The following is a 57,671-nucleotide window of genomic DNA, read 5'->3' on the forward strand; positions in this document are numbered from 1 at the left end:
TTATCAAGGGCAATGGTATCAATATCGTTAAGTTGCTCTAAGGCGTCAGCACGCTTTAACAAAATGCCCTGACGATTCAGCTTCGCCATAGCGCAGGTTAACGCTGAAGGTGTGGCTAAGCCTAGCGCACAAGGGCAGGTTGCCACTAATACAGAGATGGTGATCCAAAAAGCATCTTCACTGCCCACAAACGACCAATAACTGTACGTTAAAGCCGATATCAGCAATACCGAGAACACAAAGTAACGGGAAAAGTTATCGGCAATCTGCGCAGCTTTTGGCTTGCTTGCCATGGCGCTAGCTTGTAAACGCACGATTTGATTGACCAAGGCATGCTTTAAGCTTTGGGTCACTTTAACCGTTAGTGTGCCATCTTGGTTTACTGTACCGCCGTAAACTACATGGCTGGCCGATTTACTGACGGGGTTAAATTCTCCCGTTAACATAGACTCATCAACCGCAGCGGTACCGTCTAGCACAATACCATCGACAGGGATGGTCTCACCGGGCTTCACTAGTACTACATCATTGGGCGCTAATTGCTTTGCAAGGATCTGAACGATACTGCCATCACCTTCAATTTTAGCCGCTGAAACCGGAATATATTGCATCATATTGGCTGAAATTTGCGCCGCACGGTGCCTGCTTCTATGTTCAAGGAATCGGCTCAACAGCAGTAGAAAGATAAACATGCATATGGATTCAAAATACACTTCACCTTGCTCAAGCAAAGTGGAACGTAAACCCGCAAAGTAGGTGCCAAATACCGCGAGGGTGACAGGCACATCCATATTCACGGTTTTTGCGCTTATTGCCTTCAAAGCACCTAAATAGAACGCGCTTCCTGAATAAAGTACTACGGGGGTGGTAAGGGTGAGTGCAACCCAATAAAAGTATTGACGGGTTTCTTGTTCAATGGCACCAAACCAATCGAAGTAAAGCCCAGCCATTAGCATCATCACCTGCATGGTCATGATGCCTGCCAAGCCTAACTTTTTAATAAACGATTTTTGCTCGCGTTTATAACTCGCTTCATGTTCATCTGGGTGAAACGGTGAGCCAACATACCCTATGCGTTTTAGTGTGGTGAGTATCTGGCTAAGTTTAATAACATCGGGTTCCCAGGTTATTAGTGCGCGACGCTCTTGAACGTTTACGGCGACTTGCGCAATACCTGATACTTTTGAAAGCTGCTTTTCAATCAGCCAACCGCACGCTGCACACGTTATGCCTTCAAGGGTTAGCTGTATTTGCTTGTGCTGGCCTTCGTCAAAAACAAACTCTTCTTGAAGGGCTGGGTCGTCATAAACGTTAAGCGCAGAAAGGCTTTCTAATATACCATCGTCTGACTTTTGGGCAGGCTCAGTACGAAACTGATAATAATCTTCCAAGCCATTATCAACGATGGCTTGAGCAACAGCTTGGCAACCAGGGCAGCAGAGCTGCCTGGTTTCGCCTAATATTACTGCTTCATATTTGTGTGTTGCATCGTTAGGTAACGCGCAATGGTAACAAAGGTTTTCGCTCATTACGGATTAAACTTGATGGCGCCAGAGTAGGGAAGTTGCAACGTATTTTGTACTTTCCAGCTGTCGTCTACAGGAGAAAGCGAGACTTGCCATTTACCGGTTAAGTCCTTTTCCACAAAACCACGGTAAATACCATTAGCATCACGACTTAATAATACACTTGCATCGCGCTCTTCGATGGTCACATGATAAAAATTCAATTTAAGGGCGTTTCCTTCTTGAGGAATACCTGAATGGAATTTTACTGCAATACTGCCATCAGTAATGGTTAACTCTGTTGTTATGTTTTTGCGTTTCGCGATGGCTTCTTTATCTAGCCGGGCATTAATGGCTTTACCTTCTTTGTAATAATCGTCTACTACTAAGCTGTCTTCGGTTGAAATAGCCAATTTCAATAACACGCCACCCATTACTAATGTAATTAGGGGAACAGCAATAAGGAACCAGGGCCAAAATTGTTTATACCAGGGTGTATTCATTAATTACATCAACTCGTTTACTACAGGAAAACCGGCGCGATAGGAAAAATAAGGCATCCAGTTGAAGAGGTGTATTTTCTCATAAAAAAAGCCCCGTGATAACGAGGCTTTTTAGCATTATTGTTGGTTATACGAATTTAGTCGTTAGAAAGACTATAAACGTACGATGCAACAACGTGGATTTTGTCATCACCCAAGGTTTTCTTGAATGAAGGCATAACACCATTTCGGCCGTAGGTTAGTGTTTCAGTAACCGCACGATGGCTTCCGCCATATAACCAAATGTTGTCAGTCAGGTTAGGCGCACCAAGTGCTTGGTTACCTTTACCGTCCATACCATGACAGGCAGCACATGCAGCAAAGCGAACTTTACCTGCATCAGCAAGTTGCTGGTCTACATCACGGCCGCTTAGGCTTAATGCATATTCAACCACTTCTTCGATGCCTTGCTCGCCCATAACATCTATCCATGCTGGCATAGCGGCTTTACGGCCTAACGTTAGGGTTTCAACAATTTTTGCACCCGAACCACCATATAACCAATCGTTATCAGTAAGGTTAGGGAAACCACCGTTTTGCCCGCGAGCATCAGAACCGTGACACTGAGAACAGTTTTGCATAAACAAACGCTGTCCTACTTTATTCGCTTCAGGGTCGTTCGCTAGTTCCTCAACAGGAATTTGCGCATACGCTTCGAAAATTGGGTCGAACTTTTCAGCTGCATAATCCAACTCACGATCGTACTCTACAAACTTGCCTTGCTCTTTTGCATCGATACGCGCTTGCGCCGATTCTTCAAGCGTCAATATGCCTTGGTTTGAGCTCTTCCAGCCAAATAAGCCTTCGTATGAACCCAATCCAGGATAAAGGGCAAGATAGATAAAACCCCAAATGATTGTCATGTAGAACATGATTGTCCACCAACGAGGAAGTTGGTTATTCAACTCCTCGATGCCGTCAAATTCATGCCCCATTGATTCTCCTTCTGGCACGCCTGTTTGGTTAGACAAACACCAGCGCAGAAGGAAATAGCAACCAATGATTAACCCTAGGGTTATCACTGAAATCCATATTGTCCAAAACATACTCATAAGTTCGAGACTCCTGCTAATCTTCTTTTGATTTTTCTTTGTCTTCGTCTGCGAAAGGCAAATTCGCCGCTTCATCAAACTTTTGCTTGTTGCGGCTACTAAAAGCCCACCAAACTATGCCAATGAAACTAACAAAGACGATGACAGTAAAAATGCTACCTACTATTCCTTGATCCATATTATTTCAAATGTGTGCCAAGAGATTGTAGGTATGCAATAAGGGCTTCCATTTCAGATTTACCCTGTACTGCCGCTTGTGCTCCCGCGACATCTTCGTCGGTATACGGCACGCCAAAGCCTTGGAAAACTTCCATCTTCTTAGCGGTTAACTTACCGTCAAGTTTGTTTTCTGCAAGCCATGGGAAACCAGGCATATTCGACTCAGGTACCACGTTACGCGGATTAAGCAGGTGAACACGGTGCCATTCATCACTGTAACGCCCACCAACACGTGCTAGGTCAGGACCAGTACGCTTAGAACCCCAAAGGAAAGGGTGTTCCCATACTGACTCACCAGCAACACTGTAGTGACCGTAACGTTCTGTTTCGGCACGGAACGGACGAATCATCTGACTGTGACAACCAACACATCCTTCACGGATATAGATGTCACGGCCTTCCAATTCTAATGCTGTATAAGGACGTAAGCCTGTCACTGGTTCCATTGTTTGCTGCTGAAACATCAACGGCGTAATTTGAACCATGGCACCGAAGCTAATCGCAACAAGGATTAGCACGGTTAACAGGCCGACATTTTTTTCAATTAACTCATGTGGATTTTTCATTATGTCGTCTCCTTATTACGCTGGCTGAGTTGTAACATCAGCAGCGATACTACCTTTAGGGGCACGAACGGTTTTCCATGTGTTGTAGGCCATGATAAGCATGCCAGTAACCACGAAACAACCACCAATGAAACGAACCACATAGAAAGGTTTAGACGCTTCAAGCGATTCGACAAAGCTATACGTTAATGTACCGTCAGCATTTACTGCACGCCACATTAGCCCTTGAAGAACACCTGACATCCACATTGCTACGATATATAGCACTACACCAATTGTTGCTAACCAGAAGTGAACATTAACAAGACGTGTGCTGTACATCGCTGGCTGACCAAACAGAATAGGTATTAAGTGGTAAATAGAACCAATTGATACCATGGCTACCCAACCTAGTGCACCTGAGTGTACGTGGCCGATAGTCCAGTCTGTGTAGTGAGACAGTGCGTTAACTGTTTTAATTGCCATCATTGGGCCTTCGAAGGTAGACATACCATAGAAAGACAATGAAACAATTAAGAAACGTAATACAGGATCAGTACGCAATTTATGCCATGCACCAGATAGCGTCATTATACCGTTTATCATTCCGCCCCAAGAAGGAACGAATAGAATGATAGACATCACCATACCTAGCGACTGTGTCCAATCGGGTAGGGCAGTATAATGTAAGTGGTGAGGACCAGCCCAAATGTACAATGAAATCAATGCCCAAAAGTGAACAATAGATAATCTGTACGAGTAAACTGGGCGACCTGCTTGCTTAGGAACGAAGTAATACATCATGCCCAAGAAGCCAGCAGTTAGGAAGAAACCTACTGCGTTATGGCCGTACCACCACTGCATCATGGCGTCTACTGCGCCTGCATACAATGAATAAGACTTAGTGAAAGACACCGGAATGGCCATGCTATTACCAATGTGCAATACAGCAACGGTAAGCATGAACGCCCCTAAGAACCAGTTCGCAACATAAATATGCGACACTTTTCGGATAACTAGGGTTCCGAAGAAGTTAATGATATAAGCGAGCCAGACTAGCGTAATCAATATATCGATTGGCCATTCTAGTTCAGCGTATTCTTTCGAGCTGGTTAAACCTAAAGGTAGAGAAACTACTGCCAATACGATAACGGCTTGCCAGCCCCAAAACGTAAATGCAGCAAGTTTGTCACTGAACAGTCTAACCTGAGAGGTACGCTGAACGATGTAGTATGACGTTGCGAACAACGCACAGCCGCCGAAGGCAAAAATAACGGCATTGGTGTGCAAAGGACGCAGACGCGAAAACGTTAGCCATGGTGTGTCAAAGTTAAGCATAGGTGCAAATAATTGCGCGGCAATAAATACCCCTAGGCCCATACCAATGATACCCCAGACTATGGTCATAATGGTAAATTGCCTAACTACTTTATAATTGTAGTCAGGTTGTGCTTGGCTTATTTCACTCATTTTAATGAATCTTCCACTTCAAATGAACTATGGTCTCCAACAGCCGTTCAAGTACGGTCTAGACATGCGAAAGCAACGGAATAACGCTTCACACCGAGCTCGGAAAGAGTAATAATTATAGTCTCCAAGCCAGTTGGTACGCGGATGATAAGGTTTTTAATTACAAAAAGATACCATAAACTACCTGAGCTTGATCTCCATCAATGAAGAAATATACAAAATTTAAGAAATGCTAAATAACAGTAACAAAAAGAGATCATTTTATTCACAAAGGTGGCTTGCCCCGCTTTGCATTTTTCTCGTTGCAGTATGTGTATTTGCAGTGCATCAATACCAAATGTCCGCTACGCCTTCTTCAGGCTCCTTAAAGGAAATAGGAGAGAGCTGTACATTTGTCAACGAGCACTGTGAATTTTTAATACATGGCAGGCATGCTTACGCGGAATTTTCAGAGAAAGTAGAACCTGAAACCTCTATTACCTTGGTACTCTATTTACCTGTAGGCACAAACATAGAAAGTGCCTGGATAGAGGGCGTGAACATGTACATGGGTAAAGTGCCTGTGCTGCTTGAAAATAAGCACAATGGCGAATGGTCAGGTTGGTTTATGTTGGGAAGCTGTAACGAAGAAAAGATGAAATGGCAATTGCGGTTAAATATTGAAGGGCAGGCAGCACCAAGCTACCTGAACTTCGAAACGACAATCTGACAATCTAGTATGACTTACATTTGAGATTGTAAGTAGTTAGACAAGCCAAGGCGTTTCACTAGGCCAAGTTGTTGCTCTAACCAATGGGCGTGATCGCGCTCGGTATCGTCAAGCAGTACAACTAAGATGTCACGTGTTACGTAGTCTTTTTCAGACTCACATAGCGCGATGACTTCTTTAAGTTTTGCATCTACTTCATATTCGACACGAAGATCGCTTTCAAGCATTTCAGGTACATCTGAACCTACTTTGAAGCCAGTTCGCGTGACCATATCTGGTACGCCTTCTAAAAACAGCATACGCTCGATAAGTTTAGTGGCGTGGCCACGCTCATCGTCAAATTCGTGATCGATACGCTCATAAAGTTTAGTGAGCCCCCAATCTAAATACATTTGAGAATGAATGAAGTATTGATCCATAGCGGCCAATTCATAAGAAAGTAGCTCGTTTAGACCTTTAATGATGGTTTGATTACCTTTCATTAGTCATCTCCCATTACTTGCGCCTGAAGGTAGTTTTCAATACCCATAGCGCCGATTTGATATTCTTGAGTTTCAATCCAATCTAAATGATCTTCTTCGTACTCTAAAATTGATTCTAGGATGTCGCGCGTAACGTAATCCTGCTTTTCTTCGCACAGCGCGATGGCTTCGCGTAATAATGGTAACTGTTCTTTTTGGAATCTGGCATCGCAGCTCAGCATTTCCTCAGTATCTTCACCAATATAAAGTTTGCCTAACGCCTGAAGGTTAGGTAACCCTTCTAAAAATAGAATGCGCTCAATTAACTCATCTGCTTGCTTCATGTCTTTAATCGACTTTTTGTAGTTCTTTTCATTGAGCTCTTGTAAGCCCCAATTTTTGAACATACGTGCATGCAGAAAGTACTGATTTATAGACGTTAACTCACTGGTGAGTACATCATTCAGCTTCGCGACGACTTGTTTGTCACCTTGCATAATAAAAACCTTAATTATCAATATGACGCTAGTGTAGAGTGAAAATACGCAAATGTCAAAAAATTACTTTAAAAACAATGGCATACAAATGAAAATGGTTATCACTTCATCCTTTGTTTGCATTAAGAATTGTCGACTATTGTTGTTGCGTATTTGCATAGGCTAAACTTTCTTCGGCAAAACCTAAACCCGCTTCGGTGAAAAAGTTAAATACTTTATCAACGCCTTGTTCTAGCAAATGATTAACTTCATCTTCATACCGCGCGATCGCAGCTACTTTACCGGTATAACCCGCGTTTCTAAGCTGACGGGTAATATTGATTGCGTCTTGTATAGAAGGCAGCGCTAATAGAATTAAGTGAACGTTTTTAAGTTCTAGGTTGTCCCACAAGTCTACATCTTCACCATCACCACAAATAACATTTAAGCCTTCGCTGGCCATCTGCTTTACTTTCACTCTATCAGCGTCCATACCCCATACACTCACATCAGCAAGTTTAGACAGCGCATTAAACGCACCTTGCCCAACACGTCCCATTCCCAGCACTAAAAACTCTGCTTTGTGCAAAGTAGGGTAAATGTCTTCTTTGAGACGGCGGTTCTTTTCGAAACGTTTAATCGTGTCTTTATATCTGTGGTATTGAGAATGCGAGGTGCGATACAACACACTAGTAATAACGAAAGAGACAGACAATGAAAGTGCAATTACTACTAACCAGCTTTCAGCCAATAAACCCAGCGATACGGCAAGTGCACCTACAATAAGCCCAAATTCACTAAAGTTAGACAGCACAAGGCTACTTAAATAAGACGTTCGGCCTCGTAATCGAAGTGACGTAAATAGGCCAAAGAATAGGGCAGCCTTTATAGGGATAAACAAACAGAACACCAACGCGATAATAATCATATTGAAATCAGGAAGTGCGGTTAACCCGATGGTAAGGAAAAAGCCTATCAAGAATAAGTCTTTGAAACTAAGCAACGATTTAGCAAGTTCACTGGCCTTTTCATGTTGCGCCAACATGATGCCAAATATCAGAGCCCCTAGATCGCCTTTAATATTAACCAGCTCGAATAGGTGATAGCCGCCTAAAGCAAGAATGAACCCAGTAAGAGGGAGTAACTCTCCGTGACCTGACTTATTAATAACACGGTTAATAAGCGGCATCGCTGGAATAAGTGCCAACAACCCGAGTGCCCACACTGAAGGGAGTTTGCCTGTGGCAGCCACTAAAAATATAACAGCAAACACATCCTGCATAACCAAAATACCAATGGCAAGTCGGCCATGACGGGTTTTACTTTCACCGCTTTCTTCTAGCACCTTAATAACACAAACCGTACTGCTGAAGCTTAGGGCAAAGGCAATCAGTGTAGCGCTTTGCCATGTTAGCCCTTCTATATACTGGCTGGCTACTGCAGCAATGCCGTACACACCACACGTCACAATACCTACCCAAATGAGGGTATGGGTAATACTACCGGCCCACACTTCACGTTTACTTAAGTCGCGAACGTTTAACTTCAAACCAATAGTGAACAACATGATGGTAATACCCAAGTTGGCTATCTTGGTAAGATCATCAGTGAGCGTGTAGCCTGAAAAATTGAGCAAAAAACCCGCGACTAAGTAACCTACTAACGGGGGGATCCCAATAAGTTTAACCGTTAAACCGCAAACAAATGCGAACAGAAGAAATGCATACTCCATGAATTACCTTTCACCATTTCGATTAATGAGTACAAATAGAAATGCCTGTAGTCCGTTTGAGCCATGACATTTCTACCTTACATTCTTATATTAGTTAGCGCGGCGATAACTCAAAATTTTCAACACGCTGATGTATATAGAAGTGTTTAGATTAGCATGTAATGAAACATGAGCGAATGGGAAAAGATAGATACCATTATCTTGCGTTTATATCACTGTAGGTTTTAGCAATTAAAGATATAGTAATAAGTAAATGTACCGCTTAATAAAACCCAAAATTGTGTTGGAACAGTAATAACTGATAATCACACATGGAGTAGCTATGCGAAATCAAATCTTAGGAACCTTAACGGCATTATTTATATTTAACCTACTGGTAGGTTTTTACTGGCATCCAGCGTGGTGGTTTCTATTATTAACCGTGTTGCTACTCGGTTTAGCAATCGTCGATACAGTCCAGAATAAACATGCGATCTTAAAAAATTTCCCGCTAATTGGCAGAACTCGCTGGACCGTTGAATCATTGCGACCCTTTATACAGCAGTATGTCTTAGAATCAGATACTGGCGGCGCGCCCATATCCCGTATGTTTCGCTCTATTGTGTATCAACGAGCAAAAGACAGTAGAGAAACTATTCCTTTTGGCACCCAGTTAAATACTTACGACGATGGTTATGAATGGATAGGACATTCATTATCGGCTCGTGATATTGATGAAATGAACCACGATCCAAGGGTAACAATTGGTGGAAAAGACTGTAAGCAACCTTATCTTGCAAGTATTCTAAATATCAGTGCGATGAGCTTTGGTAGCTTGTCTAAAAATGCCATTCTGGCGCTTAACAAGGGCGCAAAGAAGGGGAACTTTTTCCATAACACTGGGGAAGGTGGGTTAACGCCTTATCACGAAGAAAACGGTGGTGACATTGTTTGGCAAATTGGTACTGGCTATTTTGGGTGCCGAACCAAAGACGGGAAGTTTGATGCCGACCTGTTTAAAGAAAAAGCATGTTTGCCGCAAGTTAAAATGATTGAAATAAAGTTAAGCCAAGGCGCTAAACCCGGCCATGGCGGTATATTACCGGCTTATAAAAATACACCCGAAATAGCGAAAATTAGAGGCGTAGAGCCAGGTACTCAAGTAGATTCACCGCCTCGTCATAGCGCTTTTTCTACGCCGTTAGAGATGATTGATTATATACAAAAGCTACGCGATCTAAGTGGCGGCAAGCCTATTGGGATTAAACTCGCGTTAGGTAGAAAAAGTGAATTTATTGCCATGTGTAAAGCCATGGTAGAAACCGGTATTACACCCGATTTTATTACCGTAGATGGCGGTGAGGGTGGTACAGGCGCCGCCCCGTTGGAATACACAAACTCAATTGGATTCCCGCTTAGAGAAGCACTGGCATTTGTAGACGATTGTTTGATTGGTTTCGACTTAAGAAAACAAGTTAAAATTATTGCCTCAGGTAAAATTATTTCAGCATTTCAACTTGTTAAAAACTTAAGTTTGGGCGCAGATATTTGTAATAGTGCACGAGGTATGATGCTAGCGCTTGGTTGTGTGCAGTCGCTTTCGTGTAACACTAATAAATGTCCAACCGGCGTTGCAACGCAAGATCCAAAGCTGGCGAAAGGGCTAGATGTAACAGATAAATCTGAGCGAGTGTATCGCTTTCACAAAAAGACGCTGCATGCGTTAATGGATATGCTGTCTTCAACTGGCCATGTAAGTACAACGGAATTAAACCGCACACATATATTTAGACGGGTAGACCAAGCTAGTATCGCACGTTACGACGAAATCTTCCCGCTAGTGAAAACCGGTACACTGTTAGGTGATGATATTCCAGAGCGATTTAAGCTACACGTCAAAGAAGCTAATTCTGATAGCTTTATGCCGTGCAGCTTATTGGCTGAAATAGAAGAAGAAACGAAGTCAGTTTCTTAATTTCCACCTTGAGCATCTTGTTCTGGCATGCGTAATTGATACAAACGATACTCAGAAGTTCGATAGGGGACGACTTTATATTTAGGTTGTAAATAAGCAACTAAATCAATGAGTTCCTGAACAGTAAGTACATTGTTCATATTACGCATGCGAGACTCTCCATCTACGGAAGTCATACTAACAGGCTGCCTACGCGTTAACTTATGTGAGGGATTTATCACGCTGGTGACCAGTTCTCCGTAGGTTGTGATCCTGCCGCTGCTTCCCCCTAGAGGGATTGGTTTAGGCACTAGATAAGCATGATCTTGTGGCATCGTTATGCCTTCTATTTGGTGACAGTCTGTACAGTGATACTTCTGGAATGCCACTTTACCAGCGTCTGCATTTCCCTCAGGTAAGCTAAACCCCCGAGGCGAGTCTGGTCCTAAATCGCATCCCGCCAATAACAACGCGATTAATGGTAATGCAGTAGTAAGTTTTGCCATGTTCACGACTCCAACTTTATTATTCTGAAATTTCATTATGGTGAAAATCTAGAACGGCGAATTGATTTCAATCAAAGAAATGTGAAGAGAAGTTAACTATATTGTGATTATCCACTCCCGTTAATGGAATGAACTAATGGACGATTACAATACTGTTTTAGTACCTATAGATGTGTTTTCAGACTATTCGCAAATTTTAGCGAAAGCCATGCGGGTAGCATCAGAGCCAAAAAACGTTCATTTACTTTATGTGGCATTTCCACAGACTAACGTTGAGCCATACGGACTGTTTTTGGAACGTGACTATTCACAAGACGTGCAAGAACAAGCAATGACAAAATTGAAAGACATTGCAGCAATCAACAATATTCCAGATAGTAACGTAAACGTAGAAATTGGTTCACCTGCGGATGAAATACATCACTTAGCTGAAAAGTTAAACGCCGATCTGATTGTGATAGGCACACACGGACAAAGTGGGCTTCGGCTTCTTCTAGGATCTACGGCGAATGCTGTACTGCACGGTGTGAAAAGAGATGTGTTAGCGGTAAAAATCTAAACACTGGCATCGTGAATGACATTGATACCAGTGCTGAACGACTGATAACATATCTGTCATTTAAATAAGTTAGTGTCTAGGAATTATGACTAAACACTGTAACGTTATGCCACCAAAGCGCTCAGGTTTTACTCGTTTATATTTTGCTACTATCTACTCTTATAGAGGAATAAAAGCGGCATTTTCCAGCGAAGCCGCGGTTAGGCAAGAAGTTGTAGCAATGGCAGTATTACTTCCCATTGTGTTCATGCTTGAAGTAACAAACAGCGAAAGAGTGTTGTTACTCTTCTCACTGTTTGTCGTACTAATCACCGAACTACTTAACACTGCCGTAGAAAAACTATCAGACCACGTGAGTACTGATATGCACGAACTGATAGGGAAGGCCAAAGATATTGGATCGGCGGCGGTATTTATCAGTTTGATACTCGTGTTGGTAACATGGGGGATTATCTTACTGTAGCAAACCGTGAAAGCAACGTTCACAGAGTTAGAAACAAATCCCCACCAAATGATTATTATACTACATAGATTTTCACATGGTTTCTGGGCTTTTCTTTTCGTCGTAACATTGCTCGATTAACTCCACCACAGTACTACTTAAATTCTTTAGATGTGATGCATCAACACGACTTTCACCGCCGTGATTTAAATCGGAAATAGTGAACACCACATCCTCGCCGCTAGAATTCACATGAACGAGTACATTATCTTCCTCATCGACAAATGGCACTTTGATATAAAGCGGCTCATTGTTGTCAGCAAAGTAGTCAATGGCTTCATCAATTGAAGTAAATGCTGGTTTCTTTTCCGGATGAAGTGACCACGTTTTAGATGGAATGACGAGCTCTGCAATTGTTTTACCGTGTGACGGGTTAATACCATTAGACATAACATTTCCTTTTTTAATACCTATGCTAGTTGATACGAACCCATTCCATAATTGGGTTCAAATTTGATAGCAAACACGGGAAAAGAAGTGAAAGATTTGGAAAAGAGAAGGGGAAAGACGGGAACGATCAGCATAAATAGTTACGCGTAACTTTGTGAATGGGTTAACACTAGTAATATCAATAAGATATGCGATTAGTGTTCTATCCCAAAGAATTACACAATTAGGACAAATAACGAGGTAAATCCAATATCGAGCACGGGCAGTTGAATAAAACCTAAAATTAACGTTTAAATTTTTCTGATAACTTAGCCATACCGCCTCGTTTCACATTAGCTTGTTGAGTATAGTGACCAGGCATTTCAGGGGACTGCCAGCCGCCGGCCAATTGGAGTTCGGGCAAGGTAGCACCATTTTCTGCAAGTGAAACTGCGCCACCAACTCTGCCACTATGAGGCGTAATGTTTTCTTTTATTCCTGCACGGGCAGCAACTCGTTTCCATATTCGATAAACACTCGAATAATCGAGAATTGAAGATTCATATAATGGTGAATGTTGATGTGTATTTGGCTGTTCGTTATAAGGCAGCAGCGCATGCCCGCGGTTTGAAACACGGCGAAAAAGAATACCTTTGTTTAAACGGCGAGGATCATCAATTAGTCTTTCGCTCTGCGTCTTAGCATCAAAGTTAGCCTCTGCAATATATTCATCAACCATGTTGATAGTACTAGTAGAGATAAATCGATGTGAACCCTTGCCGCTTTGATCAGACTTTGATGTAACAACTAGCAATGCATTATTGCGTCTACTAATATGCTCAGCACATACACGTACTAGCTCATCAGCGCGTAAGAGTGCATCGAACATTAAGTTCATAATCGTTAAATCTCGCATTTCTAACAATGTGTCTGGAATAATTTTATTGTTTATTTCGTCCAATAAATCGATAGTAAGCGGAACGGCTTGGTTATGACTAAGTTGGAACTTACAATTTTCAATAAGTGACAAACGAACGAAGTCCCGCAGATACACCGATTGGATGATAGGATTCGGAAGTTTCGCAATGCCTAAAAATTTACTCAGCGCTGATAGGCGGCGTTTGATAGTTCTGTAGGCGAGGGGAGACTTACACAGTTCTTCTACATAGCGTTTAATTGCGTATTCGTTATGAGAGAAATCATCACTAAAACTGTCGATACGTTCTGACTGGCAGAAAATGGCGAAGTCGTTAAAGTCACTGATATAAGCGCGTTGGGTATTGCGAGGTAGCTTTGTAAATATGTCACGAAAATACGCATCAACATATTCAGCTCGTTCTGTATTGGTACTGTCACCATCGACAATAGACAGTTGTGTATTTGAACCAGGTTTGAATATAGACGACATCTAACTAACTCATTGTTTTCACGACAATTTGGCTAAGTAATTTCATGCATGATAATTACAGTTATCATGCGTGAAATTACTGAAGTAGCCCTATATTACCCCGATTCTACACACTTACACTGTTGTTATATACAGCTGTAATGGTAATAACCACATTTTCTTTTATAATCGGCTATTTATTAAACGTGCGCTACGTGAAATTTAGCGGTATATACCTCTATTATGCGCTTAGATTTCATGTAGGAGCGCGTTAAGATTACTCAAGTTTCAACTTTACTGGGCCTAATATTACTCCCAACAATTAACATATTCAGTACTAGGTTAAGCGTATATTCAACTAGCATCACTTATCAATAAACACCTTACAGCCTGTATACGTTGTTTTTAGGCATAAAAGATCCTCTCTAAAAGACACAATAAAAATTGATGCAACAGACAAAGTATAAAATTTAAATTATAAAAAGGTTAGGTGTCTTATCCTCGGGAATAAAAGTAAATAAGAAGTACTAGATAATCACCGCGTTAAATTAGATGCAGCTCAAATATGAATATCGTGTTGTTAAACAAATCTAATTACTAATAATAACCCTGACATTATCATTGATGCATAAACACGATAAGGTCTCGTTGAGACACACAAGCACATAAATAAAATAACTGACTAATTTGTTTCCATATAAAAATACTCAACACGCTTAATAAAGCGTCGTTAGTAATAACCATACGTAACGTATTTATAAAGCCGCCATAAATTATTAATAATGTTCGCCACGCTGCAAATTCAATAGTAAGTACATAATCCACGGTAAGCTTCTAATCATTTTCCTTAAGATTGTCCTTTAGAAAGTAGTTTCCATTTCAGCCAAATAAATTTAAACATATCGGTAAAACACACCTAAACCTAGGACAGGGAACAGTCTTAGTACTGGCCACAGCGGGATAGAGAGTTGGGAATGCATCGACACATGAACGCGCCTACCTACATAGATATCAATATCTTATTTAACATAATATACATTATGCGCAATTAAGTGTGTGAGGGTTTAGGGTGGTTGATTCCAGCCTTCTCGGTAGCTTTGTCGTGCGTGATGACTTACACACTTTTTTTGCGTTTGCAGCTATTGCGTGGTTATGAGGTGTGTTTTTATAACGTGCGTGAGATTAAAATCTGAGATGTTTAGCGTGGTATCCATAGCAAGATTTCGCGTACAGGCGCATCGCAATTGACTGCTATCTAATGAAAGTTTCGATCAGAATTAAGGTCATAGTTTCGTAGAAAGAATCGAAAAGAAATTCTAGATAATGATTAGATTTACTATTTTGTGTGGTAACGAGTGTTAAGTGAGAATATTTAAATTAGCGTTTAAGTTATTGGTGATAAGCTGCCCGCTTTCTGGTCTTAGTTTTTCAAAGCCGCATTTTCAATTTCTAATATAATTATGCGTTCTAACATTCTTAACAACTGCTTGCGGTTTTCTCTTTGTATCTTAGTCAGGCTTTTATTTAATAAAGCCACATCTTCTTCTGATAAAGATACTTTAACACTTTCAGTAATATTCGCGTTGTGTACAAATTTCTTGTAATGATTAACGCTGTTTTCTATTGCGGTATCTATTAAAGATTGCGAGCAGCCAACTAGCTTGCTAGTAATATACGTAGCAATAACTTTTCTTACTTCTGTTAAACATGTAGGAAACGCTATAACATTTTCTACATGTTGTTTTATATCATTACTTTCTATTGTGCTCACTAGACGTTACCTCAACCTACTTATAATCCGCGTATTTAAATCTATTATTTGGTTTTAATAGAACATTGCTGTATTCATAAATTCAGTAAATTAAATAATCTAGGGCTTAGCTTTTTTTATTGTTTAAGCTATTCACTGCTGAACTTAACATTTCTTTATCGCCGTCATGAATTAACGCATTCATACTGCGTTTATAAGCTTCTTTGGCATGTTTAGTCGCAGCTTTACAAATATCATCATTGCTTGTTTTAGCAATGGCATCCAACGTCTTTTGTATTCTTATAGAGACTTCAATCATGGATGCACCATCTCGCGCTAAACCGGTGAATGCGTCATCAAACATATCAGCCGTACTCATGTCAGGTACGGTCACCTTATCGTATTTTATATCATCTGATGCGACGTTCTTTTCTTTTTGCGCCCACAGAATAAACAAACGTGCATAACTGCCAAGAATACTAATGGCGGTACCTGGGTCGTTTACCGATGGCGAAAGCGCGCGAGAAGCTATTTCTGATAGCACGACCAATCCATATCTTGGGTCTGCTTCAAATGACCTTTCGCTGCCAATTTGAAATGCTGAAAGCAATGCTGACTCATCACTTTTATCACTGCTTTTTTCACTCTCTTTACTGCTGATGTCATCTTCAGATTTTTTCGGTTTAAAACGCTCGATGTAGCACAGCGGTTTATCTGGAGTGCAAAATTGCCCAGGTAACATTGCTATGTGTACTTGGGTGTCTCGTTCTTCCGCCCACGCTTGTACTTTTGCCATATCGACCATTTGTACATAGCCAATACTATCAGTTGTTAGGGTTTGGTATTTTGAGAGATCACCGCCCTGCTCTTTCACAGAGTTCGGCTGCTGCTTACCGCCGAGCCTTGGCGTCGATAGCCGATGATTAATGGCGCGCATCGCTGCAGCCTCAACTTTTTGTACTGTTGACCCCACACGGCCGAGTCTCGCGACACTGTCTACCCAGCGGATAAATGTAAGAATGACGATCGCAAATACTAAACAGGTAAGACAAAAAAGAAGAAATATTCCAGTGTCTTTGAAGAAGTTGTTACTTGATGCCGTAATGGCGACTACGCTAAAGATGAACGCACCGACAAAAGTAGACAGCGCATTTTGTGAGGCATCGTCTGATATGATTAAACTTACCGAACGTGGCGTCGATGACCTGCTAGCAGATGCATAGGCACTTACCATAGTGCCTGCCGAGAAAGTCGCTATGACCAGCATGCTCGATGCCATAATGGATAGCAGTGTTTCTACTGAGGATTGATCGACTTTAGGTAGATGTTCAGCGAGTGCGGTGCCGTCTGCCAGTTTTGAGGCGAACACCGCAGCGATAGACAATACGCATAGTGATAAAGGCTTTACCCACAGTTTTTCCTTGAAGCTAAAAAGTAAAAAACGAAATCTATCTACTGAAATAGGCGCATCCATTAATTCGTGTCCTTTCTTTTATTATAATTATAGTAAGAAGTTTCTATTTCATACGTTTGTTTCCGGCACAACGTTTAGAACAATACACTACGTTATCCCAATTCTTCTCCCATTTCTTACGCCAAGTGAATGGTCTGTTGCACACGGGGCACATTTTGCTTGGTAAATCAGACTTCTTCATTTTCAGATAATTTGGTTAAAAAAATTGTCGCGCTGTCTTTCATTGCATCGATATTTTCATCTTTCATTCGGCCATACGTTTTATACATCATTGCCATTCTTGGATTACCGCTTAGCTTTTCTTTATGCTTATCAATAAAATGCCAGTATAAGTAATTGAAAGGGCAAGCCTTAGGACCTGTTTTTTTACTAACTTGATAACCGCAGTTTTTGCAGTAGTTCGACATTTTATTAATATAGCTACCACTTGCGACATAAGGTTTGCTCGCGAGTTGACCGCCATCACTGTATAAGATCATGCCTGCTACATTTGGTAGTTCTACCCATTCATACGCATCTGCATAAACCAGCAAGTACCATTGTTGAACTTCTTCGGGTGACAACCCCGTTAAAAGACAGAAATTCCCCAGCACCATTAATCGCTGTATATGATGAGCATATGCGTTTGCTTGTGTTTCTTTAATGCATTGGCGCATGCAATTCATATTGGTTTGGCCATTCCAAAAGAAATCGGGGAGTGAGCGATTATTATTAAAATAATTATCGCTTTTAAGGCCTGGCATAAAGTGCCAATAAAACCCTCTAACAAATTCCCGCCACCCCAGTATTTGCCGAATAAAACCTTCAACCGAGTTAAGCGGCGCAGTGCCTGCGTAATAAGCCGATTCCGCAGCATCAATGGCTTCTCTCGGGCTAAGCAAACCACAATTTAAATAAAACGCGATATGGGAGTGATATAACCAAGGTTTGCCTTCAACCATGGCATCTTGGTATTGGCCAAAATGGGGTAACCGTTCTTCTATGAATTCGCTTAGCACGGTTAGCGCATCGTCGCGGGTAACGGCAAAGTGAAATGGGCTAATGTCACCAAAATGATCGCTAAACTCCTGTTCAACTAAATCAATAACGTCTTGGGTAATAGCGTCTATCTTGAATTGCGCGTGGGTCGGCACATTAGAACCCGCCGGCATGGGCTCTCGGTTTTGCGCGTCGTAATTCCACTTCCCACTAATAGGGTTTTTATCTTCCATCAAGATGCCATGTTTTCTTCGCATCTCTCGGTAGAAAAATTCCATACGCAATTGTTTCCTATCATGTGCCCAGTCACTAAATTCTTTGGGGCTGGCTAGAAAACGAGCGTCATTGATAATGCTGACAGGCACACCTAAGGTTTGCTCCCACTGCTGCATGCTTTTTAGCAAACGATATTCGCCAGGTGATGTCACTTTAACATTATCAAACTCGCCGCTCGCAAGCGTATGTTTTACCTGTTCGAGCAAACTGCCTTGGTTTGCCTCATCGTTATATTCAATATAGTTGACGTTAAAATTATCTTCCTTTAACGCTTTAGCGAAATGTCGCATGGCACTAAAGAGGAAAACAATTTTCTTTTTGTGATGCTTTACGTAAGTAGCTTCCTCACGTACTTCTGCCATAAGTACGGTATCTTTCGCTTTATTTGCGTTTTCTAAAACTGGCAGATTGTAAGTAAGCTGATCACCTAAAATAAGTATTAAAGACGCCATGGGTACCCTACTCTTTTAAAGCCTGAAAGGCATCTAAAGCACGCTGTCTTGATGCTTTTAAATCTACGATAGGTTTAGGATAGGTATCTCCTAAATGCACTCCAGCATCTTTAGCGATGACCGGCGGCGCATCCCAAGGTTTATGTATGTACTTATCAGGAAGGTCGGCAAGTTCAGGGCAGTACTTCCTGACGTACTTTCCTTGTTTATCAAATTTTTCTCCCTGTAATAACGGGTTAAAAATTCTGAAATAGGGTGCAGCGTCAGCGCCTGTGCCTGCTACCCACTGCCACCCAGCAGTATTACTGGCTAAATCCGCGTCTACTAGGCAGTCCCAAAACCAACGTTCGCCTTCTTGCCAACTAATAAGAAGGTTTTTAACCAAGAACGACCCTACAATCATACGTACACGGTTGTGCATATACCCGGTTTGCCACAGCTCTCGCATACCCGCGTCAACAATAGGGATGCCAGTTTGCCCTGTTTGCCATGCTTTAAGCGATTTTGCATCACTGCGCCAATTGAACTTATCAAATTTGTCATTAAAGTTTTTGGTCGGTATGGTTGGAAAATGGTAAAGCAAGTAATAGCTAAACTCGCGCCAGCCCAACTCACTGAGATAAGTATCTATGCTTTTATCTTCACTGGTTTCAAACCTGTCTTTAATGGCATACCAGACTTGATTAGGCGACACTTCGCCAAAATGCAGATGAGGTGACAGGTGAGAAGTCCCATTCATTGACGGAATATCACGGGCATCTTTATATTTGCGGGCAGCGTGCTCGATAAAATATTGCAAATTGTCAGCGGCCCCGTCTTCACCTGGTTTCCAGTGATTTTTAAAATCACTGTCCCAATCTAGCGAAGGAAGTAAGTTGAGATCGTCTATATTGCAAGAGCGGTTAGCCTTAGTAATTTTACTATCATCTACATCGGCGTATGTAATTCGTGCTGGCGGAGCTTGAGGATAGCGTGGAGGCTCAACGTTCAAACAACCTTTTCTATAATATGGAGTGAAAACTCGGTATGGCGTGCCGTCTTTTTTGAGCACCTTCATCGGCTCCCACAGCAAACTACCATTACTGCTGTGCGCCTCATAGTCATTGTCTAAAAGCTGCTTTTTTATCGCTTTATCTCGATTAATTTGCCAAGGCTCATAACAGCGATTCCAATAGATTCCCTTCGCTTCATAGGCTTCCATTAATGCAGGGATAAGCGCTTTAGGATCGCCTTTAAATACTTTTAGGTGACCATTCAATCTGTCGTTCAGTGAATTCAACGAATGATGTAACCACCAATTACTCGCGCCTCCCAATGCTCTACCATCAGGTGCATTGTCATCGTAAATGTAAATCGGGATTATTTTTCCTTCATCACAGGCTGCATTTAACGCGGGGTTATCTTTTACTCTAAGGTCCTGTCTGAACCACATTATCGACACTGGCACTGTCACGGTTAGCCCTTTTATTGAACAATATATAAACATTTACGCATACGTATGATACGATAATCTCAGAAAGCAGGATCCGTTTACCCAAAAAAAGGTATAAGGGAGGGAACCCTATGTTACTGGATAATCATGTGATACGTGATTCAACAACACCTACGAGAGGCCTGTTTTGGTTTCGCCACGACTTGCGTTTTCACGACCAAGTGGCGCTATCATCGCTTAGTCAGCAGGTAGACGAATTGACCCTGCTTTACATAATTGATGACAACTGGTTTATACCAAATTCTTACGGTATTCAACCCGTTGGTGAGCACCGTTTTAATTTTCTTATAGATACAATAGAAGCATTAAACGAAAAAGCGAGCACTTTGGGTCACTCTATTTTGACTTTAAAAGGCCAGACACCAGAACTACTGGTCTCGTTACTCTCATCAAATGCCTTTACTCACTTTGGGGTGACCGAGCACGGTGGCTATAACGAGCGCAGAGAAGTCGAGGCGGTTTCTCGTTTTTTGCCCAATATCGAAATAGTAACTGGCGAATCTAGTTCACTGTTTAATCAGGATGATCTCCCTTTTAATCTTGAAGCCATGCCGGATGTCTTTACCCCTTTTAAGCGTAAAATTGAGTCTGCAATAAAGCCGCGTGAACCTATGGCAACGTTAACCGCATTGCCTAGGTCTTATACGCCAGATATAGACGCAGAATGCCAATATACGCTTAACCGTCGACCTCCTCGTAATCAAGCAGAAGGTACATTCGTTGGAGGCGAAGACGCGGCTCTCTCTCACTTAAACAGTTATTTGTTCGAATGGAAAGTGGCTGCGAGCTATAAAGAAACACGAAACGCGTTAGATAATTGGCGCGATAGTACAAAATTATCGCCTTGGTTAGCCACTGGTGCGCTCTCGGCGCGGTACGTTATTCAAGAAGTGAAAAAGTACGAACAAAACGTAGTTAAAAATGATTCAACCTATTGGATTTATTTTGAGTTGCTTTGGCGTGAATATTTTTACTGGCTTCAACAAAAGTTTGGGTCAAAATGGTTTCAGCTTGAAGGTATCAAGTCAAAATTACCCAATACTAGTCACGACCCTCAAGTATTTGTCGGATGGTGCAACGGACAAACCGGATACCCTATTGTGGATGCGTGTATGCGTCAACTGGCTTCTACGGGGTACTTATCTAATCGAGGTCGACAATTGGTGGCAAGTTGTTTGGTGAATGAACTCAGGCAAGATTGGCGCTATGGCGCGGCTTGGTTTGAAAGCCAGTTGTTGGATTATGATGTGGCTAGCAATTGGGGGAATTGGTTGTACCTGGCAGGCGTAGGTACAGACCCCCGAGAGAACAGGCAATTTAACTTGCAGAAGCAAACCGAAATTTACGATCCGAAAGGTGAGTTCTGTGCGAAATGGCTAGATTAACACCTTTATTGGTTACGTTAACATGCCCACTAACTAGCCCCTTTTTCAAGTTATGCGTAGCCTACGGGAAGCCAATATACCCATTTTGGTTACGTGTAACCGCGCTAAGCGTAGTAAAAATGGGTTATCGGTTGTTTTTACGTAACCACTCATTAAGCAATTTAATTTGGCCACATTTGTAAGCGGCATACATCAAACGTACTGAGTTAGACACGGCTTCACTATCACTCCATCCTGTTTTCTCTCTAATTTCATCGTAGCAAAGCTTGGCTTCTGGAGAAACGTAGCCTCTCACAAGCTTTTTCCCTGCATCTCGTTGACGTTCTCGAAATCGGCGCTGCTTATCAGCATTCGCTTTTGCCTTCTCTTTTATTGTGCTGTTTTTCGTATTTTCTGTCATAGTAATCACTAGCTCGTTAGTAATTCGAGTTTAACACGCGTTTTTATTTAGAAAAATGACTGTTCGGAGTTGTTTAGCTTACAAGTGTTCGCTAAATTAGCACCGCGAATTTAAAAAACAACGAGTTGGGAATGTCAGACAGAAAAAATAGTTTTAACAAAGAAGATTTATTAGCATGCAGCCGCGGTGAAATGTTCGGCCCAGGTAACAGCCAATTACCCGCCCCTAACATGCTAATGATGGATCGTGTCGTTTCTATTACTGAAGATGGCGGTGAACATGGGAAAGGCGAAATAATTGCTGAGTTAGACATTACGCCAGATCTTTGGTTTTTCGATTGTCACTTCCCAGGTGACCCTGTAATGCCTGGTTGCTTGGGTTTAGATGCCATGTGGCAGCTGGTTGGATTTTTCTTAGGTTGGTGTGATGGGCCAGGTAAAGGTCGTGCTCTTGGCGTGGGCGAAGTGAAATTCACAGGCCAAATACTGCCTACTGCCAAAAAAGTGACTTACAAAATCACCATGAAGCGTGTTATCAAACGTAAGCTTTTCATGGGAATGGCGGATGGTTCTGTTGAAGTAGATGGAAGAGAAATCTACGTCGCGAAAGATCTTAAAGTAGGTTTGTTCCAAGACACATCTAACTTCTAATAAACGTAAAGCGTCAAAACGATAAAAGCCCCATTACTGGGGCTTTTTCATTGCTTAATCACTTTTTAAGAGAGAAGACGTTATTTAACACTAAGACCTACGTGCCTGTCTTCTACCGCCTCGCGCCAGCCTCCTAACCATTCCGACCGAGCGTCATTCTGTTGAAAAGGACAAATATCCTTTGAACGACCGCTAATACCAGCTTGATACCCTTTTGAGTGGGCGCGTGTCAGTTTATCTCTTTTTTGTCTTTTCATTGATTAGCCTCTTTAACTTTGTAGGATGTGCTACAAATTCTCTCTCGGGCCCAATACATCGTTTTTCAATTGATAGTGGCGGAAAAGTCAATGTGCACACTACTGTGATAGTGCAATGTGCAAAATGGTTCAACACAATTATTGTAAAGAGAGCATTGACATTTGGTAATGCAATGAAATATAGATGAATTTTATATTACACTTTTTAGGCATATATATTTCAATTTTTAAATCCTTTAGCAATAAAAAAGGCCGCTAAAAACGAGCGGCCTTTGAAAAATAACTAAAAATAGAGCGAATTGATTATTTCTTCAATTTACGACGGAAAATGGCCAGTAAACTTAGCGCCATTAACCCAAAGAAGCTCGTAGAAGCACCGCTGCGCTCAAAGTTGTCATCTACTTCATCACCGTCTTCATCAATACTACAATCGTCGATGGCGCCGCCAGTAGGTGATAGTTTCACCGCGACAATAGCATCAACCTCTATGGTTTCACCTGCTGAGTTAATCACATCAGCACCCGTCACATATTTGCTGGTGGATCGAATACGCGCATTAGCGATAATTTCATCATTATCGTTAATATCGATAGCTTCTAGCAACGTGTATTCACTGTCACACGGCGTTAAGTCGTTTAAATCCAGAAACTCTTCAGTATCAATATTGAACATGAACGCGTGTGTCTCACGAACAGTATCGGATGTCGCATCAAAGTCAGATTTACCTACAATAATATTATTATTATTGATGGCATTCGCTTGAACACCGGCAGTCGCAAAGAAACCGTCGGGGTATAATTGCTCAGTGGTATCTAAGTTGTATGCGAATAAACGAGAACGTGCAATATCACTCGATTCACGCAACACTGCACCTGCTACCCAGTTGTTATCGTTAATCGCCATCGCTTGGCTAAGTAAGTTTTCTTCTCTCGGAAGGAGCTCTTGTGTTTCACCGTCTCTATATACGGTGGCAACACGCTCGCTTTCATTTAAGCCAGAAGAGTTAGGGCGTGTAATAGTAACCGCATCACCCGTTAACGCTTCACCCACCGCAATACCTTGTTCATTAATGTCATAGGCATAAGAAAAGTAATGTGAGGTGTCGTCTTCTTCCGGCGTGAAAAGTAATGGGAATGTGTCAGTGCTTATCACATCGCCGTTGACATCTAATTGCCAAATAGTCGCGTTGACTTCCGATGAAAGAATGAAACCCGATAAAAAGCTAGTGGAGTTTGTTACGAAGTAACTAGATATACGTGGTACGTTAAATTCACCACCGTAAATACTGAAATAACAGCGGCCTTCCGGTAAATCACCACGAGTTTCGTCGTCTTCACAAGTTTCGACTGCTTCATCAACCGTATCTAAAAAACTAACGGTACTGAAACCAGCGACTTGTAGATTTTGATTCACAGCACGTGCTGACGAGAAGCCACCTAAGGTGTCATCAACGGCTGGAATAACTTTTGATGACCCACTGCTAGTTTGAACAAACGCTTGCTGCGGTAATTCTGAGTAGGTGTAATTGATGGTATTACCATCTTCGTTTTCATATTCATCCAAAACAACTACGCCTGGAGAATCACCAACAATAAAATTACCGCTTACGCTATCTCTTCCGCCTGCTTCAACAGATTGGGTGTAATCATCAAATTTGTCGGTTACTTCATCTAAACCAGGCACCAAGTCTATATCAGTGGTATCGGTTAAATAGGTTCTGAAGCTCGCGAGCTTCTGACCTGTTGAACTGTCTTGGTTTGAAAGAAGAAAGTTAACGACTAAGGTATAATCAGCATCAGTAAATACACCTTGTACTGCATCATCTTCATTTTCAAGAGACCCTGAAAACGTGGTAAAGAAACTGGTATCTTCTTCTAGCTGTTCTACATCAACAGGCGGGTTAAATTCCAATTGCACCATTGATAACATTTTGCCGGTATTATCAATTGAACGAGCGAAGGTATTTTGACCAACATCCTGCAAAGGAAGTGGTGTCACGGTGTAGGTTTCGGCGACTGCCGAAACACTACCTGTTGCCAACAGAACGGCGACGGCAAGCTGAGTTCGTTTCATCTAAAATCCTATTTACTGCTGATTATCTTCCAGCATACTTTCTAATTCATCCCAGCGCGCATATTTATGGGATAAGGCTTGTTCTTTCTCTGCTAACAGAGCTAAGGTTTGTGCAGTTTCGTCGTTCCCTTTTTTAAAGAATTCAGGGTCGTTAACTAACAACTGCATTTCCGCTAATTCATTTTCATACTGCTCAATATCTGCAGGCAGCGATTCAAGTTCGCGTTGATCTTTATATGATAACTTTTTCGTCTTACGGGGAGAAGACTTAGCACTAGGACTATTCGAACTTAAATTAGTTTCATTCTTTACTTTGGCTTTTTCGTCTTTAATAACTTGCTGACGTTTTGCATTTTGATCTTTGTACCAGCTCTCTACGTCAGTGAAGCCTCCAATAAACTCCCGTAAAAAGCCTTCGCCTTCAAATACGACACAACTATTAGCAACATTATCGACGAATTCCCTATCATGGCTTACGAGCAATACCGTGCCCGCATATTCATTTAACAGGGTTTCTAACATCTCTAGTGTTTCAACATCAAGATCGTTTGTTGGTTCATCAAGCACTAATAAGTTACTGGGCTTAAGCATTAGCTTGGCCAGCATTAGCCTGTTTTTCTCTCCACCAGATAATGACTTTACCGGCGCATTAACCCGCTCAGGTGAAAACAAATAATCTTGTAAATAGCTAATGACGTGTCTTGGGTGCCCGTTAACCATAAGGTCACGTTTACCATCACCTACAGCATCAATAACCGTTTGTTCCAAATCTAAGCCATGGCGATGTTGGTCAAAATAAGCCACTTCAAGGTTAGTACCTTGCTTACAGTTACCGTTATCGGGTGTTAGTTCTCCGAGCAACAACTTAATGAGGGTACTTTTACCACTACCGTTCGGCCCAACAAGTGCAAGTTTATCGCCACGTAGTACATTAAGGTTTAATCCCTTCACAATTTGATTACCGCCAATGGCGTAGTCTAAATCGGTTACTTCAAACACCATCTTGCCCGAGCGTGTACCCTGGTGCTGGCTTACTACTGCGTTCCCTTGTACCGCGCGTCTTGCTTTACGCTCATCACGCAGTTTCTTCAATGCCCTTACACGGCCTTCATTACGAGTACGGCGAGCCTTTATGCCTTGACGGATCCACACTTCTTCTTGCGCAAGCTTCTTATCAAACTCGGCATTATGGGCAGCTTCTACTTCAAGGTCTTGCTGCTTTTTCTCTAGGTAGGTTTCGTAGTTACCTGGGTAACTGGTTAATCCACCACGGTCTAAATCAACAATACGGGTTGCCATATTTCGGATAAAGGCCCTATCGTGACTTACAAATACAATAGCGCCATTGTAATTAGATAAACTGCTTTCCAACCAACGAATCATTTCAATATCTAAATGGTTGGTAGGTTCGTCAAGCAACAGTAAATCGGGAGAACGAACCAAAGCGCGTGCTAATGCCGCTTTACGGCGCCATCCACCTGATAATGTCGATAATGAAATATCAGGCTCTAGTTTAAGCATGGTGAGCGTTTGTTCTATTTGCTGCTCAAATTGCCATGCATCACGGGCTTCCAAGGTTTCCTGCAAAGTTTGCAGACGATTTAAGTTAGCTTCACTAGGATCTTCAGCCACCAATTTGGTTTGGTGATGATAGGCTTTAATGGTGTCGCCTACATCTGCTAAGCCTTCAGCAACGTAATCGAAAAGGGTCACATCTGTGGTTTGCGGCGGATCTTGCTCTAATCGAGCAATTATCGTGTCGCTTTCTATAATGCGCTGTCCGTCATCGGCTATCACATCACCTGAAATCACCTTCATTAAGGTGGATTTACCACTGCCATTTCGGCCTACTAAACACACACGCTCTTTGGGTTGAACGATCAGTTCAACACCATCTAATAAAGGAGGGTTACCGTAGATAACAGTGATGTTCTTTAACTGCAAAATACTCACTGTAAGAATGTCTCCAATGCGTTGGTATCAAATGGCCAGCCAATTTCGGCGCCATTGTCTTCCCGTTTTAATACAGGAATACGAGCACCGTATAAATGATACAAGTCGGTGCTATTACGAATATTTACTTTCTCGACGTTTAACGAAGAAAACTGCTGCGTATTAGCCAACTCAATGTCGGCTAAATCACACAAGCTACACTGAGGCCCCGTGTAAAACACTATTTTCATAAAGCTTCTCTTGATAACGCTTCTTTTGGTAACGCTTCCTTTGATAACGAAAGGATCCAGCACTTATGGATGTTTGCACGGCGGGAAAAGTCTTCTGGAATGGTTTCTTGGGTAATATTTTCAATACTAAAACCAAGCTCCTGCAACGCCTCTTCATCTAACTTAAAGCCACGTTTATTGTTAGAGAAAATTAACGTACCGCCTTCATTTAGGCAGTTTCTGGCATTCGTTAGCATGGTAATATGGTCGCGCTGAACATCCCATGTGCTTTGCATACGTTTAGAGTTTGAAAACGAAGGTGGGTCGATAAAAATTAAGTCGTACTTACCTTTATGATCGGCTAACCAGGTTGTGCAATCAGCTTGAACAAAAGCATGTGGGCCATTTAGCTTATTAAGCGCCACATTCTTTTTTGCCCAATCTAGATAGGTGTTAGACATATCAACGGTAGTTACTGATTTTGCGCCACCTTTGGCTGCAAACACAGATACACTGCCGGTGTAAGCAAACAGGTTGAGCACGTCTTTACCCTTTGAAAGCTGCATAACTTTTTGACGGGTGTTTCTATGATCTAGAAATAGCCCCGTATCTAAGTAGTCAGTCAAGTTCACCAATAGGCGCGCACCGTTTTCGTAAACTTCCATCATGGTGCCAGACTGGTTAATTTTTTCGTACTGCTTAGTCCCTTTTTGCTGGCTGCGTACTTTAAGCACAATTTGCTTAGGCGAAACACCCGTCACGCCAGGCAAATAAAGCAGTACTTCTTGCAAGCGTTTACGGGCTTTGTCTTCCGACACCGTTTTAGGTGGCGCGTATTCTTGAACTACCAACCAATCGCCGTACCTATCAATTGCTACGTTGTAATCGGGCAAGTCGGCATCGTAAATTCGGTAACAGTTGGTATCAACCTTGTTGATCCAACCTTTCATTTTCTTAAGATTTTTCTTTAAGCGATTAGCAAATTCGTGATTCGACGCATCTTCAGAAAATTGAACCGTGTTTTCTTCGCTTAACACATAGTTAACTAAACGGCACTCTAGCTTACCGTTATTCATCCCGTAGTCTTTAGTTGCACGTAATTTTAATACGCGCAATAAGTCACGGTTGCTGCTAAGTAGTGAAACGTGCCAGCCTTTCCATGCTTCTTTAAAGCGCTTACCCCATTCGCTGAAAAGCGGAATAAGAGCGGTTAGTTCACCTAAACGTTCACCGTAAGGTGGGTTAGACACCATATAACCTGGGGTCGCAACCGGCGGTGACGATTTAGTGGCATCTTGATTGCTGAATTTAATATCGTTAAAAACGCCAGCATAATCAGCATTGTCTTTGGCAATGGCAATCATTCTGCGGTTGTAATCAGCAGCAAAGATTTCGCTTTTACTTTCTGTTTGGTTCGCAATAGCATCATTTACCAACGAATCCCAATATGCAGCATCGTGGCTTAACCATTTACTAAAGCCCCAATATTCACGCTTTATGCCAGGGGCAATATTACGCGCCATGAAGGCCGCTTCTATGGCAATTGTGCCCGAACCGCACATCATGTCAGCAAGGGGCTTGTCCATGTTTTCGGTCCAGCCACTGCGCATTAGCATGGCACAGGCAATATGTTCTTTAAGTGGTGCATCACCGGTTTCTTGACGATATGAACGTTGGTGCAAACTTGCACCAGCCATATCAAGACCAATAATTACATTGTCTCGTTGAAGTCTGGCGTATACAGGGAAATCTGGCATTTTACGCTCAACCGACGGGCGAGCTTGGCCTTCTTCTACGAACTGGTCGACAATAGCATCTTTAATTCTAACCGCGCCGAACTGCGTGTTCTTAATTTCGTAGTTGGTACCAATAAATTGCACTGACAACGTATGGCGAGATTCCATATGCATCTGCCAATCAATATCCATGGCGGTCTTATACAACTCTTCAGCATTACCTGCCTTTCCTGTGCCTAAGATCCAAATAACGCGGTTGGCTAAACGGGACCAAAGACAAAGTTTATAAGCGTCTTCTTTGCTTCCTTCAAATTGCAACATGCCCGGAGACTGTTTAATTTCTGCATCTGGGCATAAATTGAGTATTTCTTGCTTAAGGAGTTCGTCAAGACCGCGGCTGGTTGTTGCCAGAATAGTATTCATTCAATTACCTGATAGAGCGTGTGTTTATTGACACACGCTTGAGTGTATAAAACTGTAATGTGTCGCTTTCGCTAATTATAGCGCTTTTACAATGCGTTTAACGAGGTCGGGCCCCTGATAGATGAACGCAGAGTATACCTGAACTAACGATGCTCCTGCATCTAAACGTGCTTTTGCGGTCTCAGGAGAATCGATACCGCCCACACCTATGATAGGGATTGCTCTATCAAGGGCACTTGATAGCTTTTTCGTTACATTTAAGCTCATGTCGGTTAAGACAGAACCGCTCAGCCCACCCATTTCATCAGCATGCTTCAACCCTTGAACAGCTTCACGGGACAGTGTGGTATTGGTAGCGATAACGCCATCCATTTTGCTAGACAGTAACGATTGAGCAATACTTTGTATTTCGCCATCTGATAAATCCGGTGCAATTTTTATAAATAGCGGTACGTATTTACCGTGAGTTTGAGTTAGGGTTTCTTGCGCAGCTTTAAGGCCTACTAGTAACGCATCTAGCGCTTCACCATACTGAAGGTTTCTAAGCCCAGGGGTATTGGGTGAAGAAATATTGATAGTCACATAACTGGCGTAGGGGTAAACCTTGTTCAAACAAATAAGGTAATCATCAAGTGCTTTCGCATCATCAGTATCTTTATTTTTACCAATGTTGATACCAATGGGGCCTTTAAACTGGGCTTTTTTCACTTGAGACACTAAGTGATCAACGCCTTTGTTGTTAAAACCCATACGGTTAATGATGGCCTGTTTTTCAGGAATGCGGAATAATCGAGGTTTAGGGTTACCCGCTTGCGGGCGTGGTGTAACCGTCCCAATTTCTACGAAACCAAACCCCATTTCAGCAAATGCATCTATGCAATCACCGTTTTTGTCTAGGCCTGCCGCCAAACCCACAGGATTATCAAAGGTTATACCTGCAATCGTCACTGGCTTTTTGATTGTCGTGGTGCTGTAAGCCCACTTCAACGGCGTGTGTTGCGTTTTATTTAACCAGTTGATAGTAAAGTCATGGCTTTTTTCAGGTTCGCATTGAAGCAACAGTTTTTGCACTAATGATTGCATAGGTGTTTGTTTTCGCTTGTGTTTGGTATAAAAAAGCCCTGTTTCACAGGGCTTCGTCATTTTTGATAGCGTGTATTCTAATGGCTAGACTTCACGCTTAAAAGCATCAATTCACGTAATGCGACAGAAAATTTCGCAAATTCGTGGGTCGTGCTGGTCTTAAACTCTGACATCATATGATACCAGCGCTTCAACAGCACTTGATTGCTCTGCATCCAATCTTCCAATATTTTGTCTGCATCGCTAGCCTCAGGGTTTATTTGAAGAAGATTAGCGGTAATTGAACGCTGCTGCCAATCCAATTCTTCACGGTAAGACGCGCGGGCTAGTGCTTGCCAATGGTTGCTGACTGCTTGATTGTTAATTTGATCTAAGAACCAATGTAATTCAAGTTTAGACCCTAGCTGGAAGTATAGGCGCGCAACAACATCAACGTTACGTTTTTCAGCTGCAACCACGTGTGCTAAATCGAAACTTGAAAACATATTAGAGAAGCTGGCCACTTGGTACGCAATATCCTTCGGTACATCTTGCGACACATAGGTACTTGTTTTCTCTTCTAGCAGTGAGTACTCGGCTTCTACTAAATAATTCTGTAGATTCTTAGATAAGTTATTGAAGGTTTCACGATAGCACGCAATGGCCTCTTCAATAGACAAGGCTTTATTGCCATGCCTAATGTACCAGCGTGCGGCGCGGCGCATAATGCGGCGAGCTTCATCTAGCATCTTAAGCTGTAGCTTAGCAGAAATAACGTTATCTAGGTCTTCAATACGGCTCCATAGCGTTTCCATATCAAAAATACCGTGCACTATAGCGTAAGCATTAGCAACGTCATCAACGCTCGCGCCGGTTTCTTCCTGAATACGGAACATAAAATTAAGGCCCATATCGTTAACCATATTGTTGGTTAATTTAGTGGCAATAATCTCGCTTCTAAGTGGATGCTGCTGCATATGTGTACTGAATTTTTCACGTAACACTTCAGGGAAAGCTTGAAGCAGCAATTTGCCGTGATAAGGGTTATCAGTGATTTCAGGAATATTCAGTGCATCTTTTAACACCATTTTTCCATAGGCGATTAAGACACTAAGTTCAGGTCGAGTAAGACCACGATCTGATGCCACTCTATCCGAAATTTCATCATCACTAGGAATGAACTCAAGCTCTCTGTTAAGTTGCCCTTCACGCTCTAAGCCGTGAATAAAGCGAAGCTGTTCTTTCAATAGGCTGACGCCTGACATCTCAGTAATCGAGATAGATTGAGTTTGGCGGTAACAATCTTTAATCACAATACGGGATACGTCGTCGGTCATATCGTGCAGTAAGTTGTTGCGCTGTTTAACCGTAAGTTCACCGTCGTTAACCACACTGTTAAGCAAGATTTTGATATTAACTTCGTTATCGGAGCAATCTACACCCCCTACGTTATCAATAAAGTCAGTGTTTACGCGGCCACCGGACGCTGCATACTCAATTCTACCTAACTGTGTTAAGCCTAAGTTACCGCCCTCGCCTACAATCTTGGCTTGTACGTCTTTGCCGTTTAAACGTAAATCGTCATTGGCTCTGTCGCCCACTTCGGCATGAGACTCTTTTGAGCTTTTAACGTAAGTCCCGATGCCACCATTCCAAAGCAAATCCACGGGCATTTTTAAAATGTTATGGATAAGTTCGTTTGGTGTCATCGACATTTGTCGGGTACCTAACCACTTTTTCATTTCTGGGGTTAGCTTTATCGATTTCGCGGAACGGCTGAAGATACCGCCACCTTTTGAAATCAATGTGGAATCGTAATCTTCCCAACTTAACCGTGGGTTTTCGAACAACCTAGCACGTTCTTTATAACTTGCAGCTGCATCTGGGTCGGGATCGAAGAAAATGTGTAAATGGTTAAACGCCGATATTAACTTGGTGTGCTTAGATAAAAGCATGCCGTTACCAAATACATCTCCCGCCATATCACCCACACCCACCGCAGTGAACTCTGTGGTTTGGCAATCGATACCAATTTCACGGAAGTGACGCTTAACAGACTCCCATCCACCACGTGCAGTGATACCCATTTTCTTATGGTCATAACCGACACTGCCACCTGAAGCAAAAGCATCACCTAACCAAAAGCCAAATTCATCAGCAATACCATTAGCGATATCAGAGAAAGTCGCGGTGCCTTTATCGGCCGCCACAACCAGATACGGGTCATCTTCATCTAGTCGCACCACATCTTTAGGCGGTACTATTTCACCGTTAACAATATTGTCAGTGATATCAAGCAAACTAGTAATAAAGGTGCGATAACACGCTTGGCCTTCTGCTTGTATAGCTTCTCTGCCTTCGCCAACAGGTAGTTTCTTACAAACAAAACCCCCTTTAGCACCTACGGGCACGATAACCGTATTTTTTACTTGCTGGGCTTTTACTAAGCCCAAGATTTCTGTACGGAAATCTTCTTGGCGATCAGACCAACGAAGTCCACCACGGGCTACTTTTCCGCCACGTAAATGCACACCCTCTAAACGCGGGCTATATACAAAAATTTCAAATTTAGGCAGTGGCAATGGCATATCAGGGATCATTTCAGGCAGCATCTTAAATGACACATAAGATTTTTCATTGCCTGCTTCATCGGGCTGATAGAAGTTGGTGCGAAGGGTTGCCGACATCATATCTAAATAACGACGAATAATTCTGTCGTCATCTAAGTTACTCACGCTGTCTAACTGGGTTTTAATGTTATCAAGTAACGCTTCTTCTTTCTTCGCACTGCGTTTTTTCTTCGGATTAATGCGCTGGTCGAAAAACTCCACCAACAGGCGGGCAATATCAGGGTAATTCGCCAAGGTGTTCGCAATGTAATCACGACTGAATGAACTGCCGGTTTGACGCATGTATTTTGCGTATGCACGTAAAATAGTGACTTTACGGCCCGTTAAATTAGCACCCAATATTAAGCGGTTGAATGCATCATCTTCTAAATCGTTATTCCATACTTTCGCAAAAGCATCTTGAAACAGCGTTTGAGCACGCTCCATGTCAAAGTGTTGGCCACTTTTATGTAACATGGTGAAATCCATCACCCAGTTTCTTAAACCATCTGGACAGGTAATTTTATACGGGCTTTCATCGATAACACGCAAACCAAAGTTTTCAAGCATGGGCAATACGTCGGAAAGATGAATAGGTTCAGCACGATGGAACAACTTAAGCTTCACTATCTGGCTGTCAGACTGCTCTTCTTGAGGACGATAAAACAGCATGTCGAGAGTATGATCATCATCTAACTGTTCAATTTTACCAATATCAACAAGGGCATCACCCGGTAAGTTCTGTTCCATATAGCTACGTGAAAACGCATTGCCATATTTGCGCTCAAGGGCTTTACCTTGGGCTTCTCCGTGAGCGGCACTAATTGATGAAGCAAGCCTGTCACTCCAGGTCTTGGTTAGCTCAATGATATTATTTTCAATTTCCTTCACATCAAATTCCGCATTGTTGTCGTTCACTCTGGCAATGTAATGGGTTCTTGCATACACAGATTCTGAAAAGAAAGTGGTAAATTCAACTTCTTCTTTTGCGCCTAACGACGCTTTTAATAACGCCTGAGTGTCAATTCTTAATTGTGTGTTGTAGCGTTCACGTGGCACAAACACCATACAAGAGAAGAAACGGCCAAACACATCTTTGCGAATGAATAAGCGTGAAATGCCCCGCTCCTGCATTTGGAAAATACCCATTACAATGTGAGCTAACTCTTCCGCGGGTGTTTGCAATAGTTCATCACGTGGATAAGTTTCAACAATATTCACAAAGGCTTTGAACGCATGCGTCCCTGGTTCATACCCAGATAAATCGCAAATACGCTGAATTTTCTCTCTCAGCATAGGAAGCTGCGTCACACTTTGGTTATAGAAAGACGCAGAATAGAGGCCAAGGAAACGGTGTTCACCCACAACTTGCCCGTCTTTGTTAAACGCTTTTACGCCGACATAATCCATAAACGCGGGACGATGTACACGTGAACGAGAGTTGGTTTTGGTCAAAATCAACGGACTTTGGCTTAGTGCTTCTGCTCTTGCACTGGCTGGCAGTTTCGACAAAAGACGTTCTCTGTCGTTAATTGAGTTTTTCAATAACCCTAAACTTGTATCGTTAGAGGGTATCCAGCGATGGTCGCCTTCTATAGCCTTCACTTCGTAATAACGATAGCCCATCATGGTAAAGTTGTGATCGCTTAACCATTGCAAATAAGCTTTAGTTTGTTTCTTTTCATCAGCAGACCCAGGCCAGTTTAGTTTCGTACTGTCTTTAACCACGGTTTCTAACTTAGTGGTCATTTCTTGCCAGTCTTTAACCGCCAACGACACTTCGTCTACCACTGAATGTAATTCTTTCGTTAATTCATCAATGTCTTTTTTCGCACTTTGATGGTCAACCTCAATAAATATTACGGTTTCTTTTCTGGTATTTTCCACTGCCTTGCCAGGCTCAGCAAATTCCACCACTTGGTTTTTATCATTTCGTTTTATTCTAATTGGGCTATGCAAAAACAAATGTGCGGTTATATTTAACCGGTTGAGTGACATACGAACCGAATCGACAAGAAACGGCATGTCTCTAACAATTATTTCAACAATGGTATGGCTTGAGTGCCAGCCATGTTTTTCGATTTCTGGGTTGAAAACACGAATGTAGGGTGCTGAATTATCAAATTTAGCAAGCCCATTCCATAAGCTTAAAGTGGCGCCATATAAATCGCTGTCATTGCGATCTTCTAAGTCATCACTTGAGATATTTTTATACAACAGGCGTCCGAATTGCTGCACGAGTGACTTCTGCTGGGCATCCACCTTTTTTTCAATGAGTGCAAATACATTATCTAGCAGTACTGAGTGTCGCTGTGAGGTGACTGTCATTAGTTAACCTTATAAATGTCGTAAGTGCTAAGTTGCGCGGCTATTTTCGCTAAAACTGAGAGGTATTGAAAGCCCCTTTTTAACCTAATATTAACAGCATAGATAACTATGCAAAAAACGCATACAAAAAAGGGCCTTACGGCCCTTTTTTATGATTAGCTATGCAAAAATATTATGCACCGGGGTCGTTTCGATTCCACCACAAGAATCTCGCTAGCGCTGGAAGTACGATAATTGCTCCTAACATATTCACCACGAACATAAAGGTCAACAAAATACCCATATCCATTTGGAATTTAAGTGAAGAGAATACCCAAGTACTCACACCTATTGCCAGTGTAATACCGGTGAATAACACCGCACTACCACGCTCTTTAAGTGCAGCCAAATAAGCTTCTTGCACTGTGGCACCTTGTTTAAGCATAAGGCTCTTGGTCGACAAGATATAAATACCATAATCAACACCGATACCTACGCCTAGTGCAATAACCGGCAAGGTTGATACCGTAAGGCCTATTTGCAAATACGTCATTAGCGCTTGTGCTAATACTGAGACAACATACAGCGGAATAACCACTACTAATGTTGCACGTATAGAGCGGAAGCTAATTAAGCATAGGGCAATAACGGCACCAAAGACATAAACCATCATTGGATCTTGTGCAGCCTCTACTGCTTCGTTCGTCGCCGCCATCACCCCTACTGGGCCTGACGCTAGACTAAACGACATATCATCAGTCTCATATTCACTACGGAAGTCTTTTACTGCATCTACCACACGAGAAATGGTTTCTGCCTTGTGATCTTCCATAAACAGAATAATCGGCATGACAGAACAATCACCATTCAATAGGCCCGATGAGGTAGGCACACGGGAAATAGCTTGCACCAAGGTTTGTTGATTGCGAGGTAATACCTGCCATTTAACATTCCCTTCGTTGTAACCCGCGTTCACTATCTTAGCCACTGAAGCTAATGATACAGCAGATTGTACACCTGGAACGTTCTCCATCTTCCACTGGAAATCATCCATCGCTTTCATTACGCCGTGAGACGTACAAGCTTCAGGCGTGGTTTCTACCAGAATAGAGATGTAATCCACCGTGACTTCATACTTGTCAGTAATCAAGAAGGTATCTTGGTTATAACGTGAAGACTCATGAAGCGCTGGTGCGCCGGCATGCAAATCACCTATCTTCATGTTTTGTGCTTGGTAATGCCCAAAACCGAACAATATGGCGGTAACAATAAGAATAATGGCTGCTGGTTTTTTCCGTGAACACGCAGAAATAATAGCCCAAAAGCGAGAGTTACTATTTTCTTTGCCTGCAAACTTATCAACGTACTTCTTATCAAGTTTTAAGAAGCTCATGAGCACCGGTAACAGCATTAGGTTGGTTAAAATAATAACGGCAACACCCATACTTGCTGTAATAGCCAGCTCACGGATGATACCTATATCGATAACCAATAAGGTCATGAACCCGACGGTGTCAGAAAGTAATGCTATACCACCTGGTACCAACAAGCTTCTGAACGCGGCCATAGACGCGCGTTTTGCCCCTATACCTGTTACCGCACGCTTTTCTACCGCGTTAATCATTTGTACGCCATGACTTACACCAATAGCGAAAACTAAGAACGGCACCAGAATAGACATAGGGTCCATACCAAAGCCTAACGAAGTCAATAGACCAAGCTGCCATATAACGGCAATCACTGAACACAGTAGTGGCAATATAGTAAGCATGACACTGCGAGAGAAGAAGTACACCATGACGGCCGTTATCGCGATAGCGATGGCGAAAAACAATAGTACGTCTTTAGCGCCGTCGGCCACATCACCAATCATCTTGGCAAACCCGATAATATGAATAGAAATATTTTCGTTTTCATATTGACCGCGAAGTTGCTCTTCAAGCTCAGCCGCTAACGCAAGTGTATTTAACGGCTCACCCGTTTGTGGGTCGATATCCAGTAACTGCGCGGTCACCATGGCACAGCTGTAGTCGCTGGCTACTTGACGACCAACAATATTGGCTTTTTCAATATTCGCAGCCACTAAATCTAATGCAGCTGGGTTTGCTGAATTAAAGTCTGCTGGAATAACCGGCCCGCCAGCAAATCCGCCCTCTACAATTTCAGTAAAGCGGGTAGAAGGAGAAAACAATGAAATAACGAGAGAACGGTTCACACCATTTATGAAAAATAGTTGGTCGTGTACATTCTTTAACGTATCGAAAAAGTTCTGATTGAATATATCGTCGTTCTTATCACAAACAGAAACTAAGATATTGTTCGCACCACCGAAGTCTTGGCGATGTTCAATATAGGTTTTCATGTACTCATGATTAAGCGGAATATTTTTTTCAAAACCAGCATCAAGTCGCATTTGCGATGCTTGAAAGCCTAAAAAAACCGTCGCGATAGCAAAAAGGGCTACCACTAATTTACGGTTAGAGAAAACAAGATGTTCAATGAAATGGGTCATAAAAGCGAAACCACCCTACTTTGTATTTAGCGTTTTTATACCATTCGCGGTAACAGCTATGGTGTGGCCATTAAAGCTAACGGCATTTAACATGGCAGCTTTATCTTCAACCTGCGTCACTGTAATACCTTTTGCAGGCTCACAGTTTGCTGGGTTAGCGTATGGGTCGTGATCACTGACGGGAAGCGGACGAGTGGCTGACACCATCATACCGTTGTTACCCATGGCAACAACCGTGTCGTTATCGGACAGTAAAATTGAATTTAAGGTACTTGTTGAACAAGAATTTACGTATTCCCATTCACCTTGGTCACGCAGAACAAAAATATTTCCGCGAAGACCTACAGCCAGTAACGTTGATTCATCAAGCGCTCTAATATCGAAAAATGAGCCAGTGTAATCAACTTCAAAACGTTCCCAGTTTTTCCCCATATCGTCGCTGCTAGCTAATAAACCCGCTTCTCCAGCAAGGTATAGCTTTTGGCCATCGCGTGTTACGCGATTTAAATGAGGTAAAATAGATTCTAATTCTTGCTGATAAAACGCTTCGTCTTCTTCTCTAACGCTTTCCAAATATTCACGATCGTATGGGTCTAGTAAACTAGCATGACGCTCAGTTTCCCAGCTTTTCCCGCCATCAGTGGTACGGTAGAAAAGGCCATACGCGCCAGCAGCAATGCCGTGACTTTTATCAAAGAATAGTACATCTAAAAATGGACGTTGAAGCTCGGGCTGAACATTCTGGATTTCCCAGCTTTGGCCCTTGTCTGAAGAGTGAATGATAGTGGCATCATGGCCTACCGCCCAAATATTATCGCCCACTACAGTCGTTGCAGTGAGTGTCGATTGGGTGGGTACGGCAACTTGATTAAAAGCCGTTCCATCTTCTGAAATAAGAATATGACCGCGTTCTCCGACAACAACGACAAATTTATCAGCGTCAATATCTAGCAAAACTGACTGTTCAACTAAGGGTGCAATATAGGCATCTTCTGCTGAAGCAGTTACGGAGTAATTTGCTGCGAGTGCTGCAGTTATGCACGCTGCAATGGTTTTTTTCATGATTAACCATTCTCCCTAAAATTTAATTGTCTGAAAACAAAAACGGTTGGCATTGCCAACCGTCTTAACACAAAACGCTTAGCGTTTACCTTCTCGTCGTAACGCCTGAGGCGTAAACTCTACGTCTCTTGGACGAATCGAGAAATCATACATTTTTTCTTCGTTATCTAGACCAATGGCCAAGTAACGGCGAGAGTTTAAGTCGTAATAGGTATCTAGGGTTGACCACTGTGTTGGTACTTCATAGTAGTTCACTCCATAAGCTACACCAACACGGTACAACTCACCACGATTATCATACATATCAGCAACTTGAATTTGCCAGCTATCTTCATCAATGAAGAATACACGTTTTTGATAAATGTGACGGAAACCTTCTTTCAACGTAGCTTCAACCACCCAAACACGGTGTTTTTCCCAGCGCGTTAAATCAGGGTTAACGTGGTTAGCATGAAGAATTTCATCGTAACTTACATTATCTGAATGCAGAGCATAGTTATTATAGGCTACGAACATCTCTTTCTTGCCAACGAGTTTCCAGTTATAGCGGTTAGGAGAACCATTAAACATATCGAAATCGTCAGTGGTACGTAAACCATCTGCCGCTGTTCCTGGCGTATCATAAGCAATGTTAGGGGCTAAGCGTACACGGCGCTGACCAGTATTATAAGTCCAGGCTTTACGTGGCTCTTTAACTTGGTCTACGGTTTCGTGTACTAGCAAAGCAGTACCTGCCAAACGTGCTGGCTTAGTCACTTTTTGCTTGAACATGAACAAGATATTGTCTTCAGTTAGCTTTTCAGGTGTAGCCCCTTCTTCAGCATACTTAATCATTAACTGTTCATCAAAACCGATGACGTTGTAATCACCTGAAGTGGTTACCGCAGCTTGTCCACCATTACGTTCAACTGCCGCACCGCGATAGCGCAAAATGTGGTTCCAAATCGCTTCCATACCGGTTTTAGGCATGGGGAAAGGAATACCTAACACAGCGCCTTTTATGCCGTTTCCGTCATCAAGTAATTCTGCGCTAGTCGCATTAACCTTAGTCGCATCATAAATAGCTTGCGGGTTAGATGCTGAACGGCGGGTTTGATACACCGGCATGCGGTAAGTATCAGGGTACGCTTCGAACAACTTTTTCTGACCTTCAGAAAGGAAATCAGCATATTCTTTATAATTCGATGCTGTTATCTCAAACAACACTTTATCGCCTGGATACGGGTTCGGATGGTGATCGCCTACCGAATAGCCTTCAGGTGCTGATGTAATACCACCCGTCCATGCGGGAATGCTTCCGTCAGCATTCGCTGCTTGTATAGCGCCCATAGGCGTTAGTTCACCGCCTAACTTCTTGGCATCTTCTTCAGAAACCTTAGCGTGAACACTTGCACCTGTTAGCGCTATTGAAAGCGCTGCGGCAATAATTCCTATTTTTCTAATCATATACATCACTCTTTAGATTGAATACTTGATGTTAAACGAAATAAAATCTCTGTCTGACAATGCATTAGTGGTACCAATACCACCCCAGAATGCACTATATGAAGCTGTTGCTGACCACTTGCTTAAGTAGTCGAACGTTAGCGCCAGTGCCGCAGATTTAACATCTTCAGTGAAAACATAAAGAGGGTCTGGTGTTGTACCCTCTACATCGTGAGAGAACGTAGCACGGGCTCTAAGGTTAACGCCCGCCATAATATCGTTCCAATCAGCAACGGCCAGTAGTCGATAACCCCATGCGTCATCAGTGGCAAACGGGTTAGTTTCTGGACCGTCGGAAAGACCAACGTGAAGCCCTTCACGGCTATTTCCATCGGCTGTCGGTTCAAGTGAAGGTGTACGCGCTGTACCCGGAGCATTCAAACGAATCACGTCTGGGTCTGGCATATCAACAATGTTCACATAACCTAGCTCACCTAAAAGCACGAAGTTATCTGCGCCAAACTTAGGGCCATACACATGTGAAGCGGTTAATTGCATCTGCCAAGTGTCTGAGAACAAGAAGCCTTCAGTTGTTTCACCTGGTCCTACCGCTCGGCCAATATTGTTTAATTGCGATATACCTTCTAAATCTGGGCGAAGGCCTGCATTAGCCAATTGTTCAGGCATACCCATATAGAGTAGCTCAACATCGTCAATTTGCAGCGGTTCATCAACACGGTAAGCAAATTCACCGGCTAGCGCGGTAGTGCCAACGTTGGTGTTAAAACTCACCCCGTATAACTTAATGTCTTCTGGATAATAAAACTCAGATTGGGTGAATGCACCCAGCTCAGTAAGGTTATCGCGCGTCACTTCGTTAGTTGCAATGAAGGCTAAGTCTGACGCAATACCTTCGGCGGTAAAGTCAGACGTTACACCAGAGATAAGTGGACGTTGGCTATGGTAGTTAATGTGGTAGAAACTGATTTCAGATTCGTTCAATGCCTCAGCAAACCACGTAACACGTAAACCGTATTGACCTTGGTCGTCGGCATCTTTATGCGCCTCATCTGAATAGCCACGAATAGCCACTTTAGTAGGGTATGCTAAGTAGGCAGAGGCAATATCAGCAGAATTACCGCCAGCACGTAACAAATCACCGTAGCCATTAAGTGCAGTTAACAAGTGATCTAAATCGATATCAGGGTTACCACTGAAACCTAGCTGGATGTTTTGACGTTGACCGCCCTCACCTGCAAAGTCATTACCCGCGAAGTAACTACCAGATACAGGCAACCAACTGCGTTCCCATTCATATTGATAGTAACCAGATACACTTAATGTATCGCTTAGTCCCAATGAGGCGTAAACCATGCCCACTGGAATAAATACTTCTTTAAGTTCCGCACCTGGTGCACGAGCACGAGTAACGTCTACTGGGTTTGTTGTGTTGATACCATGTTGAATAAAGGTACTTTCACCCCAGCTGATAACTTGGCGTCCGACTCGAAGTGTTAGAGGTTTGTCACCAATCCACCAATCTCCATAGAAGAAGGCATCATAAAGACGCACATCATTACACAATAAATCTTCTGCTTCTGCATCTTGGCAGTGATCATATTGAACACCGGTAATGGCATTTGAATTAGGACGGTCACCATCCATTTGTTCAAAGTCGTAAAACCAGAAACCACGTGCGAAGAAACCAAAATCGCCAAAGTTAATATCTAGCTCATGGTTTCCTGAAATTTGTGTTGCAAATGCATCACCTGGGTCGTGAGATAGATTTCCTAAGTCGCCATTGGTCGAATAACCGCCGTCAGCTAACGCCCAAACGTCGCTACTAGGATAAAGTGGATTGAATGCAGCATGGTAACCTGACCAATCAAACTGTGCGTGATTACTGTTTCCGATAAGACTGTAATCTCTAGATTCAGTACGAATACTCGTGGCAGCAGTGATTGTAGAATCAAGAGAAATGCTAACGTCTCCTACTTGCCAATTAGCGGCATTAGCAGGAAGTGCGGCAGCACCCAATAGGGTTAGCACACCTACAGCAACAGGTGACATCTTAAAAGCGCGAGGCCTATTTATCATATTTTTATACTCCCTAGTCGACGCACAAGGCTGCGTGACATCGTGATCAACCATAACGATTAACAAAATGATTACATCATTTTGCCACTTTCGCAAGAAGTAATCGTACCAGTTAACAAAATTTACAACATTAATCGTATCAAATAGTTATTGCTTTGTGGGGACTATAAAAGCAACTTATCCGAAAGGTGTAAGTAATTGGCGGGATCGTAAGAATTTACGCGCAAAAAACGACCACAGGTAAAGATTGGAAGTGCTAGCGTAACCTTTCGAAGGCTTTAATTTTGTTGTTGGCGTCTACAACCATGCGAAAACGACCGACAACACCTTGGGAGGTAATGAACTGTTTTATTCTGGTAGAGGGGACTTGTACGCTAGTGCCATTTTCGGCCACCATAACAACGGTAGGCACAGCACCAGAGTACAGTGCCTCACATTGAATGTAAGGCACGTTGACTGAAAAGTAATAAACGGTATCAGTGGCTTGAATGGTTGTCATACGCCAAACTTTTGCTCACTTTCTCAAACACATCTTTGCTTAAGCCTTTGTGGTTTAACAATCGACCTAGCTGTGCTTTCATCAACACTTGATGGGGTTCTGCAAAACCTTGCCATTGTATCAGAGGGGTCACTATCCGTGCGGCAACTGGCGGGTTAATAGCATCTAGCTTGATAAGATAGTCGGTGACAAACTTATACCCTTCCCCATCTAAACTATGGAAACGTTCGCTGTTATAGAATGCGAAACTGCCTATTAGTGAACGTACGCGATTAGGATTACCCATACTAAATTGAGGGTGCTCGTTTAACATGGTAATGGTAGCCAGTATGTCCTCGCGTGGCTGGGTTGCATGTAAGGCAAACCATTTATCTAGCACTAAGGGGTTATGACGCCATTTTTCTTCAAACTTAGCCATCAAGCTTTCAAACGCTTCAGATGGTAGTGACTGGGCGGCTTTTAAAGCACCTAGCGTGTCAGTCATGTTGTCCGTGTTATCGAACTGCGATATCACCAAGTCCTTGTGCTGTGGTAAGCGTGCCAAATGAGACAGCAGTACATTTTTACAGCGACGAGCATTAACGGCATCTTGCTGATAGCTATAGGCCTGTGTGGCGATACCGTTAAACGCGTTAAGGAGCACGTCTTCTAGCTGTGTAGAAAACTGACGGCAAAACGCATTTCGTGCCTCTATGAGTGGCTGCACATTAATATCGCTTCGAGACTGACACAAGGTTTCAAATGAAGGTATCACTAAGCATTCACTTAAAAGCTCAATGTTACTTATTTCACTGTCTATTGCAGAGCGAATACCCGCCCAAATGCCACTGTCTATCGTAGCAGTAGCGTTTTCATATAACTCACTAATACAGCGGTTATACAAAGATTGCATGGCATCCCAACGATTAAACGCATCTTGGGAATGGGTAAATATAGTGAGTAATGAAGCGGTGTCGAGCTCATTGTGTACTTTTACAGGAGCAGAAAAGTTACCAAGAAGTACCGGAGTCAACTTCTTCGTATCACACGTGATGGTAATCGTGATTTCAGGCGCATCTAGTATCAAAAGATCGTTCTGAATAATACCACTGTCATCACGGTACCGATTACCGTCTTCATCGATAACTTCAAAACCTACAGGAATATACAGAGGAAGCTTTTCGTTTTGATCTGCTGTACTAGGCGTATTTTGCGTTACGGTGAAAGTATGTACATATCCCGTATCGTGTTTGATTACATTGTGAGCAAGGGATACTTGCGGTGTACCAGATTGACTATACCAGCGAGAAAACTGAGTAAGATCTAACTCGGTAGCCGATTGCATGGCTGAAACAAAATCATCACACGTCACTGCTTGGCCGTCATGACGACGGAAGTATTCGTCCATTCCTTTTCTAAAACCTTGGGGCCCTAAAAGGGTATGGAACATGCGAATAACTTCTGCGCCTTTATCGTACACGGTCACCGTATAAAAGTTATTCATCTCAATAACTTCTTCAGGGCGAATAGGATGGCTCATCGCGCTGGCGTCTTCTGCAAATTGATGCTCGCGCATCACACGCACGTGTTTAATACGGTTGCTTAACGGCGATGTCATGTCAGCACTGAATTGCTGATCGCGAAATACGGTTAGCCCTTCTTTTAAACTAAGCTGGAACCAGTCTCTACACGTTACCCGGTTACCAGTCCAGTTATGGAAATACTCGTGAGCGATAACAGCTTCTACATTAAAAAAATCATCGTCAGTGGCTGAGTCTTGGTCGGCCAATACAAATTTACTGTTAAATACGTTCAGGCCTTTGTTTTCCATTGCGCCCATATTAAAGAAATCAACGGCCACAATCATGTAGATGTCGAGGTCGTATTCGAGCCCGAACACGTCTTCATCCCATTTCATGGCTCGCTTCAATGAATCTAACGCGAAGGTACCTTGAGATTTCTTACCTTTATCGACATAAAGCTCTAGCGCCACCTCTTTACCGCTTGTGGTGGTATAGGTATCGGTTAATAAATCAAAATCACCTGCCACTAACGCAAATAAATAACAAGGTTTCGGATGAGGGTCGTGCCACTTAACGAAATGCGTACCATCTGGGTTTTCACCGCGCGCTACAGGGTTACCGTTAGATAACAGCATAGGGAACGATTTATCCCCTATTACCTTCACCGTATACACTGACAAGACATCAGGTCGGTCTAGAAAATAAGTTATGCGCCTGAAACCTTCTGCTTCACACTGCGTACAATAAGCACCGCCGGAAAGGTACAAACCTTCAAGTGCTTTGTTGTTTTCTGGGTCGATATGATTTTCAATTTCTAATTCAAAATCATCTGCATCGACATCTAGCGAGAGCGTTTCATCATCTTGAGTGAAGTTGGTAAAAGGTTTACCGTTAATCTGTATAGAAACTAACGATAATTTCTGCCCGTCTAAAACAAGTGGCTGTCTTTTGTGGCCGCTATTTGCCTCAGCGCTTTCCACTGAGTTTTTACCCGTATCGGTAGCAAGCGTACGCTTAACGCTAAGTTTACTTTTGACCACGGTTTTTGTTGGGTGTAAGGAAATAGTCAGGTCGACTAACGGGATAGAAAAAGCGGGCGGAAGATAATCCGCCCGACGTTTAGCTGTAACTGACATAGAGTCTCCTAAAACAGAAAGTCTACGCAACTATTATTGGTTAGCTTCGCCAGGTTGCTTTGCATAATCTGGAGGTGTTAGGCGAAGAATTTTAATTCCTAAGTAGGCGTAGATAATAGCAAGAATTGGGTTTATTACGTTAAAGAACGCATAGAAAACATAGTCAAATGGGTTAACCAACAGTACACTGTGCATGTAGGCACCACAGGTGTTCCAAGGAATAAGTGGCGACGTTAAGGTTCCACCATCTTCCAAACTTCGAGATAGATTTAACTGGTGTAAACCGCGTTTTTCGTACTCTTCTTTGTACATGCGCCCAGGCATCACGATAGAGATATACTGATCGGCCGTTACAAGGTTAGTCGCAAAACAGGTAAGAATAGTTCTGCTTACCATATCACCGGCCGACTTAGCCCCTAATAAAATGGCGGATACTGCGCGTTTCAATAATCCTACTCTTTCAAGTACCGCACCAAACGACATGGCACAAATAATTAACCAAATCGTATTGAGCATAGACGACATACCGCCTCGTGAAAGCAAACTATTCAAGTTTTCATCAGGCGTTGAGAAGCTCACGCCATCAAACAAGGCCGTCCAAACAACTTTTAACGCTCCGATACTAGCGCTATCGTCAGGGCTAGCCATGCTAGCAACTACATCGCTTTGAAACAACACAGCCCATACTGCACCTAATAATGCGCCAATAGACACGGCAGGAAACGCAGGCACTTTTTTAACCGCAAGGGTTAGTAATACAACAAGGGGAACCAATAAATACCAGCTTAAATCGAAAGACTCATTCAATAACAACTGCATTTGTTCGATGCGATCTGCTTTAGCATCGCCGCTTTCGCTAAAGCCCAATATCACAAACAAAATAAGCGCCAGAATAAAGCTAGGTACGGTAGTCCAAAGCATGTAACGAATGTGTTCAAATAAATCAGTTCCTGCCACGGCAGGCGCTAAATTGGTTGTTTCAGAAAGCGGAGAAATTTTATCGCCGAAGTAAGCGCCAGATACAACTGCACCGGCAGTAATGGCCGCAGACATATCCATACCCGCAGCAACGCCCATAAGCGCTACCCCCACGGTGGCCGCGGTAGTCCAAGAACTACCAATACTCATGGCAACCACAGCGCAAATCAAGCACGCAGCGGCATAAAAGAATGAAGGGTTTAATAATTCTAAACCGAAATAAATAAGTGTGGGTACGGTACCAGCCAGCATCCAAGTACCAATAAGCGAACCTACGGCCAATAGAATTAAACACGCACCGAGGGACATTGAGATACCATCGACAATACCTTTTTCGATGGTCTTCCAGCTGTAACCGTTTTTCATGCCAATAATGGCAGCAAGCCCCATGGCCAGTAATAAGGCAATTTGGTTAGGGCCATATGATGAATTATCGGCAAATAAATAAACCGCACTCCCCATCATCAGCACTAAGGCTACAATGGGGATCATCGCGTCAAATAATGAAGGTTCTTTCAATTCTTTAGTTGTTGTCATTTTTATTATTCTTAAGCCTTAAATCAAAAAACTGAGCGGTAAAACATTAGCGCAATAATAACCGGGCAAACGAAGCGTACATACCAAGGCCAAATCTTCCAAAACAAACTCTGTTCTGCGTTTGCGTCGCCTTCTTTAAGTTCTGCAAGTATGGCATCTCTGCGCCACACCCATCCGGCAAATATACATAACACTAAACCAAGTAGTGGTTGACTGTACTCCGTGGTGAGAGCAATAACGAACCCGAACAGTGCATTAAAATTAAGAATAATGATGCAGCTAAGTACAAAGATAATAGCCGCCATTAACACTACTGCTTTTTTACGCACTAAGCCCCTGCTTTCCACCATGTAAGCCACAGGTACTTCAAGCATTGATATTGAAGAAGTAACGGCGGCTATCGCCATTAACGCAAAGAAAGTAAATGCAACAAACACACCTACACCACCAATTGTATCAAATAAGGCAGGCAACACTTTGAATATAAGCGAGTCACCTTGAATTAAGGCCCCCTCTGGCGTAAAGATTTCTACACCATTATGCAGCGCTACGTACATGGCGGGAATAATTAGCATGCCGGCAATAACGGCTACGCCGATATCTACTAATGCAACGGAAGCACCAATGGTGGGCAAATTTTCTTTTTTGCTTAGATATGAACCGTAAACGAGCATAGTCCCCACACCCAATGACATAGAGAAAAAAGCTTGGCCCATGGCATCAATTAATAAGTCGGGGTCGAGAATACGTGTAAAATCAGGCACCAAATAAGCGCTCCAGCCATCAGAGGCACCAGGCTGCAAACTGACATAAACGATAAGGGCAAGAATAAGCAGCACCAGTGTGGGCATCAATCTTACCGACCATTTCTCAATGCCGGACTTTACACCACCCACAACGATAAAAGCTGTTAACGCCATGAAAATAAAGCAGAAAATAATGTTACGCGTAACTGAAGATGTAAGCAACCAATCACTTGCAGACTGTAGTCCCACCATATTGACGGCAGAATCAGCAAAATAAACCAACATCCAACCGCCCACAATAGCGTAAAACGCAAGTATAAGTGAGACCGTAATACAACCCCAAATTCCGGTTGCACGACCAATGAAGTTTCCAGAAATATTGCCTAGCGCGTCCACCATATTAGAACGAGAGCTTCGCCCAATGATGAGTTCGGCCATAAGAACGGGATATGCAAGAACAAATGCGAGAAGTAAATAGACAAGAACGAATGCAGCACCGCCATTCGTTGCCACTTTGGTGGGGAAACCCCAAATATTACCGAGCCCAACCGCTGAACCCGCTGCTGCGAGCACGAACCCGATTCGAGAAGAAAACTCGCCTCTGATAGCCATGTGATTTCCCTTTATTTATTATTGTTGTATAGGTATATCAGACACAAAAAAAGGGCTGGCCATTGACCAGCCCTCTGTCATCAACCTTTAGTGTGTTATTGCGTATCTGCCTGTTTCAATCATATCAAAAGTAATATTGGCAGCTTCATCTAAGAACGGATCTAACTCTTCCATATCTTCAGGTAGGTCATCAAGTGTTTTGACTAATTCTTTACCCATACGCTGTAAACGTTCATTGGCTCTTTCGAGTGCTTTTTCTTCAGCTTCTTTTTTATCTAATTCACGTTCAGATTTTACCAATGAAATAAAGTTCTTATCTTTATTTTCTTTGTACTCAACAATATCCTGGTGGATATAAGAAAACTCAGGATCTTGCATAATACGTTTATTGTGTTTCGCAGTTAATACGTCTAATGCAGCCTGTCCGTCAGCAAACGTTGTGTAATTTGCGCGGTTAATGCTGTCCCAAGGTAATGCGTTATCCTGTTGGCTCTCGCCCCAATCAGCAGGTTCAATTGCTGAAGGATAAAGAATATCTGGCACTACCCCTTTGTGCTGCGTACTTCCGCCGTCAATACGGTAGAACTTAGCGATGGTGAACTGCACGCTACCTAGTGGATTGTCGTACAAGTCATAAATTTTACCTAAACCACGGTGTTGTTGAACAGTCCCTTTACCGAAGGTTTGCTCACCAATAATTAACGCGCGATTATAATCTTGCATTGCTGCGGCGAAGATCTCTGACGCCGACGCACTGTAGCGGTCTACTAAAACCGTTAATGGGCCATCGTAAGATACTTTTCCATCGGTATCGCGATTAACGCTTACTTTAGTTTGGCCGTAACGAATTTGTACCACGGGTCCTTTTTCGATGAAAAGGCCGGTAAGTAATGTTGCTTCTGTTAAAGAACCACCACCATTTCCGCGTAAATCTACAATAATACCTTTAACGTTCTGCGCTTTAAGGCTGTTTATTTCCTTTTCAACATCAGCGTGTAGGTTGTTGTAGAAACTAGGAATAGTAATAACACCTAAAGGCTGATTCGCATGTGGTCCAGTTTCAGGCGTGTAAACCTCAGACTGAGCAGCTCGGTCTTCAAGCTTAATTTTGTCGCGAGTAAGGCTAACTACAGACATAGTTTTTGCATCAGTCGCGCCTTTTTGAACTTGTAAGCGCACCGCGCTGCCTTTCGGCCCTTTGATAAGCTCTACAACTTCATCTAAACGCCAGCCAACGACATCAACGAACTCTTCATCTTCTTGAGCCACGCCAACAATTTTATCTTCCGGCTTTAACGCGCCAGATTCATCAGCAGGGCCACCAGGTACTACGCTTTTGATAACGGTGTAATCTTCTTCGCTTTGAAGTACCGCACCAATACCTTCAAATTCCAAATTCATTTCCATTTGGAATCGGTCAGCATTGCGTGGTGAAAGATAACTAGTATGAGCTTCGATGGTGCGCGCAAATGCATTCATAGCAATTTGGAAAACATCTTCGCTTTTAGTTTGCTTAGTTCGCTTAATAGAACGTGTGTAGCGTTTCTCTAGAAGCTCTTTTGCTTCTTCCCACGTTTTGTCAGCAAGAATAAGATTTAACGCATCATACTTAACACGTTGACGCCAAATCTCATCTAATTCATCTTTGCTAGTAGGCCATTCGGCTTCTTCGCGATCGTAATAAAATTTGTCATCAGCTTTTTCAAAATCAAAAGGCCCTTTCTCCAGCATAGCCAGTGCAAACTCATAACGCTCAATACGGCGTTGTGCGCTTACATTGTACATGTCGTACGCAACAGAAAGGTTACCCTTACTCAACGCATCATCAAAAGCATTTCGATATTTTTCGAAACCCACCACATCAGACAATAAAAGGACTTGCTTGTTGTGATCTAAAGATTCAATGAAGCGCTGATAGATACGTGCTGATAACACATCATCCAACGAAATTTCTTTATAGTGAGCGCGAGTAAATAACGCACTTACGCGTTTAGCAGCAACACTATGCTGTGTCTCTTGCTGAAGAACGGGTAGTTCTTCAACATCGGGGGTTGTGGTGACTGCACCAGCGCCTACCCCAACGGTAAGAAATGCACTAGCAATGGAAATTCGAAGGATATCTTTCATATTTACGACCTCTTGGAGCGTGCCAAACGTAAAGCATCTGCATTTACTTTTACCACCATACCTGAGTCTAACTGAACATGAATACCGTCTTTAGCAATTTCGGTAATAACGGCTGGCATAGGTGTTTTACCTAATTTAACTGTTACGTTTGTACCTTGTTGCATATCGGCATCAGTCAATTTAGCCGGTGGTGTCTTAGTTGGTCTCTGAATTTTCGGTTTAGTTCCCTGCTGGCCTTCTTTGTTGCTGCCTGCAGGTGTAGAACCTGAAGATTTCGGACGTGCAAATTGACGTTTTTCTTTCTTTTGAGGCTGCTGAGCTTGCTTAGCTTTGCGCTTTTCGGCGGCTTTCGCTTTGCTTTCTTCTAGCTGCTTCTGTGCATGAACGGCATGTTCTTTTTCAATGGTTTCCCCTTCAACACCATCTAAGTCGACACGGTTAGCGCCTTCTTTGATGCTGTAGAGATAACGCCAGCTATTTGTATAGTGACGAAGTGTAGAGCGGAGTAGTGTTTTACTCACTCGTTCTTCGCTTTCTAAACGCTGGGCTAAATCTTGAAAGATGCCGATCTTAAGTGGTAGGGCTTCGCCTTCAATACTAAAGCATTTAGGGAAGGTCTCGGAAAGGAAAGCGATAACTTCCTTACTGCTAGTAAACTTTTCTGGTGATTCCATTAAACTTTCTAAATTATTCAAGAGATTTCTTCATTACTCTCATCATCCCAAGTTGCCAGCGCGTGGTCAACCCAATCGAGTAATTCGTCATCATCAATTTCTAATAAATGTTTATCTTGTTGCCAAGACTCCCAACCGTGTTGCAATAATTGTTCAAGCCGATGGGTTTCAATATCTTCATCGGCTCTATCATAAATTGCGTGAAGTACGAAATTCAATCGTTCTGACGCTTCATCAGGGTCATCGTGATTGTCTTCCATATCTTCATAAGTAGATAGTACTACATGGATGTCAACGTTGTATTTCATAACGATTGCTGAGATTCAATTAGTATATCGGCTATTTTACACAACCCAAGCTCATCTTGCTCGTCGAAACGAGAAAATTCTGGGCTATCGATATCTAAAACACCAATTAGTTCGCCATTTACTACAAGAGGAATGACGATTTCGGAGTTAGAAGCGGCATCACAGGCAATGTGGCCAGAGAAGGCGTGAACATCTGCAATACGCTGTACTGTGCGGGTTTCAGCGGCAGTACCACACACACCCTTCCCCATAGGAATACGGATGCAAGCGGGTTGTCCTTGAAAAGGACCCAACACTAACTGCGCTTCTTTATAAAAATAAAAACCAGCCCAATTTACCTTATCGAGATGGTTAAAAAGTAGTGCACTGATGTTTGCCATGTTGGCAATGACATCGTGCTCACCAGCAACCAGGCTTTTCGCCTGGCTTATTAACTGGGCGTATTGTTCTTCTTTCAAACGGTTACCCTGCTATTGAATAATAGTGAAACTAACGTTTATGCGCGCTTCAACCGTTTCTTGCCCTGGTAAAGAAACAGACATTTCTTTGGCAAACGCATCTGCACGCATAACTGGAACGGGCATATTGCCACCAGATTCAGAGATTGCAACTACTTCGCCCACTTCAACGCCTAATTCCTTCGCTAAAAGTGCCGCTCTTGCCTTGGCATCCTTCACCGCTGCAACTAATGCAGTTTGGTATGCGTTGGTTTGCGTTGTACTAACAAACGAGAATTGTTGAATGCGGTCAACGCCACGGCCTAGTACCCCGTCCAATACTTTATCATAGTTTTCGATATTGGAATCAGTCACTGATATTTCGCGACTTAACGTAAATCCTTCTTGTACTCGACCATTAGGACTGTTCACATAGCGTGGGGTTAAACGAACTTGCATAGATTGAATGTTATTGCGCTCAATACCCTGCTCTAGCAGAAAGCTAACAACAGCGCGTAAATCGGAAGCAAGGGTCGTGTTAAGCTTACCAACAGTTTCGCCTTGTTCTTCAATAACAAAGGTAACTGAATATGCATTAGGCGTGACTGACATAGCGCCTGTGCCTTGAACATGGATAAGTTGTTGCTGAGGCTGAGCCATTGATGCCGTACTAAGCATTGTGGCAACAATGCCCGTTAATAATATCATCGGTGATAAGCGCTTGCCTGCGGCAGTACGTTTAAGAGGCATCGCTAGTTTACTGATTGAATTCATTAAAAACTCCGTGTTTATTATCATTAATTCAGGCAAATCATAAGCAACGGTAAGTGAACGTATTATGAACCGCAACTAAATCATTCATAAAACAGGCGAGTTAACTGATACGTCAGTTTTAATAAAAAGCGTTTAACTTTTTTTGCTTTATAGGCTTACCCAATGGCGATAATAAAAAGTGGGCCCGATGGCCCACTTTTGATGTGTCGTAAACTTATGCCCTAATCTGTATTTTTTATTTTAGTACTTTTTGTAACGATGTAAGGCAATGATCGATATTGCGTGGTTTACACGCATAGCCCATTAATCCAATGCGCCATACTTTACCAGCAAACTCACCCAAACCAGCACCAATTTCTAAATTGAAATCGTTAAGTAGTCTTGCGCGAACTTCAGCGTCATTAACACCGTCTGGAATGTTCACTACATTGAGTTGAGGTAGGCGATATTCAGCATCTACGGCAAGTGAAAGACCTAAGCCTTCGAGTCCAGCCACCAGCTCGTTATGCCCAGTTTGATGGCGTTGCCATGCGTTTTCTAAGCCTTCTTCTTTTAAAATAAGTAGGGCTTCATAAAATGCATACATACTGTTTACCGGTGCAGTATGGTGATAAGCACGCTTAGCCCCTTTCCCCCAATACCCCACAATTAAGTTCATGTCTAAAAACCAGCTTTGCACTTTGGTTTTGCGGTTTTGAATAACATGCACTGCACGGTCGCTGAACGATACGGGTGAAATTCCTGGTACACAGCTTAAGCACTTTTGTGACCCCGAATAAATGGCATCAATGCCCCACCCGTCTACGTCTAGCTCAATACCGCCTAAAGAGGTTACGGCATCGACTATCGATAAACAGTCGTATTGTTTTGCAAGTTCACATAACCGTTTTGCATCGTTTCTCACACCGGTTGAGGTTTCTGCATGTACGAAAGCCAGCACTTTAATATCGGCCTCTTTTTTAAGTGCATCTTCTACCGCGTTCAAATCGGTTTGCTTGCCCCAATCGTTTTTAATCACGATAGCTTGACCGCCACATCGTTCAACATTTTCAACCATACGGTTGCCGAACACGCCGTTGATGCACACCAATACTTTATCACCTGGCTCCACAAGGTTAACAAAGCAGGCTTCCATCCCGGCGGATCCCGGGGCTGAAATAGGCATTGTTAATGCGTTTTCAGTTTTAAATGCGTATTGAAGCAGCTGTTTGGTAGCATCCATAAGCTCGATAAATAGCGGATCTAGATGACCAACAGTTGGCCTAGCAATAGCGTTAAGAATACGAGGGTTTACGTCTGAAGGACCAGGCCCCATTAATGTGCGCTCAGGCGGAAGAAAAGTGGAATGCGTTTGCATATCAGTCCTTAACAATAATAGTAACAATAGCGTACCTGCATTCTTACAATCTTAACGGCTGGGTACAACAGCTTGTTATGAACATAATTAACATGAATGGAATCACTTCACCCCATAACAAAGTGAGCATTGAGCAAGATGTGGATAACCCGTGCGTATCATGAGGATAAAAGCGTTGAAAAAAAATCAGAAACTCCGACCAGTAAAAAGCCTATGATTTTTCAGAAGTTATTATCATTTTATTTAGATTAAGGGGTCTGTAAAATAAATTTCACAATGTTTAGTTTATAAAATGAACAAATATGGACTATAGTTATTGTCCGTCTGAAAGAATTTGCATGCACTTCTCCCTTGCAATAGTTAGCGCACGGCTCAGCAATGAGCCATTCCCCTATGCCCAGAACCTATGTTCTGGGCATTTTTTATGGGACAGGTATAACTTCCTTTGACCAAACGCTCTGCAATAAAGCGCTGAAATGAAGCGCAGGAATACAACGACATAATGGAAGTGGCAAGAATAATAGCGGTTAGCGGTTATTCCTACATAAGACATGATAATTTGGCTTGCGCATACTGATTAAACTTCAGAAAGGTGCTTATTGTAATGCGTGGCATTATGCGCATAGTGCGCTGCAGATGCTTGAAGCTTTTCCTCTACACTGCTATCGAACTGCTTTACCACTTTTCCCGGTGATCCCACCACTAAGCTGTAGTCTGGAATTTCCATATTTTCGGTAATTAACGTATTAGCGCCAATAATGCAGTACTTGCCAATTTTCGCGCCATTTAACACCACCGCGTTGATACCAATTAAGGAGTAGTCACCTACGGTGCAGCCATGCAACATGACTTTGTGACCCACGGTTACGCCTTTACCTAACGTTAGAGGAATGCCCGAGTCGGTATGAAGCACACTACCATCTTGTACGTTCGTGAGCTCCCCTACCGTAATCGCATCCATATCTGCGCGAATGACCACATTAAACCATACACTGCTATGGGGCTTTAATATCACGTTGCCAATAACATGTGCGCCGGGGGCAACATAACTGGTGCTATCACACTTGGGCGTTAACGTATCAAGAGAATATTGCATAAGCGTTCCTTGTTAATATTTTTATAGTTGGCTCAAAATACAGTGTTGATATGTTGTTAGTCGACATCGACTTGTCGCATTAAGCCTTCTTGCGTAGCAGAGGCTACCAGCTCACCTTGTTGAGTGAAAATCTGACCTCTCACCAAACCTCTTGCTCCGCCACTAAACGGACTTTCCATTACATATAATAACCATTCATTCATATTAACGGGGCGGTGAAACCACATCGCATGATCGATAGTCGCAATACGTAGTGATTTGTCGGTGACTGAAATTCCGTGAGGCTGTAGTGACGTGCTTAAAAAGTGGTAATCAGAAGCATACGCTAATGCCGCTTGTTGCAGTGTAATCTCTGGAGCAAGCTCATTCCTTGCTTTCATCCAAATATAGCGTTTAGCCGGTTGGCGATTAGACTGATAGGAATTCGCCGCACCAATAGTACGGATATCTACCGGGCGATGATAACTTAATGCTTCTCGCATAGGACGGGCAATTTTGTCGAAGTTCTTTTCATAAAACTCGATATCAGACTGCACTTCTTGTGGCGGTGGTACGTCAGGCATATCCGCTTGCTGGTGATGCATTCCTTCTTCTGGCACTTGGAACGATGCTGTCATGTAAAAGATGTTTCGACCATCTTGAATTGCTTTTACTCTTCGGGCAGAAAAGCTACGACCATCTCGCACTACTTCTACATCGTAGACCACAGGTTTCTTTGCATCGCCGGGTAGCAAAAAGTAAGTATGGAACGAATGGGCAACACGGTCTTTGTCTACCGTTTCATAAGCCGCAGCTAACGCCTGCCCCAAAACTTGACCACCAAATAATGCGCGAAAGCCTAAATCCCAACTTTGTCCGCGATACAAACCCGCTTCAACAGTTTCTAATTCAAATAACGAAGATAATTTAACCTCAGGCATGCTTTTCTTTCTCTTGTTGCTCAGCGTTCGGGTTTCTTGGGTAGTATTTTTCAGGTAAATACGCCCTATGCTCAAAAAATCGCGTGTCTTTATAGGGTAACTTCATAAAGCCTGAAATGCCTAGCCCTTTTATTGACGGCACATGTTCAACTAACTTGGCTAATAATTCAGAAAACCTATCTTGCTCGTGATGATTGAGCAATGTGTAATAACTATGAATCTTTAAATGGGTACTTAAGGCTTCAAAGATAATACAGCCAGTGTGATGAATCGTATTCAGCTCTTTAATAATTGTAATAATAGGCTCAGGTAATTTCAAAAGCTCATCTGGATCGTCGCCATCCTCAAAGTAAGAATGGGTTCTAGATTCATCTTGTGCCACCGATGCGCGGGACAAATCAAACGGTATTACGCATTTAGATGTTGGTACAAACGCATCGTTCTCGGTTTCTCGTTCGATATGCAGCGTGTTTTTAGCGTTAAACATGCAGCATTTAAATACCCCAGGCTTATGAATAGCGCGTGCAAGGTTAATCACGTTGTTAACCGCAAGTTCGAAAGCTGTTTTTAATGCCGCGTCGTGTAGATTTAAACTGGAGTCTACATAAACGCCGTTTGGCTCCCAGCGAATTGCCATACCACCAACAACGGGATACCGGCCAAGACGACTAATTGCCGACACAAAGGCTTTTTCGGTATCGCCCATGCCTTGCAAAAAGTTTTTGTAATATCGATCGAACTGGGCATCATCGATATACCGTAATGAAGCATCTTCTAATACCGATTGCTGGCGCAAATAAGATTTTCGAGAGCTGTAAACAACGGTTTCAATGTCATCTTGCGATGGCGTAACCCACGTAGGAATACTCGGTACATACTGCAAAACGGTGTCTTTAGAAAACACCATGTGTTTTAGCACGTGCAAATTATTGAAGAAGTAATCTCCTCCTTGTTGCCTTTTCTTTGGGTCGTCACTGAGCATGTATTCTAATATGCTTGCTAGCATTTTTGGCAAGCCTAACGATGAAGGGCGAATAACCTGATGGCCATACCGACATGATTGCCCAGATGCTAAAGCATATAGCGTGCTTGCCATACCTTGCTCATCGAAGCGTGGTGATGATAACGCCCCATTTAACTGCTCTTCTCCAATAAAATAAACATCACCTAATCGGGCGTTTGTTTGGTGAAGCTCGCTAGACATCAAATCCATCACATTGTTACTGGTGTACTGACCATTTTCATCTACTTGTGCAAACACAGATGAGCCCCAATCGATAAGCCCAATGCTCTCTGTAGATTCGTCCCATACCAAGTTAGAAGGTTTAATATCGCCATGAACGATAGGTTTGGCATTGCCATTTTGCGTATGCTGCCGAAAACACTGCAACAAATCACCAAGCTGTACCGCTATTTTCA

At 42.6% G+C, this 57,671-nt stretch carries 48 protein-coding genes (2 of these 48 cut by a window edge); 6 read left to right on the top strand and 42 right to left on the bottom strand.

The annotated features are described in order from the left end of the window. The 6 genes from J5X92_RS08530 to ccoN form a co-directional block, all read right to left on the bottom strand. Positions 1 to 1,529: the 5' portion of a heavy metal translocating P-type ATPase gene (locus J5X92_RS08530; protein WP_126873331.1), read on the bottom strand. The gene continues 874 nt to the left of window position 1, outside the view; only the first 1,529 of its 2,403 coding nucleotides appear in the window; its start codon is at positions 1,527 to 1,529; its stop codon lies beyond the left edge, outside the window. Beyond that, entirely contained in the window at positions 1,529 to 2,008 is a 480-nt protein-coding gene (locus J5X92_RS08535) for a FixH family protein (protein WP_013784116.1), read from the bottom strand. Before J5X92_RS08535 ends, J5X92_RS08530 begins: the two co-directional genes overlap by 1 nt. 137 nt (positions 2,009 to 2,145) lie before the next feature. Further along, complete coding sequence (gene ccoP / locus J5X92_RS08540; protein ID WP_041452524.1) at positions 2,146 to 3,099, bottom strand: cytochrome-c oxidase, cbb3-type subunit III; 954 nt, start codon at positions 3,097 to 3,099, stop codon at positions 2,146 to 2,148. Positions 3,100 to 3,115: 16 nt separating this feature from the next. After that, positions 3,116 to 3,277, bottom strand: a complete 162-nt coding sequence (locus tag J5X92_RS08545) for a cbb3-type cytochrome c oxidase subunit 3 (protein ID WP_013784114.1) — start codon at positions 3,275 to 3,277, stop codon at positions 3,116 to 3,118. A 1-nt stretch (position 3,278) separates the two neighbouring features. Beyond that, complete coding sequence (gene ccoO / locus J5X92_RS08550; protein WP_013784113.1) at positions 3,279 to 3,884, bottom strand: cytochrome-c oxidase, cbb3-type subunit II; 606 nt, start codon at positions 3,882 to 3,884, stop codon at positions 3,279 to 3,281. Between the two features lie 15 nt (positions 3,885 to 3,899). Then, positions 3,900 to 5,333 carry a cytochrome-c oxidase, cbb3-type subunit I gene (gene ccoN, locus J5X92_RS08555; protein ID WP_013784112.1) on the bottom strand — a complete coding sequence of 478 codons (1,434 nt, stop codon included), beginning with the start codon at positions 5,331 to 5,333 and terminating at the stop codon, positions 3,900 to 3,902. 322 nt (positions 5,334 to 5,655) lie between these two features. Here ccoN and J5X92_RS08560 point away from each other — a divergent pair, with 322 nt between their 5' ends. Beyond that, positions 5,656 to 6,042: a hypothetical protein gene (locus J5X92_RS08560; protein ID WP_348272389.1), complete on the top strand. Its 387-nt coding sequence runs from the start codon at positions 5,656 to 5,658 to the stop codon at positions 6,040 to 6,042. Between the two features lie 14 nt (positions 6,043 to 6,056). On the opposite strand, the gene bfr (J5X92_RS08565) is transcribed toward J5X92_RS08560, so the two are convergent. From bfr (J5X92_RS08565) to J5X92_RS08575, 3 genes are all read right to left on the bottom strand, one after another. After that, on the bottom strand, positions 6,057 to 6,524 hold the full coding sequence (gene bfr, locus J5X92_RS08565; RefSeq protein ID WP_057791833.1) for a bacterioferritin: 468 nt from the start codon (positions 6,522 to 6,524) through the stop codon (positions 6,057 to 6,059). Beyond that, positions 6,524 to 7,000, bottom strand: coding sequence for a bacterioferritin (gene bfr, locus J5X92_RS08570; protein WP_057791831.1), 477 nt, complete (start codon positions 6,998 to 7,000; stop codon positions 6,524 to 6,526). The genes bfr (J5X92_RS08565) and bfr (J5X92_RS08570) overlap by 1 nt, the downstream gene beginning before the upstream one ends. Positions 7,001 to 7,136: 136 nt before the next feature. Then, complete coding sequence (locus J5X92_RS08575; protein ID WP_208805416.1) at positions 7,137 to 8,711, bottom strand: cation:proton antiporter family protein; 1,575 nt, start codon at positions 8,709 to 8,711, stop codon at positions 7,137 to 7,139. Positions 8,712 to 9,033: 322 nt separating this feature from the next. On the opposite strand from J5X92_RS08575, the gene J5X92_RS08580 reads away from it, so the two are divergent. After that, positions 9,034 to 10,665, top strand: coding sequence for an FMN-binding glutamate synthase family protein (locus J5X92_RS08580; protein WP_208805418.1), 1,632 nt, complete (start codon positions 9,034 to 9,036; stop codon positions 10,663 to 10,665). On the opposite strand, the gene J5X92_RS08585 is transcribed toward J5X92_RS08580, so the two are convergent. Beyond that, positions 10,662 to 11,150, bottom strand: a complete 489-nt coding sequence (locus J5X92_RS08585) for a c-type cytochrome (protein WP_208805420.1) — start codon at positions 11,148 to 11,150, stop codon at positions 10,662 to 10,664. The two genes, J5X92_RS08580 and J5X92_RS08585, sit on opposite strands and share 4 nt — an antisense overlap. 136 nt (positions 11,151 to 11,286) lie before the next feature. Between J5X92_RS08585 and J5X92_RS08590 the strand changes: the two genes are divergently transcribed. Together J5X92_RS08590 and J5X92_RS08595 are read left to right on the top strand one after the other, a co-directional pair. Beyond that, complete coding sequence (locus J5X92_RS08590; RefSeq protein WP_126873336.1) at positions 11,287 to 11,709, top strand: universal stress protein; 423 nt, start codon at positions 11,287 to 11,289, stop codon at positions 11,707 to 11,709. Between the two features lie 85 nt (positions 11,710 to 11,794). Continuing rightward, complete coding sequence (locus J5X92_RS08595) at positions 11,795 to 12,172, top strand: diacylglycerol kinase (RefSeq protein WP_244360485.1); 378 nt, start codon at positions 11,795 to 11,797, stop codon at positions 12,170 to 12,172. Positions 12,173 to 12,244: 72 nt separating this feature from the next. Here J5X92_RS08595 and J5X92_RS08600 read toward each other — a convergent pair whose 3' ends face one another. From J5X92_RS08600 to J5X92_RS08630, 7 genes are all read right to left on the bottom strand, one after another. Next, on the bottom strand, positions 12,245 to 12,601 hold the full coding sequence (locus J5X92_RS08600; protein ID WP_126873337.1) for a hypothetical protein: 357 nt from the start codon (positions 12,599 to 12,601) through the stop codon (positions 12,245 to 12,247). A gap of 283 nt (positions 12,602 to 12,884) precedes the next feature. Further along, a complete protein-coding gene (locus J5X92_RS08605) occupies positions 12,885 to 13,988 on the bottom strand; it encodes a tyrosine-type recombinase/integrase (RefSeq protein ID WP_013784102.1) in 1,104 nt (367 codons plus the stop codon). 1,399 nt (positions 13,989 to 15,387) lie between these two features. Then, on the bottom strand, positions 15,388 to 15,738 hold the full coding sequence (locus tag J5X92_RS08610; protein ID WP_208805422.1) for a hypothetical protein: 351 nt from the start codon (positions 15,736 to 15,738) through the stop codon (positions 15,388 to 15,390). 106 nt (positions 15,739 to 15,844) lie between these two features. Next, positions 15,845 to 17,191, bottom strand: coding sequence for a DUF2254 domain-containing protein (locus tag J5X92_RS08615; RefSeq protein WP_208805424.1), 1,347 nt, complete (start codon positions 17,189 to 17,191; stop codon positions 15,845 to 15,847). Positions 17,192 to 17,234: 43 nt separating this feature from the next. Further along, positions 17,235 to 17,372, bottom strand: a complete 138-nt coding sequence (locus tag J5X92_RS08620) for a DUF2256 domain-containing protein (protein ID WP_082604920.1) — start codon at positions 17,370 to 17,372, stop codon at positions 17,235 to 17,237. After that, positions 17,359 to 18,897 (bottom strand): cryptochrome/photolyase family protein, encoded by a 1,539-nt coding sequence (locus J5X92_RS08625; RefSeq protein WP_208805426.1) that lies wholly within the window; start codon positions 18,895 to 18,897, stop codon positions 17,359 to 17,361. Before J5X92_RS08625 ends, J5X92_RS08620 begins: the two co-directional genes overlap by 14 nt. A 7-nt stretch (positions 18,898 to 18,904) precedes the next feature. Beyond that, entirely contained in the window at positions 18,905 to 20,350 is a 1,446-nt protein-coding gene (locus tag J5X92_RS08630; RefSeq protein WP_208805572.1) for a deoxyribodipyrimidine photo-lyase, read from the bottom strand. Positions 20,351 to 20,460: 110 nt separating this feature from the next. Between J5X92_RS08630 and J5X92_RS08635 the strand changes: the two genes are divergently transcribed. Continuing rightward, a complete protein-coding gene (locus J5X92_RS08635; RefSeq protein ID WP_208805428.1) occupies positions 20,461 to 21,774 on the top strand; it encodes a DASH family cryptochrome in 1,314 nt (437 codons plus the stop codon). 124 nt (positions 21,775 to 21,898) lie between these two features. Here J5X92_RS08635 and J5X92_RS08640 read toward each other — a convergent pair whose 3' ends face one another. Beyond that, positions 21,899 to 22,174 (bottom strand): hypothetical protein, encoded by a 276-nt coding sequence (locus J5X92_RS08640; protein ID WP_013784088.1) that lies wholly within the window; start codon positions 22,172 to 22,174, stop codon positions 21,899 to 21,901. Between the two features lie 131 nt (positions 22,175 to 22,305). Between J5X92_RS08640 and fabA the strand changes: the two genes are divergently transcribed. Continuing rightward, a complete protein-coding gene (gene fabA, locus J5X92_RS08645; protein ID WP_057791803.1) occupies positions 22,306 to 22,824 on the top strand; it encodes a bifunctional 3-hydroxydecanoyl-ACP dehydratase/trans-2-decenoyl-ACP isomerase in 519 nt (172 codons plus the stop codon). Between the two features lie 80 nt (positions 22,825 to 22,904). Here fabA and rmf read toward each other — a convergent pair whose 3' ends face one another. The 24 genes from rmf to J5X92_RS08765 all read right to left on the bottom strand — a co-directional run. Beyond that, on the bottom strand, positions 22,905 to 23,081 hold the full coding sequence (rmf, locus tag J5X92_RS08650; RefSeq protein WP_013784086.1) for a ribosome modulation factor: 177 nt from the start codon (positions 23,079 to 23,081) through the stop codon (positions 22,905 to 22,907). 303 nt (positions 23,082 to 23,384) lie between these two features. Next, positions 23,385 to 25,154: a DUF3466 family protein gene (locus tag J5X92_RS08655; RefSeq protein WP_159530314.1), complete on the bottom strand. Its 1,770-nt coding sequence runs from the start codon at positions 25,152 to 25,154 to the stop codon at positions 23,385 to 23,387. Between the two features lie 12 nt (positions 25,155 to 25,166). Further along, positions 25,167 to 27,107, bottom strand: a complete 1,941-nt coding sequence (locus J5X92_RS08660; protein ID WP_208805430.1) for an ABC transporter ATP-binding protein — start codon at positions 27,105 to 27,107, stop codon at positions 25,167 to 25,169. Beyond that, a complete protein-coding gene (locus J5X92_RS08665) occupies positions 27,104 to 27,337 on the bottom strand; it encodes a glutaredoxin family protein (protein WP_013784083.1) in 234 nt (77 codons plus the stop codon). Before J5X92_RS08665 ends, J5X92_RS08660 begins: the two co-directional genes overlap by 4 nt. Continuing rightward, positions 27,334 to 29,475, bottom strand: a complete 2,142-nt coding sequence (rlmKL, locus tag J5X92_RS08670; protein ID WP_013784082.1) for a bifunctional 23S rRNA (guanine(2069)-N(7))-methyltransferase RlmK/23S rRNA (guanine(2445)-N(2))-methyltransferase RlmL — start codon at positions 29,473 to 29,475, stop codon at positions 27,334 to 27,336. Before rlmKL ends, J5X92_RS08665 begins: the two co-directional genes overlap by 4 nt. A 75-nt stretch (positions 29,476 to 29,550) precedes the next feature. Further along, entirely contained in the window at positions 29,551 to 30,558 is a 1,008-nt protein-coding gene (gene pyrD / locus J5X92_RS08675; RefSeq protein ID WP_041452863.1) for a quinone-dependent dihydroorotate dehydrogenase, read from the bottom strand. Positions 30,559 to 30,635: 77 nt separating this feature from the next. Further along, on the bottom strand, positions 30,636 to 35,474 hold the full coding sequence (locus tag J5X92_RS08680; RefSeq protein WP_208805432.1) for an NAD-glutamate dehydrogenase: 4,839 nt from the start codon (positions 35,472 to 35,474) through the stop codon (positions 30,636 to 30,638). A 172-nt stretch (positions 35,475 to 35,646) separates the two neighbouring features. Beyond that, positions 35,647 to 37,965 (bottom strand): MMPL family transporter, encoded by a 2,319-nt coding sequence (locus J5X92_RS08685; protein ID WP_013784079.1) that lies wholly within the window; start codon positions 37,963 to 37,965, stop codon positions 35,647 to 35,649. Positions 37,966 to 37,980: 15 nt separating this feature from the next. Further along, positions 37,981 to 39,027 carry a YCF48-related protein gene (locus J5X92_RS08690; protein WP_208805434.1) on the bottom strand — a complete coding sequence of 349 codons (1,047 nt, stop codon included), beginning with the start codon at positions 39,025 to 39,027 and terminating at the stop codon, positions 37,981 to 37,983. Between the two features lie 78 nt (positions 39,028 to 39,105). Then, positions 39,106 to 40,473, bottom strand: coding sequence for a DUF1329 domain-containing protein (locus J5X92_RS08695; RefSeq protein WP_013784077.1), 1,368 nt, complete (start codon positions 40,471 to 40,473; stop codon positions 39,106 to 39,108). Between the two features lie 12 nt (positions 40,474 to 40,485). Further along, the gene (locus tag J5X92_RS08700) at positions 40,486 to 42,549 is read right to left on the bottom strand and encodes a DUF1302 domain-containing protein (protein WP_208805436.1); all 2,064 of its coding nucleotides are present in this window, start codon (positions 42,547 to 42,549) and stop codon (positions 40,486 to 40,488) included. A 256-nt stretch (positions 42,550 to 42,805) separates the two neighbouring features. Beyond that, positions 42,806 to 43,048, bottom strand: a complete 243-nt coding sequence (locus J5X92_RS08705; protein WP_013784075.1) for a DUF2835 family protein — start codon at positions 43,046 to 43,048, stop codon at positions 42,806 to 42,808. Further along, positions 43,026 to 45,686, bottom strand: a complete 2,661-nt coding sequence (gene pepN / locus J5X92_RS08710; protein ID WP_208805438.1) for an aminopeptidase N — start codon at positions 45,684 to 45,686, stop codon at positions 43,026 to 43,028. The genes J5X92_RS08705 and pepN overlap by 23 nt, the downstream gene beginning before the upstream one ends. Before the next feature lie 33 nt (positions 45,687 to 45,719). Then, positions 45,720 to 47,201 carry a Na+/H+ antiporter NhaC gene (gene nhaC, locus J5X92_RS08715; RefSeq protein ID WP_013784073.1) on the bottom strand — a complete coding sequence of 494 codons (1,482 nt, stop codon included), beginning with the start codon at positions 47,199 to 47,201 and terminating at the stop codon, positions 45,720 to 45,722. Positions 47,202 to 47,224: 23 nt separating this feature from the next. Beyond that, the gene (locus tag J5X92_RS08720) at positions 47,225 to 48,559 is read right to left on the bottom strand and encodes a sodium-dependent transporter (protein WP_208805440.1); all 1,335 of its coding nucleotides are present in this window, start codon (positions 48,557 to 48,559) and stop codon (positions 47,225 to 47,227) included. Positions 48,560 to 48,646: 87 nt separating this feature from the next. Then, a complete protein-coding gene (gene prc / locus J5X92_RS08725; protein ID WP_208805442.1) occupies positions 48,647 to 50,686 on the bottom strand; it encodes a carboxy terminal-processing peptidase in 2,040 nt (679 codons plus the stop codon). 2 nt (positions 50,687 to 50,688) lie between these two features. Next, entirely contained in the window at positions 50,689 to 51,360 is a 672-nt protein-coding gene (gene proQ, locus J5X92_RS08730) for an RNA chaperone ProQ (protein ID WP_208805444.1), read from the bottom strand. Positions 51,361 to 51,377: 17 nt separating this feature from the next. Next, positions 51,378 to 51,668: a hypothetical protein gene (locus J5X92_RS08735; RefSeq protein ID WP_013784069.1), complete on the bottom strand. Its 291-nt coding sequence runs from the start codon at positions 51,666 to 51,668 to the stop codon at positions 51,378 to 51,380. Then, positions 51,665 to 52,126, bottom strand: a complete 462-nt coding sequence (locus J5X92_RS08740; protein ID WP_057791774.1) for a GAF domain-containing protein — start codon at positions 52,124 to 52,126, stop codon at positions 51,665 to 51,667. The genes J5X92_RS08735 and J5X92_RS08740 overlap by 4 nt, the downstream gene beginning before the upstream one ends. Positions 52,127 to 52,138: 12 nt before the next feature. Next, positions 52,139 to 52,879 carry an SIMPL domain-containing protein gene (locus J5X92_RS08745; RefSeq protein WP_208805446.1) on the bottom strand — a complete coding sequence of 247 codons (741 nt, stop codon included), beginning with the start codon at positions 52,877 to 52,879 and terminating at the stop codon, positions 52,139 to 52,141. A 235-nt stretch (positions 52,880 to 53,114) separates the two neighbouring features. Next, positions 53,115 to 54,236, bottom strand: a complete 1,122-nt coding sequence (locus J5X92_RS08750; protein ID WP_013784066.1) for an alanine--glyoxylate aminotransferase family protein — start codon at positions 54,234 to 54,236, stop codon at positions 53,115 to 53,117. A gap of 577 nt (positions 54,237 to 54,813) precedes the next feature. After that, the gene (locus J5X92_RS08755) at positions 54,814 to 55,332 is read right to left on the bottom strand and encodes a gamma carbonic anhydrase family protein (protein ID WP_013784065.1); all 519 of its coding nucleotides are present in this window, start codon (positions 55,330 to 55,332) and stop codon (positions 54,814 to 54,816) included. A 56-nt stretch (positions 55,333 to 55,388) separates the two neighbouring features. After that, complete coding sequence (locus J5X92_RS08760) at positions 55,389 to 56,252, bottom strand: acyl-CoA thioesterase II (RefSeq protein ID WP_013784064.1); 864 nt, start codon at positions 56,250 to 56,252, stop codon at positions 55,389 to 55,391. Further along, positions 56,245 to 57,671, bottom strand: the 3' portion of a protein-coding gene (locus J5X92_RS08765) for a phosphotransferase (RefSeq protein ID WP_013784063.1). Its footprint extends 469 nt past the window's final position; only the last 1,427 of its 1,896 coding nucleotides appear in the window; its start codon lies off the right edge, out of view; its stop codon occupies positions 56,245 to 56,247. The genes J5X92_RS08760 and J5X92_RS08765 overlap by 8 nt, the downstream gene beginning before the upstream one ends.

Origin of the sequence: Alteromonas sp. K632G, assembly GCF_017653625.1 — a bacterium.
GTDB lineage: Bacteria > Pseudomonadota > Gammaproteobacteria > Enterobacterales > Alteromonadaceae > Alteromonas > Alteromonas naphthalenivorans.

Excerpts from the sequence above, each read along its gene's own strand:
- J5X92_RS08535 (WP_013784116.1), bottom strand. The coding sequence starts at position 2,008 with ATGAATACACCCTGGTATAAACAATTTTGGCCCTGGTTCCTTATTGCT.
- ccoP (WP_041452524.1), bottom strand. The coding sequence starts at position 3,099 with ATGAGTATGTTTTGGACAATATGGATTTCAGTGATAACCCTAGGGTTA.
- J5X92_RS08545 (WP_013784114.1), bottom strand. The coding sequence starts at position 3,277 with ATGGATCAAGGAATAGTAGGTAGCATTTTTACTGTCATCGTCTTTGTT.
- ccoO (WP_013784113.1), bottom strand. The coding sequence starts at position 3,884 with ATGAAAAATCCACATGAGTTAATTGAAAAAAATGTCGGCCTGTTAACC.
- ccoN (WP_013784112.1), bottom strand. The coding sequence starts at position 5,333 with ATGAGTGAAATAAGCCAAGCACAACCTGACTACAATTATAAAGTAGTT.
- bfr (WP_057791833.1), bottom strand. The coding sequence starts at position 6,524 with ATGAAAGGTAATCAAACCATCATTAAAGGTCTAAACGAGCTACTTTCT.
- bfr (WP_057791831.1), bottom strand. The coding sequence starts at position 7,000 with ATGCAAGGTGACAAACAAGTCGTCGCGAAGCTGAATGATGTACTCACC.
- J5X92_RS08575 (WP_208805416.1), bottom strand. The coding sequence starts at position 8,711 with ATGGAGTATGCATTTCTTCTGTTCGCATTTGTTTGCGGTTTAACGGTT.
- J5X92_RS08580 (WP_208805418.1), top strand. The coding sequence starts at position 9,034 with ATGCGAAATCAAATCTTAGGAACCTTAACGGCATTATTTATATTTAAC.
- J5X92_RS08585 (WP_208805420.1), bottom strand. The coding sequence starts at position 11,150 with ATGGCAAAACTTACTACTGCATTACCATTAATCGCGTTGTTATTGGCG.
- J5X92_RS08590 (WP_126873336.1), top strand. The coding sequence starts at position 11,287 with ATGGACGATTACAATACTGTTTTAGTACCTATAGATGTGTTTTCAGAC.
- J5X92_RS08595 (WP_244360485.1), top strand. The coding sequence starts at position 11,795 with ATGACTAAACACTGTAACGTTATGCCACCAAAGCGCTCAGGTTTTACT.
- J5X92_RS08600 (WP_126873337.1), bottom strand. The coding sequence starts at position 12,601 with ATGTCTAATGGTATTAACCCGTCACACGGTAAAACAATTGCAGAGCTC.
- J5X92_RS08605 (WP_013784102.1), bottom strand. The coding sequence starts at position 13,988 with ATGTCGTCTATATTCAAACCTGGTTCAAATACACAACTGTCTATTGTC.
- J5X92_RS08615 (WP_208805424.1), bottom strand. The coding sequence starts at position 17,191 with ATGGATGCGCCTATTTCAGTAGATAGATTTCGTTTTTTACTTTTTAGC.
- J5X92_RS08620 (WP_082604920.1), bottom strand. The coding sequence starts at position 17,372 with ATGAAGAAGTCTGATTTACCAAGCAAAATGTGCCCCGTGTGCAACAGA.
- J5X92_RS08625 (WP_208805426.1), bottom strand. The coding sequence starts at position 18,897 with ATGGCGTCTTTAATACTTATTTTAGGTGATCAGCTTACTTACAATCTG.
- J5X92_RS08635 (WP_208805428.1), top strand. The coding sequence starts at position 20,461 with ATGTTACTGGATAATCATGTGATACGTGATTCAACAACACCTACGAGA.
- J5X92_RS08640 (WP_013784088.1), bottom strand. The coding sequence starts at position 22,174 with ATGACAGAAAATACGAAAAACAGCACAATAAAAGAGAAGGCAAAAGCG.
- fabA (WP_057791803.1), top strand. The coding sequence starts at position 22,306 with ATGTCAGACAGAAAAAATAGTTTTAACAAAGAAGATTTATTAGCATGC.
- rmf (WP_013784086.1), bottom strand. The coding sequence starts at position 23,081 with ATGAAAAGACAAAAAAGAGATAAACTGACACGCGCCCACTCAAAAGGG.
- J5X92_RS08655 (WP_159530314.1), bottom strand. The coding sequence starts at position 25,154 with ATGAAACGAACTCAGCTTGCCGTCGCCGTTCTGTTGGCAACAGGTAGT.
- J5X92_RS08665 (WP_013784083.1), bottom strand. The coding sequence starts at position 27,337 with ATGAAAATAGTGTTTTACACGGGGCCTCAGTGTAGCTTGTGTGATTTA.
- rlmKL (WP_013784082.1), bottom strand. The coding sequence starts at position 29,475 with ATGAATACTATTCTGGCAACAACCAGCCGCGGTCTTGACGAACTCCTT.
- pyrD (WP_041452863.1), bottom strand. The coding sequence starts at position 30,558 with ATGCAATCATTAGTGCAAAAACTGTTGCTTCAATGCGAACCTGAAAAA.
- J5X92_RS08680 (WP_208805432.1), bottom strand. The coding sequence starts at position 35,474 with ATGACAGTCACCTCACAGCGACACTCAGTACTGCTAGATAATGTATTT.
- J5X92_RS08685 (WP_013784079.1), bottom strand. The coding sequence starts at position 37,965 with ATGACCCATTTCATTGAACATCTTGTTTTCTCTAACCGTAAATTAGTG.
- J5X92_RS08690 (WP_208805434.1), bottom strand. The coding sequence starts at position 39,027 with ATGAAAAAAACCATTGCAGCGTGCATAACTGCAGCACTCGCAGCAAAT.
- J5X92_RS08695 (WP_013784077.1), bottom strand. The coding sequence starts at position 40,473 with ATGATTAGAAAAATAGGAATTATTGCCGCAGCGCTTTCAATAGCGCTA.
- J5X92_RS08700 (WP_208805436.1), bottom strand. The coding sequence starts at position 42,549 with ATGATAAATAGGCCTCGCGCTTTTAAGATGTCACCTGTTGCTGTAGGT.
- J5X92_RS08705 (WP_013784075.1), bottom strand. The coding sequence starts at position 43,048 with ATGACAACCATTCAAGCCACTGATACCGTTTATTACTTTTCAGTCAAC.
- pepN (WP_208805438.1), bottom strand. The coding sequence starts at position 45,686 with ATGTCAGTTACAGCTAAACGTCGGGCGGATTATCTTCCGCCCGCTTTT.
- nhaC (WP_013784073.1), bottom strand. The coding sequence starts at position 47,201 with ATGACAACAACTAAAGAATTGAAAGAACCTTCATTATTTGACGCGATG.
- J5X92_RS08720 (WP_208805440.1), bottom strand. The coding sequence starts at position 48,559 with ATGGCTATCAGAGGCGAGTTTTCTTCTCGAATCGGGTTCGTGCTCGCA.
- prc (WP_208805442.1), bottom strand. The coding sequence starts at position 50,686 with ATGAAAGATATCCTTCGAATTTCCATTGCTAGTGCATTTCTTACCGTT.
- proQ (WP_208805444.1), bottom strand. The coding sequence starts at position 51,360 with ATGGAATCACCAGAAAAGTTTACTAGCAGTAAGGAAGTTATCGCTTTC.
- J5X92_RS08735 (WP_013784069.1), bottom strand. The coding sequence starts at position 51,668 with ATGAAATACAACGTTGACATCCATGTAGTACTATCTACTTATGAAGAT.
- J5X92_RS08745 (WP_208805446.1), bottom strand. The coding sequence starts at position 52,879 with ATGAATTCAATCAGTAAACTAGCGATGCCTCTTAAACGTACTGCCGCA.
- J5X92_RS08750 (WP_013784066.1), bottom strand. The coding sequence starts at position 54,236 with ATGCAAACGCATTCCACTTTTCTTCCGCCTGAGCGCACATTAATGGGG.
- J5X92_RS08755 (WP_013784065.1), bottom strand. The coding sequence starts at position 55,332 with ATGCAATATTCTCTTGATACGTTAACGCCCAAGTGTGATAGCACCAGT.
- J5X92_RS08760 (WP_013784064.1), bottom strand. The coding sequence starts at position 56,252 with ATGCCTGAGGTTAAATTATCTTCGTTATTTGAATTAGAAACTGTTGAA.